The organism is Kitasatospora sp. NPDC098663, assembly GCF_044760075.1.
In the GTDB taxonomy this organism is placed as follows: Bacteria; Actinomycetota; Actinomycetes; order Streptomycetales; family Streptomycetaceae; genus Kitasatospora.
Map to the genome: position 1 here is coordinate 114,103 of NZ_JBIWAP010000005.1, position 57,671 is coordinate 171,773.

At 74.0% G+C, this 57,671-nt stretch carries 39 protein-coding genes, 2 pseudogenes and 1 riboswitch (1 of these 42 running past the window's edge); of the genes and pseudogenes, 29 read left to right on the plus strand and 12 right to left on the minus strand.

Annotation, left to right across the window (positions count from 1 at the left end; all coding sequences use genetic code 11):
• Nucleotides 1-144: the start of a helix-turn-helix transcriptional regulator gene (locus ACIQVZ_RS07290; RefSeq protein ID WP_402447858.1), read on the minus strand. Its footprint begins 825 nt before the window's first position; 144 of the gene's 969 nt are visible here — the first part of the coding sequence; its start codon is at nucleotides 142-144; its stop codon lies beyond the left edge, outside the window.
• Nucleotides 145-564: 420 nt separating this feature from the next.
• Between ACIQVZ_RS07290 and ACIQVZ_RS07295 the strand changes: the two genes are divergently transcribed.
• The 4 genes from ACIQVZ_RS07295 (at nucleotide 565) to tgmC (ending at nucleotide 3,339) form a co-directional block, all read left to right on the plus strand.
• Nucleotides 565-747: a hypothetical protein gene (locus ACIQVZ_RS07295; protein WP_402447860.1), complete on the plus strand. Its 183-nt coding sequence runs from the start codon at nucleotides 565-567 to the stop codon at nucleotides 745-747.
• Between the two features lie 218 nt (nucleotides 748-965).
• The gene (tgmA, locus tag ACIQVZ_RS07300) at nucleotides 966-1,238 is read left to right on the plus strand and encodes a putative ATP-grasp-modified RiPP (protein WP_402447862.1); all 273 of its coding nucleotides are present in this window, start codon (nucleotides 966-968) and stop codon (nucleotides 1,236-1,238) included.
• Nucleotides 1,238-2,200 carry an ATP-grasp ribosomal peptide maturase gene (gene tgmB / locus ACIQVZ_RS07305; RefSeq protein WP_402447864.1) on the plus strand — a complete coding sequence of 321 codons (963 nt, stop codon included), beginning with the start codon at nucleotides 1,238-1,240 and terminating at the stop codon, nucleotides 2,198-2,200. Before tgmA ends, tgmB begins: the two co-directional genes overlap by 1 nt.
• Nucleotides 2,197-3,339 (plus strand): ATP-grasp peptide maturase system methyltransferase, encoded by a 1,143-nt coding sequence (tgmC, locus tag ACIQVZ_RS07310; RefSeq protein ID WP_402447866.1) that lies wholly within the window; start codon nucleotides 2,197-2,199, stop codon nucleotides 3,337-3,339. The genes tgmB and tgmC overlap by 4 nt, the downstream gene beginning before the upstream one ends.
• Before the next feature lie 150 nt (nucleotides 3,340-3,489).
• Here the strand turns inward: tgmC and ACIQVZ_RS07315 are convergent.
• Together ACIQVZ_RS07315 and ACIQVZ_RS07320 are read right to left on the minus strand one after the other, a co-directional pair.
• Nucleotides 3,490-3,885: pseudogene (locus ACIQVZ_RS07315) on the minus strand (VOC family protein); the annotation flags it as partial.
• Between the two features lie 155 nt (nucleotides 3,886-4,040).
• Nucleotides 4,041-4,907: an LLM class flavin-dependent oxidoreductase gene (locus ACIQVZ_RS07320; RefSeq protein WP_402447867.1), complete on the minus strand. Its 867-nt coding sequence runs from the start codon at nucleotides 4,905-4,907 to the stop codon at nucleotides 4,041-4,043.
• 781 nt (nucleotides 4,908-5,688) lie between these two features.
• Between ACIQVZ_RS07320 and ACIQVZ_RS07325 the strand changes: the two genes are divergently transcribed.
• From ACIQVZ_RS07325 to ACIQVZ_RS07380, 12 genes and pseudogenes are all read left to right on the plus strand, one after another.
• Complete coding sequence (locus ACIQVZ_RS07325) at nucleotides 5,689-12,087, plus strand: amino acid adenylation domain-containing protein (protein ID WP_402447869.1); 6,399 nt, start codon at nucleotides 5,689-5,691, stop codon at nucleotides 12,085-12,087.
• Nucleotides 12,084-15,044: a type I polyketide synthase gene (locus tag ACIQVZ_RS07330; RefSeq protein ID WP_402447871.1), complete on the plus strand. Its 2,961-nt coding sequence runs from the start codon at nucleotides 12,084-12,086 to the stop codon at nucleotides 15,042-15,044. Before ACIQVZ_RS07325 ends, ACIQVZ_RS07330 begins: the two co-directional genes overlap by 4 nt.
• Nucleotides 15,041-19,693, plus strand: a complete 4,653-nt coding sequence (locus ACIQVZ_RS07335; RefSeq protein WP_402447872.1) for an amino acid adenylation domain-containing protein — start codon at nucleotides 15,041-15,043, stop codon at nucleotides 19,691-19,693. Before ACIQVZ_RS07330 ends, ACIQVZ_RS07335 begins: the two co-directional genes overlap by 4 nt.
• A gap of 85 nt (nucleotides 19,694-19,778) precedes the next feature.
• The gene (locus ACIQVZ_RS07340) at nucleotides 19,779-20,678 is read left to right on the plus strand and encodes a phytanoyl-CoA dioxygenase family protein (protein ID WP_350875904.1); all 900 of its coding nucleotides are present in this window, start codon (nucleotides 19,779-19,781) and stop codon (nucleotides 20,676-20,678) included.
• 2 nt (nucleotides 20,679-20,680) lie between these two features.
• On the plus strand, nucleotides 20,681-22,117 hold the full coding sequence (locus tag ACIQVZ_RS07345) for a cytochrome P450 (RefSeq protein ID WP_402447874.1): 1,437 nt from the start codon (nucleotides 20,681-20,683) through the stop codon (nucleotides 22,115-22,117).
• Nucleotides 22,114-23,967 carry a non-ribosomal peptide synthetase gene (locus ACIQVZ_RS07350; RefSeq protein WP_402447876.1) on the plus strand — a complete coding sequence of 618 codons (1,854 nt, stop codon included), beginning with the start codon at nucleotides 22,114-22,116 and terminating at the stop codon, nucleotides 23,965-23,967. Before ACIQVZ_RS07345 ends, ACIQVZ_RS07350 begins: the two co-directional genes overlap by 4 nt.
• Complete coding sequence (locus tag ACIQVZ_RS07355) at nucleotides 23,964-24,698, plus strand: DUF6875 domain-containing protein (RefSeq protein WP_402447878.1); 735 nt, start codon at nucleotides 23,964-23,966, stop codon at nucleotides 24,696-24,698. Before ACIQVZ_RS07350 ends, ACIQVZ_RS07355 begins: the two co-directional genes overlap by 4 nt.
• Nucleotides 24,695-24,931: an MbtH family protein gene (locus ACIQVZ_RS07360; RefSeq protein WP_350875895.1), complete on the plus strand. Its 237-nt coding sequence runs from the start codon at nucleotides 24,695-24,697 to the stop codon at nucleotides 24,929-24,931. The genes ACIQVZ_RS07355 and ACIQVZ_RS07360 overlap by 4 nt, the downstream gene beginning before the upstream one ends.
• A 5-nt stretch (nucleotides 24,932-24,936) precedes the next feature.
• Nucleotides 24,937-26,217, plus strand: a complete 1,281-nt coding sequence (locus ACIQVZ_RS07365; protein ID WP_402448072.1) for an ATP-grasp domain-containing protein — start codon at nucleotides 24,937-24,939, stop codon at nucleotides 26,215-26,217.
• 133 nt (nucleotides 26,218-26,350) lie between these two features.
• Nucleotides 26,351-27,649, plus strand: a complete 1,299-nt coding sequence (locus tag ACIQVZ_RS07370; RefSeq protein WP_350875891.1) for an MFS transporter — start codon at nucleotides 26,351-26,353, stop codon at nucleotides 27,647-27,649.
• Between the two features lie 123 nt (nucleotides 27,650-27,772).
• A pseudogene (locus tag ACIQVZ_RS07375) lies at nucleotides 27,773-27,895 on the plus strand (LysR family transcriptional regulator); the annotation flags it as partial.
• Between the two features lie 615 nt (nucleotides 27,896-28,510).
• Nucleotides 28,511-31,333 carry a hypothetical protein gene (locus tag ACIQVZ_RS07380; protein WP_402447881.1) on the plus strand — a complete coding sequence of 941 codons (2,823 nt, stop codon included), beginning with the start codon at nucleotides 28,511-28,513 and terminating at the stop codon, nucleotides 31,331-31,333.
• A 75-nt stretch (nucleotides 31,334-31,408) separates the two neighbouring features.
• Here the strand turns inward: ACIQVZ_RS07380 and ACIQVZ_RS07385 are convergent, their stop codons facing one another.
• Nucleotides 31,409-31,948 (minus strand): hypothetical protein, encoded by a 540-nt coding sequence (locus ACIQVZ_RS07385; protein ID WP_350875887.1) that lies wholly within the window; start codon nucleotides 31,946-31,948, stop codon nucleotides 31,409-31,411.
• A gap of 364 nt (nucleotides 31,949-32,312) precedes the next feature.
• On the opposite strand from ACIQVZ_RS07385, the gene ACIQVZ_RS07390 reads away from it, so the two are divergent.
• From ACIQVZ_RS07390 to glsA, 3 genes are all read left to right on the plus strand, one after another.
• Nucleotides 32,313-32,735 (plus strand): DUF6325 family protein, encoded by a 423-nt coding sequence (locus ACIQVZ_RS07390; RefSeq protein WP_402447883.1) that lies wholly within the window; start codon nucleotides 32,313-32,315, stop codon nucleotides 32,733-32,735.
• Nucleotides 32,736-32,782: 47 nt separating this feature from the next.
• Nucleotides 32,783-33,085 (plus strand): SHOCT domain-containing protein, encoded by a 303-nt coding sequence (locus ACIQVZ_RS07395; RefSeq protein WP_350875883.1) that lies wholly within the window; start codon nucleotides 32,783-32,785, stop codon nucleotides 33,083-33,085.
• Between the two features lie 76 nt (nucleotides 33,086-33,161).
• Nucleotides 33,162-34,388, plus strand: coding sequence for a glutaminase A (gene glsA / locus ACIQVZ_RS07400; protein ID WP_402447885.1), 1,227 nt, complete (start codon nucleotides 33,162-33,164; stop codon nucleotides 34,386-34,388).
• A gap of 35 nt (nucleotides 34,389-34,423) precedes the next feature.
• Here glsA and ACIQVZ_RS07405 read toward each other — a convergent pair whose 3' ends face one another.
• From ACIQVZ_RS07405 to ACIQVZ_RS07415, 3 genes are read right to left on the minus strand one after another with little or no spacing between them, the layout of a single operon-like run.
• Nucleotides 34,424-36,232 carry an SLC13 family permease gene (locus ACIQVZ_RS07405; protein ID WP_402447887.1) on the minus strand — a complete coding sequence of 603 codons (1,809 nt, stop codon included), beginning with the start codon at nucleotides 36,230-36,232 and terminating at the stop codon, nucleotides 34,424-34,426.
• Between the two features lie 36 nt (nucleotides 36,233-36,268).
• Nucleotides 36,269-37,969 (minus strand): AbgT family transporter, encoded by a 1,701-nt coding sequence (locus ACIQVZ_RS07410; protein WP_350875876.1) that lies wholly within the window; start codon nucleotides 37,967-37,969, stop codon nucleotides 36,269-36,271.
• Entirely contained in the window at nucleotides 37,966-39,495 is a 1,530-nt protein-coding gene (locus ACIQVZ_RS07415; protein WP_402447889.1) for a leucyl aminopeptidase family protein, read from the minus strand. Before ACIQVZ_RS07415 ends, ACIQVZ_RS07410 begins: the two co-directional genes overlap by 4 nt.
• Nucleotides 39,496-39,753: 258 nt before the next feature.
• Between ACIQVZ_RS07415 and ACIQVZ_RS07420 the strand changes: the two genes are divergently transcribed.
• Nucleotides 39,754-40,425 (plus strand): hypothetical protein, encoded by a 672-nt coding sequence (locus tag ACIQVZ_RS07420; RefSeq protein ID WP_402447891.1) that lies wholly within the window; start codon nucleotides 39,754-39,756, stop codon nucleotides 40,423-40,425.
• Nucleotides 40,426-40,486: 61 nt separating this feature from the next.
• Here the strand turns inward: ACIQVZ_RS07420 and ACIQVZ_RS07425 are convergent, their stop codons facing one another.
• Nucleotides 40,487-41,779, minus strand: coding sequence for a cytochrome P450 (locus ACIQVZ_RS07425; RefSeq protein ID WP_402447893.1), 1,293 nt, complete (start codon nucleotides 41,777-41,779; stop codon nucleotides 40,487-40,489).
• 185 nt (nucleotides 41,780-41,964) lie between these two features.
• Between ACIQVZ_RS07425 and ACIQVZ_RS07430 the strand changes: the two genes are divergently transcribed.
• On the plus strand, nucleotides 41,965-42,516 hold the full coding sequence (locus ACIQVZ_RS07430) for an adenylate kinase (RefSeq protein WP_402447895.1): 552 nt from the start codon (nucleotides 41,965-41,967) through the stop codon (nucleotides 42,514-42,516).
• Nucleotides 42,517-42,574: 58 nt separating this feature from the next.
• Here ACIQVZ_RS07430 and ACIQVZ_RS07435 read toward each other — a convergent pair whose 3' ends face one another.
• On the minus strand, nucleotides 42,575-43,576 hold the full coding sequence (locus ACIQVZ_RS07435) for a LacI family DNA-binding transcriptional regulator (RefSeq protein ID WP_350875865.1): 1,002 nt from the start codon (nucleotides 43,574-43,576) through the stop codon (nucleotides 42,575-42,577).
• Between the two features lie 178 nt (nucleotides 43,577-43,754).
• Here ACIQVZ_RS07435 and ACIQVZ_RS07440 point away from each other — a divergent pair, with 178 nt between their 5' ends.
• Nucleotides 43,755-44,696 (plus strand): nitrilase-related carbon-nitrogen hydrolase, encoded by a 942-nt coding sequence (locus tag ACIQVZ_RS07440; protein WP_350876327.1) that lies wholly within the window; start codon nucleotides 43,755-43,757, stop codon nucleotides 44,694-44,696.
• Between the two features lie 112 nt (nucleotides 44,697-44,808).
• Here the strand turns inward: ACIQVZ_RS07440 and ACIQVZ_RS07445 are convergent, their stop codons facing one another.
• The gene (locus tag ACIQVZ_RS07445; RefSeq protein ID WP_402447897.1) at nucleotides 44,809-45,141 is read right to left on the minus strand and encodes an ArsR/SmtB family transcription factor; all 333 of its coding nucleotides are present in this window, start codon (nucleotides 45,139-45,141) and stop codon (nucleotides 44,809-44,811) included.
• 97 nt (nucleotides 45,142-45,238) lie between these two features.
• A riboswitch (cobalamin riboswitch) is annotated at nucleotides 45,239-45,481 on the plus strand.
• A 50-nt stretch (nucleotides 45,482-45,531) separates the two neighbouring features.
• Between ACIQVZ_RS07445 and ACIQVZ_RS07450 the strand changes: the two genes are divergently transcribed.
• Complete coding sequence (locus ACIQVZ_RS07450; protein ID WP_331744167.1) at nucleotides 45,532-46,641, plus strand: HoxN/HupN/NixA family nickel/cobalt transporter; 1,110 nt, start codon at nucleotides 45,532-45,534, stop codon at nucleotides 46,639-46,641.
• Nucleotides 46,642-46,745: 104 nt separating this feature from the next.
• Here ACIQVZ_RS07450 and ACIQVZ_RS07455 read toward each other — a convergent pair whose 3' ends face one another.
• Nucleotides 46,746-48,149 carry a short-chain fatty acyl-CoA regulator family protein gene (locus ACIQVZ_RS07455; RefSeq protein ID WP_402447899.1) on the minus strand — a complete coding sequence of 468 codons (1,404 nt, stop codon included), beginning with the start codon at nucleotides 48,147-48,149 and terminating at the stop codon, nucleotides 46,746-46,748.
• Nucleotides 48,150-48,520: 371 nt separating this feature from the next.
• Here ACIQVZ_RS07455 and aceA point away from each other — a divergent pair, with 371 nt between their 5' ends.
• The 6 genes from aceA to ACIQVZ_RS07485 all read left to right on the plus strand — a co-directional run bounded on the left by aceA (nucleotide 48,521) and on the right by ACIQVZ_RS07485 (nucleotide 56,252).
• Complete coding sequence (gene aceA / locus ACIQVZ_RS07460; RefSeq protein WP_063352213.1) at nucleotides 48,521-49,816, plus strand: isocitrate lyase; 1,296 nt, start codon at nucleotides 48,521-48,523, stop codon at nucleotides 49,814-49,816.
• Nucleotides 49,817-49,917: 101 nt separating this feature from the next.
• Nucleotides 49,918-51,528, plus strand: a complete 1,611-nt coding sequence (gene aceB / locus ACIQVZ_RS07465) for a malate synthase A (protein WP_402447901.1) — start codon at nucleotides 49,918-49,920, stop codon at nucleotides 51,526-51,528.
• Between the two features lie 24 nt (nucleotides 51,529-51,552).
• A complete protein-coding gene (locus ACIQVZ_RS07470; RefSeq protein ID WP_402447903.1) occupies nucleotides 51,553-52,419 on the plus strand; it encodes a 3-hydroxybutyryl-CoA dehydrogenase in 867 nt (288 codons plus the stop codon).
• A gap of 253 nt (nucleotides 52,420-52,672) precedes the next feature.
• Complete coding sequence (locus ACIQVZ_RS07475) at nucleotides 52,673-54,178, plus strand: MmgE/PrpD family protein (protein ID WP_402447905.1); 1,506 nt, start codon at nucleotides 52,673-52,675, stop codon at nucleotides 54,176-54,178.
• On the plus strand, nucleotides 54,178-55,083 hold the full coding sequence (gene prpB, locus ACIQVZ_RS07480; RefSeq protein WP_402447907.1) for a methylisocitrate lyase: 906 nt from the start codon (nucleotides 54,178-54,180) through the stop codon (nucleotides 55,081-55,083). Before ACIQVZ_RS07475 ends, prpB begins: the two co-directional genes overlap by 1 nt.
• Before the next feature lie 20 nt (nucleotides 55,084-55,103).
• Nucleotides 55,104-56,252 carry a bifunctional 2-methylcitrate synthase/citrate synthase gene (locus ACIQVZ_RS07485; protein ID WP_350875848.1) on the plus strand — a complete coding sequence of 383 codons (1,149 nt, stop codon included), beginning with the start codon at nucleotides 55,104-55,106 and terminating at the stop codon, nucleotides 56,250-56,252.
• Here the strand turns inward: ACIQVZ_RS07485 and ACIQVZ_RS07490 are convergent.
• Nucleotides 56,198-57,664, minus strand: coding sequence for a short-chain fatty acyl-CoA regulator family protein (locus ACIQVZ_RS07490; RefSeq protein WP_402447909.1), 1,467 nt, complete (start codon nucleotides 57,662-57,664; stop codon nucleotides 56,198-56,200). The two genes, ACIQVZ_RS07485 and ACIQVZ_RS07490, sit on opposite strands and share 55 nt — an antisense overlap.
• Between the last annotated feature and the right edge of the window lie 7 nt (nucleotides 57,665-57,671).

The following is a 57,671-nucleotide window of genomic DNA, read 5'->3' on the forward strand; positions in this document are numbered from 1 at the left end:
GCGCTGCCAATCCTGGGGATCTACCTTCCCACTTTCCCATCTCGCCACAGTAGAGCGGTCCACACCAAGATTCTGAGCCAAGGACTCCTGAGTGAATCCAAGGGCCTTTCGCCTTTCGACAAGGGCCCTGCGCCGCTCTGCCATGCCGCCTCCCGGTCTCTGACTACCCGTTCTAGCAGGTCAGGACCCTTGGTGCAGAGAGTCTGAGACATGGATGCCACACGGATGCGTCATCCCTGCTCTGTCCAAGTACGAACGGCAGCCCTGTACTGGTGAATCACACAGTCCGGCGCCGATCGGAGGGACAGCAGTGAAACGACCGAGCATCGTGGCTGGCGTTCTGGCGGTCGTGGTCGCTCTCGGACCCGCTGCTCTGGTGGTCGCCCTGGCCAGGCTCGACCCGTACGCCGCGCGTCAGTGGGTCTGGTGGTTCTTCCCCCTGGCCGTCGCCATGCTCGGCATTGTGTACGGCGGGGACTGGGAAACGTGGTGGCGGCGAAGACGTGCCGCCAGGCGGTCCCGGTTGCGGGTCACAGTTCGCCATGTCCGTCCCGGAGAGCCGCCGTGACCCTCGTTGTTGAGGTACTGCCCACGCTGGCCGAGATCGGCGCGGGACGGTTGCCGGAGCCGCCCGAGGCCGACGACGGGAACACGTGGGCGGCCGGGGACTGCTGGCTCTACTGCGGGCGCACCTCGGTCCGCGTGCTCCGGCTCGGCCCCTCGGACGCGGATAGCCGTGCCCCATGAACTCCCGTTCCGGCGGGCGGGGAAGGGTCAACACCCCCGCCGGAACGGGCCCCAACTCCCACTCTGGGCACATCAACCCTCACACCCGGAGCGGGGCACGGCCACCCCGACCAGTTCGGCCCTGGACAGGGCGACTCGGCCGAGGTGGGACAGGCAACTCGGCTTCACGGTCGAGGTGTTGAACTTCGATGTTCGCAGGAAACGGAGGTACAGCACAGATGACGCAGACGCCCGCACCGTGGGGCACCCAGCGGATGGGGCCGTACGCGGCCACCACCACCATTCCGCAGCACACGCCCGTGATCGACCCCGAAACCCAGATCGCGGTGATCGTGGACGAGCACGGCCGGACGGTCGAGCTGGGCAGCCACGGCACCAGCACGAGCGGCCTGACGCCCACCACGACCACCCCGGGTGACGGGTCCGGCCCGGGTGGCGCGACCGACTCCGACAGCACCGAGTCGTACGACCAGGACCAGAGTTCCGGCTGATGCGCGACAGCAGGTCGGTACTGGTGCTGACCAACCCCTACGACGTGACAGCGGACGTGGTGCTGCGGCTTCTCGCCGAGCGCCGGGTTCCCGTGGTCCGTCTCGACCCCGGCACCGACCTGCACGCGGGTGCCTCGCTGACCGCCACGTACCGCACGGGCGACCAGCGGGGCACCCTGCACACAGCGAGCCGGGAGATCGACACCGCGCGGATTCGGTCCGTGTGGGTACGCAGACCCTCGCCCTACGAGGGACCGCCGGAGCTGACCGGCCAGGACCGCCGGTTCGCCGCAGAACAGACCCTGTGGGGCGCAGGGGGCATCCTCGCGTCACTGCCTGGCGCGCACTACGTCAATCACCCGTGGAGCAATCGGGCCGCCGAATTCAAGCCCGCGCAGCTCTCGACCGCGCAGCGCTGCGGGTTCCGGGTGCCCAGCACAGTGATCACCGACGACCCGCACGAAGCACGGACGTTCGCCGCGCAACAGTTCGGCGGAGTGGTCTACAAACCCGTGTGGAACACACCCTACCGCGTGGACGGTCAGCCGCACAGCGTGTGGGTCCGGGAGATGCGCGCCGCCGAGATCACCGACGCCGTGTCCGTCTGTCCCCACATGTTCCAAGCCAAGGTGGACAAGGCGTTCGATGTGCGGGTCACCGCCGTGGGCGCCCGGCTGTTCGGGGTCCGGATCGACAGTCCCGATCTCGACTGGCGCTACCGTCAAGACCTGATGACGTGCACACCGATCGAGGTACCCGCGCCGGTCGCACGTGCGGTCGCGGCCTATCTCGCCGAACTCCGTTTGCATTACGGCGCGTTCGACTTCGCTGTGACCCCTTCGGGTGACTGGTACTTCCTTGAGTGCAACCCGAACGGCCAATGGGCGTGGCAGCCGGCGCAGACCACCGCCGCCATCGCGCAAGCTCTCACCGACCAACTGGAGAAAGGCCCCGACACGTGAGCACATCGGCTCAGCTTCGCAGCGCCCTGGCGGACAGACTCGCCGAGGACGGCACCCTGACCGAACCCGGGTGGCGCAGCGCGGCCACCACGGTTCCCCGCGAGCTGTTCACGGGGTCCTACTTCCTGCCGGTGGCGGGCAGCATGCCCACCAGCTACCGGCCCGTCCGCGAGGGCGATCCCGGGTGGCTGGAGGGCGTCTACTCCGACGAGACGCTGATCACCCAACTCGACGGCCGGATCAGGCCCGACGATGTGACCGAGGATGCCGTGACCGGCTCCCCGTCGTCGTCGTCCACCCTGCCGTCGCTGGTGCTGCGGATGTGGCAGCAGCTCGGCGCGGAGGCGGGTCAGCGGGTGTTGGAGATCGGTACCGGAACCGGGTACTCGACCGCCCTCGGTGCGCACCGCCTCGGGGACGCCAACCTGACCAGCATCGAGTACGACCCGGTGGTCGGCGGGGCTGCCGCTACAGCGCTCAAGGCGGCTGGTTTCGCGCCCCGGCTGATCATCGGTGACGGGCTGCGCGGCGACCCGCAGGGCGGGCAGTACGACCGGCTCATTGCCACCTGTTCGGTTCGGTACGTCCCGCTGCCCTGGCTGCACCAGGTGAAGCCCGGCGGGAAGATCCTGGCCACGCTCTCCGGGTGGAGCTACGCCAACGCCCTCGCGCGGCTCGACGTGACCGGCCCCGGTGAGGCCACGGGGCGGTTCCTGCCCGGGTACACAAGTTTCATGATCGCCCGGCCGCACGACCGGCCACCCCGCCCGACGCTGGCCCTGCTGCCCGGGGAGGAGCGTCCGAGCCAGATCGACCCCGCGAAGCTCGACGACTGGACAGGCGGGTGGGTCGCGCAGCTCGCGGCGCCCTCGGCCGAACGCATGGGGGCGGGGGCGGAACAGATCCTCTGGGATGTCTCCACCGGTTCGCAGGCTCGGACGAGGCCCAACCCTGACGGTGGGTGGACCGTTGTCCAGCGTGGTCCCGTCCGCCTGTGGGATCGGGTGGAACGGGCGGTGCAGCGCTGGCAGGCCGCCAACGAGCCGCACCAGGAACGGTTCGGGATCACGGTCTCGGCCGCCGGTCAGCGGGTGTGGCTCGGCGCCGAGGACGGCCCCGGGTGGGACCTGCCGATCTGACGCACGCGGACCCGTGGGTCAACGCCGTGCACCGCCCTGGCGGGTGGTCAGACATCAAGACGTCCCGTTCGGCCAAGCGCCGGGCGGGGCTCTGTCGTTGGTGCCGGCCTGCGGCTGAGCTGCACAGAACTGGTAGTCACGTGTGTTGGGGTCCTGCATCACGATGCACGAATCGTGGCCGTCGTAGAGCAGTTGCACGCGTACCGCGCCGAGCGCGACCAGCCGGGTGCACTCGGCTTCGAGCGTGGCGAGGCGCTCCTCGCCCACGAGCCCGGTGCCGACCCGCACGTCGAGGTGCACCCGGTTCTTGACGGCCTTCCCTTCGGGAACGCGCTGGAAGAACAGCCTCGGACCCACACCTGAGGGGTCGTTGCAGACGGACCCCGAACCCCGGTCCTCAGCAGGCTGGGAGCGGTCGTACTCGTCCCAGGCGGCGGACCCTTTCGGCGGCGGCGATTCGTACCCCAGCACCTCGCCCAGAAGCGGGCGACGCGCTGGGGTTCCGCCGCAGTCGAAAGTGACTTGGAACTTCTTGATCGATGACATAAGCGCACCACAACAGGGGGTTGTCGCTCATCTCCGGCCCAGGATCCGCACGTTGGCGCTCCCGAAGCGGCAGGGCCGGAGATCCTCCAGGAGAACCGGGAGCCAGGCAGCCGCGGGAGTGCTGGGTGCGCTGACCACGGAGGTTGGTGCAGGGCCTAGCCGAACGACGTGGTGACGGTGTGGTGGACCCGGGCGATCTCGTCCTCCCAGTCGGGGACCGCGCGGGCGGGGACCAGGATGACGTGTTCGACGCCGACGGCCGCGAACTCGGCCAGGCGCTCGCGCAACGCCCGGTCGCCGCCGACGGCGTAGACGTCGCGGCTGGTACAGCCCTGCTTGTGGGCCGAGACCTCGGCGTCCAGCTCGCGCCGGAGCTCGGGGGTGTCGATGGCGGGCGGCACGTAGACGAGCTGCACCGCGCGGGTGATGTGCTCGGTGCGGCCGAGGTGCTGCCGCTCCTCGTCGAGGACCTTCAGGCGCCGGCGGTACTCGGCGGGGGTGATGAACGCGGGGACCCAGCCGTCCGCGAGGGCGGCGACGCGCCGTACGGTCCTCTCCCGACCTCCGCCCAGCCACACGGGCGGCACCCCGGTCGGGCCGCCGCCGCTGGATTCCCCGGCGGACTCCCCCACGAGGCGGCGCAGGCGGCGCAGGATGTCCTCCAGGGCGGCGGCCGCCTCGGCGGGGTCCCGGATGAGGGCCTCGCGGGGGCCGCCGATGCCGAGCTGGGCGACGAACCGGCCGTTCGACCGCCGGTACAGGTCGGTCAGTTCGCGGACCACGGCGGCGGGTTCCAGGCCGGCGGCGACCAGGACGTGCGGACCGAACACCAGGGCCGACGTCCTGCGGGCCACTTCCCGTGCCAGCTCGAGCGGCGGGGGCATGTCGTCCCCGTTGTTGTTGTAGAACCAGAACGAATCGAATCCGTGCCGCTCCACCGCGTCGAGCAATTTCCACAAGTGGTCCCGCTTCACGTCATGGCGCAACGAGGTACCGAAACAGAAGCCGAATTGCAGACCCATGAGACCTCCCTGTCGAGATATTGCCTGCAAGGCACGGACGCCTACCGGGCAGGCGGTCGATGAATTGGCGAGAGCCAGCTGAATACCGACTTCAGGTCCGCGATCCACAGGATTTCCCGCTCCTGCCGGACCATTTCGAACCGCGTCGAAATAAGGGGTGTCCGCTCGTCGCACGCACTCGATGACGCGGATCCGGTGCACCTTCGCCTGGAACGTACCACAGGGGTCAAGCCTTCGAGAAGTACGCCAATCCTGGCCTGAGGCTGGTTTACCGAGCCATATAACATCCTTTAACCGACCTTCGCAAGGTCCACAGGTTTCACCCAAATCAACGGTGCGATTCGCCCCAAAGTGCACCCCCGCACGGGCCCCGAGGCGGCAGGAGGGCCGGCGGAAGCGCCGGATCCGGTGTCGGGAGAGACGGGCGCAGCCCTATGTCCAGAAAGTCGCCCTCCCCGCACCTGCGAGAATAAGACATTCCGTTTGAGCGTTCTTGAAAAATTCCCAGGGCACATACAGACTCGTTTCGTGAACGGACCCCGGCAGGCCGGAGGTCCGACCCGGGGCACCGATCTCCGAGGGCGCCGACCGCACCTTCACGTACGCGCCCCCGGTTCCCCGCACAATTCGCCGTCGCCGGCGTCCGCCCGCTCACGGGCGAACTCTTCGAGTTTGCAGAGCCCCGCACCCGGATGGCCGCACAGTTTCATTCTTCCTCTCGACACCCCGCACTCGGGCCACCGGCCGAGTGCCGCCAGCACGTACGGAAGGGGCAACCGAAGTGAACAGGAGCGACCTGGTTTCGGATTCGGGTCCGGCGTCGGATGCCGAATTCGCATTCCCGCTCTCGGCCCCGGAGTTCGGTATCTGGCTCACGTGTCGGGACCAGCCGGAGTCCTTCAACATCCACCGCGTCTGGGAACTGCGCGGGCAGCTCGACGAGCAGGCCCTGAAGGGCGCCGTCGAGGAGACCGTCGCCCGGCACCCCGTGTTCGCCCGCCGGCTCGTCGACGAGGACGGCGTGCCCTCCTGGGTTCCCGGCGCGCCGCAGCCGCGTTGGACCGTGGTGGACACCGCCGCGACGGCCGACGCCGCGCCCTGGGCGCCCGTCGGGCGCCACCGGTTCGACCTGAGACGGGACTGCCCCGTCCGCGTCGACCTGTTCCGGCACCGACCGGACCACCACGTGCTCTCCCTTCTGGTGCACCACATCGCGTGCGACGGGGCGTCGTTGGAGAACGTGCTGGCGGACATCGGTGCCGCCTACAACGCCCGCACCGCCGGCGGGCCACCCTTCTCGCCATCACCGGCCCCGACACCCGACCCGGCCGCGCCGGCGGAGCCCTCCCGCTTCTGGCCCCTCGAACTGGCGGACGCCCAGTGGCCGGAGGCCCTGCCGCGCACCCCGGGCCCCCGGACGGCCGAAGCCGACGTCCTGGCGCTCCCGCTGCCCCCGGACGAGGCCGACGCGGTGCGCGCGGCGGCCCGCCGCCTGCGCGTCACCCCGTACCTCCTGGGGCTCACCGCCCTCTACGCGGCGTTCGCCACGCAGGGCAACGCCCCCGACGTCATGGTCGCCACACCGTTCGCCTCCCGGACACCGGCCACCGTGTCGCTGGTCGGCTGCTTCGCGCGGATGGTCCCGCTGCGCCAGCGGTGGCCCTCGGGAGCCTCCGGCGCCGAGCTCTGCGACGGTGTGCGGCGCACCGTCGCCGAGGCGCTGTCCCACGCGCACGAGCCGATCCACGAGAGCGCGGACCTCTTCGACGCCGCGGCGCCCGGACTCACCGTCAGTTTCCAACTGCGGGACCCCCTCCCGGGGCCTGCACTCGGCGGGCTCACCGTCCGTGCGATGGAGGCGGTGCGTGAGCCGGCGGCACCCGTCGCAGGCGCACCGGAGGCGCCCGGAGCGACTGAAGCGACTGAAGCCCCCGGAACCCCTGAAGCCTTCGAAGCCCCCGCAGCCGCCGAAGCCGATCCCACGGCCGAGCACACCGGCGGGACGAACGGCCTCACGCGTTTCGACCTCGAATTCGACCTCTCCTTACGGGCGGACGACGCCTCGGTGACGGTGACGCGCCGGATCCGCGGCGGCACGACCCTCACGGCCGCCGCCGAACTGCTCGCCGTCTACCGCCGGGTCCTGCTCGCCCTCGTCCGCGACCCGGGGGCGCCGCTGCCCCGCTCGACGAGCGCGGCGACGCCGTCCCTGATCGTCGCGCCGGCCGATCCGTCGGAGCACGCACAGCCCCTCATGGACCGGTTCGACGCCTGGGTGCGCACACAGCCCCGGCGGCCGGCGGTGCGGTGCGGCGACGACCTCCTCACCTTCGCCGGCCTGGACCGCGAGGTCGCCCGGCTCGCCGCCGCCCTGCGCCGCCACGGCGCGGGCCCGGGCACCGCCGTGGGCGTCCTGCGCGAGCGGGGCGTCGCCCTGGTCGCGTCCGTGCTGGCGGCGTGGCGGGTGCGAGCCCACGTCGTCGCCCTCGACCCCTCCCAGCCCGACTCCCGTCTCGCCTACGTCGTGGCGGACACGGGCACCCGCCTCGTGCTGTGCGACCCCGCGTCGCGCCACCGGCTCGACGCGTCGCTCACGATCGTCGACGAGGACGCGCACGCGGACACCGAGAACGCGCACACCGAAGACGCCCGCCCCCACGATCTGGCGTACGTCCTGCACACCTCCGGCACCACCGGCCGCCCCAAGGGCGTCATGGTCGAGCACCGGGGTCTCGCCGTCCTCGTCGACGCGCAGCCGGCGGGAGCCGGGGCCGCCCGGGTCGGCGTCACCGCCGCCGTCTCCTTCGACGTCTTCTTCCAGCAGCTCCTCTACCTCTTCCGGGGCAGCTGCCTGGTGGTGGCCGACCAGGCCACGTACCGCGATCCGCAGGCGCTGGTGGAGTGGGTCGAGCGCAACGACGTGCGCCTGCTCAGCACCTCGCCGTCGATGTTCGCCGCCATGCGCCCCTTCGGCGTCGAGGAGGTGTTCCAACGCACGGGCCTGGAGCTGGACTTCGGCGGCGAGGCGGTCGACGCCACGACCTGGAGCAGGCTGCGCGAGCTGGGTGTCAGGGGGTCCAACGGCTACGGTCCGACCGAGGTCACGATCCAGACCACGTGGTGCGGTTTCGACGAGTACGGGACGCCCAGCATCGGCCGGCCCCTCGACGGCACCTCGGCCTACGTCCTGGGCGCCGACCTGCGCCCCGTGCCGGTCGGTTCCCGCGGCGAGCTGTACCTCGCGGGGCCGCTGGTCACCCGCGGCTACCTCAACGCCCCCGCGCTCACGGCCGAGCGCTACCTCCCGGACCCCTTCGCCCCGGCGCCCGGCGCCCGGATGTACCGCACGGGCGACCGCGTCACCCTCGGTGCCGACGGGCACCTGATCTACCACGGTCGGACCGACCACCAGCTGAAGGTGCGCGGCCAGCGGGTCGACCCGTACGAGGTGGAGGAGGTGCTGCGCGGCACGCCGGGCGTCCAGGACGCCTACGTGGCACGCCGGGGTCCGATCGGGACGGCGGGGCTCCTCGCCTGGGTCACCCCCCGCCGCCCCGGGCCGGTTCCGGTGCCGGGGGAGCTGCGCGGCCTCGCGGCCCGGCGGCTGGCGCCCGCCGCGGTGCCCGCGCACATCGAGGTCGTCGACGCGTTCCCGCTCACGCTCAGCGGAAAGGTCGACGAGCGTGCCCTGCACGTGCCCGCGCCCGTGCGGCCGCCGGACGGCGGCACGGACCCCGTCGTCCGGCTCTGGGCGCTGACGCTCGGCCGGCCGCCCGCCTCGAACGGGGACAACTTCTTTTCCCGCGGCGGGAGTTCACTGGACGCGGCCCGGCTCGTCGCCGAGGTCAACCAGGAGTGCGGGGTGCGCGTCGACCTCGCCTCGTTCTTCGGCGACCCCACACCGGAGGGGTTGCGGCACCTGGTCGCGCGGGCCGCGCCCGCCGGCGGCGGGGGCCCGTCCACGGCCGCGCCCGCCGGTCTGTCGGCCGCCCAGCGGCGGCTGTGGCTGCTGCACCGGGCGGAGCCGGACAGCCACGAGTTCACCGTGTACTGGGCGCTGCGGCTGAGCGGTCCGCTGGATCCCGGGCGTCTGGAGGCGGCCTGGCACGACGTGCTCACCGCCCACCCCGAGACGCGGCTGCGGGTCATCGACGACGACGTGGCCCCCGGGCGCGGGCAGTGGCCCCTCACGGCGTTCGCCGTGAGCGTGCGGGACGTGCCCGGGCACGCCCTGGCGGAGCACCTGCGGCGCGTGGCCCACCGGCCCTTCGACCTGTTCGAGGAGCCCTTGGTCGAGCTGCGGGTGCTCAGCACCGGCCCCGGGGAGCACGTGCTGGTCTTCGTCGGCCACCACCTCGTGCTCGACCGCCGCTCCACGGAGCTGATCACCGAGCAGTTGCTGAGCCGGCTGGCCGGCGGCCCGGCGCTCCCGCCCGCCCCGGCGGGCGCCGTCCCCGGACCGTCGCCCGCCGAGGCCGAACGGCTGCGCCGGTTCTGGGCCGAGGAGCTCGCCGGCGTCTGCGCCCACTCACCGGTCGCCCTCGGCGGGCCCCGGCCGGGCCCGCACCGGCGCACCGCGGCGACGGTCGGCGTCCCGCTGGACGCGGCGCAGTGGCGGCGCGTGGCCGAGGCGGCGCGTACGCACCGCACCACGGCCCTCGTCCTCGTCCTGTCGGCGTTCGCGGTGACGGCCGACCGGTACGGCGCGGCGGGCGACGTCCTGGTCGGCACCACCATGGACGTCCGACCGCCCGGTTTCGACGAGGCCGTCGGCCTCTTCGTCAACCCCGTCCCGGTACGGCTGCGCCCCCGCCCCGGCGGCACCGCCGGCGAGGCGATCGCCCAGGCGCACGCGGCCCTCCTGCGGGCGCACGCGCACCGCGCGCACCCCTTCGACGAACTCGTCCGTGAGCTCGGTCTGCGGGCCGGTCCGGGGCAGGCCCCCCTGTTCCAGGTGCTGGTCGACCATGAGCAGCCGGCCACGGCGACGGCCACGCCGCCCGGCGTCCGTGCCCGCCCGGTGGAGATCCCGGCGGCCATCGCGAAGTACGACGTCGAGATCCTGCTCCGGGAGACCGCTGACGGCGCCCGGCTGGACGTGCTCCACCGCACCGACCGGTGGACGACGGACCAGGCCCGGCAGCTGGCCGAGCGGATCCGCGGGGCGCTGCTCGCGCTGGTGGGCGAGCCCTCCGCACCGGCCGCGCTCCCCGTGGCGCTGGACCCGGGGCGCCTCCCCCTGGAGTGGGGGCGGGGCCCGGAGCCGTTCGCGCCGGTGGTCCCGGTGAGCGAGCTCATCGCCCGGATCGCCCGGGAGGCGCCGGGGCGGACCGCCGTGGTCGCCGGGGGCGAGCAGCTCACGTACGGGCGGCTGCGGGCCGAGGCCCTGGACCTCGCCGCCCGGCTGACGGCCCGGGGCGCGGGCCGGGGTGCCCGGGTGGCGGTGCTGACCGAGCGGTCCACGGGCCTGCTGACCGCGCTGCTCGGCGTGCACTTCGCCGGTGCCGCGTACGTCCCGCTCGATCCCCGGCACCCCGACTCCCGCATGACGGCGTGCCTGGCCGACTGCGGGGCCTCCGCCGTCGTCACCGACGCGGCCATGACCGGGCGGGCGGCCTCGTTCGGGCTGCCGCTGGTCCCGCTGCGCCCACTGCCCTCGACGACCGGGCCGACGACCGGGCCGACGACCGACCGGAGTGCCGAGCCCACCGTCCCCCTCCCGCCCGGACCGCACGACCCCGCGTACGTCATCTACACCTCCGGGACGACCGGGCGGCCCAAGGGCGTGGTGATCGAGCACGGCACACTGGCCGCCTCCACGGCCGCCCGCCGCACCGTCTATCCGGGGCGGCCGGTCTTCCTCTTGCTCTCGCCCGCGGCGTTCGACTCGGCCGCGGCCGGCATCTGGGGAACGCTGTCGGCCGGTGGCCGCCTGGTCGTCGCGAGCGACGACGAGGTCCGCGACCCCGAGGCCCTGGTCGCCCTGATCGCCCGGCACCAGGTCACCCGGCTGCTGTGCGTGCCCTCGCTCCACGCCCTGCTGCTCACCGCCGCCGACCGGGCCGGCCCCGACGCGGTGCGGAGCCTGCGCGAGGTCGTCACGGCCGGGGAGCCGCTCCCGGACGAGCTGCTGCGGCGCCACTTCGCCGTCCTGCCCCGGGTGGCGCTGGTCAACGAGTACGGGCCCACCGAGGCCACCGTCTGGGCGAGCTACCGCCGCTACCACGGGCCGGAGGCCGTCGACATCGGCGGCCCGGTGCCGGGCTACCGCCTCTACGTCCTGGACCACGCCCTGCGCCCTGTCCCCCCGGGGGTCGACGGCGAACTGTACGTCGGCGGCGCGGGGGTGGGCCGGGGGTACGTCGGCCGGCCCGCCGAGACGGCCGGCGCCTTCCTGCCCGACCCGTTCGGCGGCGAGCCGGGGGCCCGGATGTACCGCACGGGCGACCGGGTGCGGTGGCAGGGGCCGGAGGCGCTCGCCTTCGTCGGCCGGCTGGACCACCAGATCAAGGTCCGCGGCCACCGGGTGCAGCCCGCCGAGGTGGAGGCGGCGCTGCGCGGCGCCGAGGGCGTCCGGGAGGCGGCCGTGGTCGCCGACGGCGGCGCGCGCCTCGTCGGCTTCGTCACCGGCGGCGGGCGGCCGGAGGCCATCCGGCGCGAAGTCGCCGAACTCCTGCCGGAGTTCATGGTCCCCGCCGTGGTCCACGCGCTGGATCGGCTGCCCGTCACCCCCAACGGCAAGGTCGACCGGACGGCCCTGGAGCAGGAGGCGGCCCGGCGCCGGGCCTCGGCGCTCGCCCGGCCCGCCGGGGACGTGTCGCCCGGGCACGCGGCGGTCACCGCGGCGTGGCGGGAGGTCCTGGGCGTCGCCGACGTTCCCGGCGACGTCAACTTCTTCGACCTCGGGGGGCATTCGCTGCTGGTGCCGGCGCTCCAGGAGGCCTTGCACCGGCACACCGGCGTCCGACTGCCGATCCTCGACCTCTTCCGCCACAGCACCGTCGCCGACCTCGCGGCCCGGCTGGCCCGGCTGGCCCGGCTGGCCCGCGCGAAGACGGACCCGCCGCCCGCCCCCGGGGCGGAACCGCCGACCTCACCCTCAGCCGGTTCGCCCCGTCGCCGACGCGGCGACGCGGCCCGTACGCTCCGCGACCGCCGTGCCCAGGAGGCCGACCGATGAACCGCGACCGTTCCCTCGACATCGCCGTCACCGGCATGACGGGGCGCTTCCCCGGAGCGGCCGATGTGGCACAGCTGTGGCAGGCCCTGCGCGACGGGCGGGTGCTGACCCGGCGCCTGAGCCGGGAGGAGCTGTCGGCCCGTGGCGTCCCCGCGTCCCTCGCCGACGATCCGGACTACGTCCCCGTCCACGGGTCGCTCGACGACTCCGACCGCTTCGACCACGCGTTCTTCGGCGTCAGCCCCCGCGAGGCCGGGCTGACGGACCCGCAGCACCGCCTGCTGCTGGAGTGCGCCTGGGCCGCCCTGGAGGACGCCGGCCACAGCGTCACAGCCGGCGACGAGCTGCGGACGGCGGTGTACGCGGCCGCCAGCGGCAGCGGCCATCTGAGGGCGCTCCTGGCCTCCGGCTCGCTGGCGCCCCCGGAGTTCGAGGAGGCGCTCCTCGTCAACGAACGCGACTTCCTCGCGACGCGCATCGCCTACAGACTGGGGCTGACCGGGCCCGCGCTCACCGTCCTCACGGCCTGCTCCTCCTCGCTCGTCGCGGCCCACCTGGCCGTCCAGGCGCTGAACAACGGGGAGTGCGACCAGGCCCTGGTGCTCGCCGCGTCGGCCAACGCCCCCCAGGCGGGGCACCTGCCCATGGCCGGCGGAGTGATGTCGCTCAGCGGGCACTGCCGCCCCTTCGACGCCTCGGCGGACGGCACCCTCGGCGGCTCGGGCGCGCTGGGCGTCGTCCTGCGCCGCTACGAGGACGTGGCGGACGGCCCGCTCCCCCTGCACGGAGTGCTGCTGGGCTCCGCCGTCAACAACGACGGCACCGCCAAGGCGGGCTTCCTCGCGCCGTCGGCGGCGGGCCAGGAGCAGGCGATCCGCGCCGCGCTCGCCGCCGCCGACGTCGACGCCGCGTCCGTCGGCTACCTGGAGAGCCACGGCACCGGCACCCGCGTCGGCGACCCCATCGAGTGGTCCGCGGCCTCCTCGGTGTACCGATCGCTGGGTGCCGCTCCCGGCAGTATCCCGGTCGGCGCGCTCAAGGCGACCATCGGCCACCTCGACGCCGCCGCCGGACTCGCCGGGCTGGTGAAGGCGCTGCTGGTGCTCCGGCACGGGTACGTGCCCGCGATTCCCGGGCTGAGCCGGGCCAATCCGCTGCTGGAGCGGGAGGACTCGCCGCTGTCCCTGCCCACCGAGGCCGGGCCGTGGCGGGGCCCGCAGCCGCGCCGGGCCGCGGTGAGCTCGTTCGGCGTGGGCGGGACCAACGTGCACATGCTGCTGGAGCAGCCTCCGGAGCCGCCCGCCGCTCCGCCCGCCCCGCCGCCCGGGCGGGAACGGCTGGTGGTGCTCTCCGCGAAGGACCCGCGGGCCCTCGCCCGCATGCGGGAGCGGCTCGCCGCGCACCTGGAGGACGCCGAGGCCGCGCCCTCGCCGGCGGACGTCGGCCGGACCCTCACCCGGCGGCCGGAACTCCCCTACCGCTCCTCGGCGGTGGGCGCGAACGTGGCCGAGGTCGTGGCGGCGCTGCGGGCCCCGGCCGGGCCGGCACCGGAGCCCGCGGCGCACCCCGCCCCGGCGCTGCTGCTCTTCCCCGGGCAGGGGACACAGTTCCCCGGCATGGCGGCGCCCTTCGCCGCCGCCCTGCCCGCGTTCGCCGACGCGCTGGACGACTGCCTGGCCGCCTTCTCCCCCGGGCTCGCCCGCGAGGTGGACGAGGCGCTGCACGACGCCTCCTTCCCCGCCGAACGGCTCGCCCGGACGGCGCTCGCCCAGCCCGCGCTCTTCGCCGTCGAGTACGCCGCCGGGACGGCGCTGCTCGCCCTGGGCCTGGTGCCCTGCGCCCTGCTCGGGCACAGCCTGGGGGAGATCACGGCGGCGACCCTGGCCGGCGCGCTCGCCCTCGACACCGCGGCCCGTCTCGTGGCACGCCGGGCCCTGCTGATGCAGGACTGCGCCCCGGGCGCGATGGTCTCCCTGGCCTGCGGCGAGACCGAGGCCCGGGCCCTGCTGGCCGAGACCGGCGCCCAGCTGAGCGTCGCGGCGGTCAACGCCGCCACGAGCACCGTGCTCGCCGGGCTCCCCGAGGCGGTGGCGGCCTTCCGGGAGCGGATCGGCGGCCGGTACGCGGCCAGGGTGCTGCGGTCCTCCCGGGCCTTCCACTCCCCGCTGATCGAACCGGCGGCCGACGCGCTGCGGGGCACCCCCGCGGCCGCCGAGGTGCGCCCCGCCGTCCTGCCGTGGATCGAGAACACGGAAGGGCAGCTGCTGCCCGAGGGCTCGCTCACCGACCCCGGCCACTTCGCCCGGGCCGCCCGCCGGCCGGTGCGCTTCGCGGACGCGCTGGCGACGGCCCGGGCGAAGTTCCCCGACGCCGTCGCGGTCGAGGTGGGGCCCGGCCGGGTGCTGAGCGGTTTCGCGGAAGCCGCCGGGCTGCCCGCGATCCCGCTGCTGGGCCCCTCGCCGTCGCACGCCCCGGCCGCTTCCACCGCCCGCCCGGTGCTGGCGGCGATCGGCCGGCTGTGGTGCTCCGGCCTCCCCCTGGACCTCTCCCCGCTCCAGGGCCCGGGGCGCTCCGTCCCCCTGCCGACCTATCCGTTCCACGGCCCGCGCCACCCGGTGCCGGCCGCCCCGACGCCCGGAGCACCGCCAGGACCACCGCCCGGACCACCCGTCGCCGACGCGGCCGAGCCCGTCGCGGACACCCCCGTCGCGATCCTCCGCGCCCTGTGGACCGAACAGCTGGGGGTGACCGACGTGCCCGACACGGCCGACTTCTTCCAGTTGGGCGGTGACTCGCTCACCGTGGCCCGGCTGGCGCGCGGGATGAGCCGCCGGTTCGGCGTCGACGTCCCCGTCGGCGAGCTGTTGCAGGCCCGGTCCATCGGACTCCAGTACGCGCTGGTCGAGCGGCTGATCGCCCAGCAGATCCTCGACGAGGCCGGGGAGGGGCTCGGATGACCGCCTCACCCCTCGACCGGCTCACTCCCGGGCAGCGCGCCGAACTGGCCGCCCGGCTCCGGGGGCGCAGCCCCGCGGCCGCGCCACCGGCGGCTGCCGCACCGTCACCGGCGGACTCCGCACCGGCGCGCCCGCCCCACCCGGAGGCCGTGGCCGGCAGCCACCCCCTCTCCGTCACCCAGTACCGGATGTGGCTCGCCGAGCAGGCGTCCCCCACCGCGTCGGCGGCCTACACCGTGCCCCTGGCCCTCCAGCTCGGAGGCCCGCTCGACGTCGACCGGCTCCGCGCGTGCCTGGACGCCCTCGCCGCCCGCCATCTGGCCCTGCGCACCCGTTTCGGCCAGGAGAACGGGGTGCCCCGGCAGCGGTTCGACCTGCCCGCCCGCATCCCGCTGGAGGTCCGGGAACTGCCTGCGGGAGCGCCGGAGCGGGACCGGGCCCTCGACGCCGAGGCGGCGCGCCCGCTCCGCCTGGACCGGCCCCCGTACGTCCGTGCCGTCCTGCTGGCCCAGGGGCCGCGGCAGCACACCCTCCTCCTGACCTTCCACCACGCCATCTGCGACGGATGGTCGCTGGGGGTGCTGATCGACGACCTGCTGGACGCGTACGCCGCCGGGGGCGGCCCCGGTTCCACCCGTCCCGCGCCGGCCGCCCAGCACCTCGACTACGTCCACTGGGAGCAGTCGCCGGACGGGCGGGCCGCGCTGGCCGCCCACGCCGCCCACTGGGCCCGCTCCGGCGGCGGCGCCGACGACGGGGCCGACGACGGGGCCGAACTCCCCTTCGCCGTCGACCCGACCGCCACGCAGCAGGCCACCTCGCAGCAGGCCGCCGCGCAGCAGGCCACCCCGGAGCAGACCGCCTCGCAGCAGACCGCCCGGATGCCGCACGCCGAGCTGGCACTGCCCCCGAGCCTCACCCGGCGCGTCCACGCGTTCGCCCGGCGGCACGCCTGCACGGCGCACGCGGTGTGGCTCGCCGCGTTCGCGGCCACCTGGAGCGCGGTCACCGGCGCCCGGACGGCCTCCGTGAGCGTTCCCACCGCCAACCGGGCGGCGGAGCGCTACGACCTCACCGTGGGCGCCTTCGTCTCCGCGATGCCCCTCGCCCTGACCCTGCCCCCCGCGCTGGACTTCGCCGCGCTGGCCCGGCGGACCGGCGAGCAGCTCCTGACCGGTTCCCAGCACCCGACCCTCCCCCTGACCTCCGACGACACCGCCGTGCCCGTACCCGCCGCCGCCTTCGTCCTGACCCACGAGGACAACCGGCCGCGCCCGGCCGGCCCCCTCACGGTCACCCCCCTGCCGGTGCGCGTCCAGGGCGACCAGGGCGCGCTGACCGTGCAGCTCACGGAACACGCCGACACCGCCGCCCTCCGGCTGACCGGCTCCCCGCAGCACTACACCGACGCGGCCCTCGCCCGGCTCGGGCGGGCCTACCGGCGCTGCCTCGCCTCCGTCCTCGCCGCCCCCGACGCGCCGCTGGCCGCACTGGACGCACGCGACCCGGCGGAGCGCGCGACCATCGCGGCCGCCTCGACGGCGCCGCCCGCGGCCGGGGCCCGCCTGCCCTACGACGCCTTCGCGGACTGGGCGCGGCGCACCCCCGAGGCATTCGCCGTCTGGGACGCCGCCGACGGTCACCTCACCTACCGGGCGCTGCGCGAGCGCACCGAGCGCGCGGCGGCCCACCTCGCCCTGGCCGGGGTCGGCCCCGGCTCGGCGGTGGCCCTGGACGTACCGGCGGGCGCCGACTACCCGGCGCTGGCCCTGGCGGTCTGGCGGCTCGGCGGCTGGATCATCGCGCTGCGCCCCGACGACCCCGTGGAACGCCGCCGCGCCCTGCTGCGCAGCGCCCGGGCCGACTTCCTCGTCCGCACGGCCGACGCCCCCGGGCACGACGCCGACACGCACGACGCCCACACGCACGACGCCGACGGCGGCCCGCCGGGGAGGGCGCTGCGGACGATCCGGCTCCCCCGAGGGGGCGCGCGAGAGCTCCCGGCCACCGGCACGGCGGTGCCGCCCGTGGCCCGCACGGGCCCGCAGGACCTGGCCTACGCGGTGTTCACCTCCGGCACGACCGGTACGCCCAAGTGCGTCCCGGTGCCGCTGGGGGCGCTGGCCAACGAGCTCGCCTGGCGCCGCGAGGCGATCGGCCTCGCCGCCCCCGACCGGGTGCTCCAGACCATTCCCCTGGTCTTCGACCCGTCGCTGTGGCAGTGCTTCGGACCGCTCGTCGCCGGGGCCGGCGTGGTCTTCCCCGGCGTCGACCTCGGGGCGCGTCCGGCCGCCCTCGTGGAGGCCGCCCTGGAACACTCCGCGACCGTGGTCGACGTCGTCCCGTCCCTGCTCGCGGCCCTGGACGACGAGGATCTGCGCCGGCTGCCGGCCCGGGTCGTCTTCTGCGGCGGGGAGGCGCTGCCCTCGGCGCAGGCCGACCGCTACCTGCGCGTCGGCCGCGGTGAACTGCGCAACCAGTACGGGCCGTCCGAGGCCTGCATCGACGCCACCTCGTACCGGTGCGCGGCGGGGGCCGGGGGCGGCACCGCCCCCGTGGGCCACCCCGTCTCCGGCGTGCGGCTGCACATCCTCGACGGCGCGCTGCGCCCGGTGCCCATCGGGGTCACCGGCGAGCTGTACATCGGCGGCACCGGGGTGGCGCGCGGCTACCGGGGCCGTCCGGCCGAGACGGCGGCCCGGTTCCTGCCCGACCCGGCCGGGCCCCCGGGCTCGCGGATGTACCGCACCGGGGACCGGGTGCGGTGGAACGCCGACGGGAGCGTGCAGTTCGTCGGCCGCAGCGACAACCAGGTCAAGGTGCGCGGCCAGCGGGTGGAGCTGGAGGAGGTCGACCGGCACGTCGTGGACGCGCCGGGGGTGCGGGAGGCGGCCACCGTCGTCGTCGGGGAACGCGTCAGCCGCCTGGTGGGCTTCGTCACCGGCGAGCCCGCCCCGGACCCGGCGGCGGTGCGCGCCCATCTGGCCCGTACCCTCCCGCCGTACATGGTGCCCGGCGAGATCCGGGTGCTCCCCCGGCTGCCGGTGACCGCCAACGGCAAGGCGGACCGCCGCGCGCTGCTGGCGATGGTGCGCTCCGCGCGCACGGCGGCGGGCCCCGCCACCGCCCACGACCGGGTGGCCGCCGCCGTGGTGGAGGCGTTCGCCGCGGCGCTCGACCGGCCGTCGGCCACCCTGGACGATCATCTCTACGACCTCGGCGGGGCGTCGCTGGGGGCGGCCCGGATCGCCTCCGCGCTGAGCCGCCGCCTCGGGGTGGAGGTCCCCGTACGCACCGTCCTGACGCATCCGCTGGCCGCCGAACTCGCCACCGAGGTCAGGACGTTGCTCGCAGCAGCAGCAGCACCGCCGACGCCGGCCGGAGCCGACGCCGGAGCCGACGCTTCCCAGACGCCCGAACAACTGCTGGTGGCCCAGCAGGAGCGGGCCCTCGGACTCCCCGCTCCCCCGATTCCGCTGCTGCTCAGGCTCGGCGCCCCGGCGGATCCACGGGACGTGGAGCGGGCGGTCCGCGCACTGGTCGCCCGGCACGAGGCCCTGCGGCCGACGGCCCCGCAGGCCGCGCCCGGGACGACGGAGGCGACACCGGAGTCGACACCGGAGGCGACACCGGGGGCCGCCGGAACGGGACAGCACGACGCGTGGCAGCCCTGCCCCGTGGCCCCGCTGCCGGACGAGCCTGCCCAGGTTCACTGGGACACCGCGCTGATCGAGCGTCCGCTGCCCGCAGGATCACCGGGGCTGGAGGTCGTCCTGCTGACCGGGGAGGACGGCACCGTCCAGCACCTGCTGCTGAGGCTGGCCCGCCACCGGGGCGACGGCGCCTCCGTGGGCATCCTCGCCGACGAGCTCCTCGCCCTGCTCGCCGGACGCGACCTGCCGCGGCCGGCCCCGCGCTACAGCGACTACGCCCGCGCCAGGGCCGCCCGCCGCACGGCCCGGCGCGCCGAGCTGGAGCGGTACTGGCGCACCAGCCTGGGCCCGGTCCCCCCGGACCCGTTCGCCGAGCGCCGCACCGGACCGAGGACCTTCCGCAACCACGGGGTGCGGAAGGTCCTCCCCGCCGACGCGTACGCGCGCCTCCAGCGGGCGGGACGGACGGCGGGCACGACCACCACGGCCGCCTTCCTCGACCTGCTCGGCCGGATCGTCTCCCGGATGTCGGGCGGCACGTCCACGGTGATCGGCATGCCGGTATCCCACCGCTCGGCGGCCACCGAGGACTCGCTCGTCGGCCGCGCCGTCGACCTGCTGCCGGTGGTGCTCGGCGCCACCGGGGCCGGCCACGCCCATCGGGCGCTGCTGTCGGCCCTGGACCACGCCGACCTGCCGCTGCTGCACATCGCCGAGCTCGCCGATCCGGTCGACCCCGCGCTCCGGCCGCCGGTCTGCGCGGCCGGGCTGGTCGTCCACGGGCAGGAGGAGAACCCGGCCGTGGTGCCGGACGACCTGCCCCACGACACCGTGCCCGAGCACTGGTCGGACCTCGACCTCGTCCTCCACGTGCAACCGGCCCGCTCGGGAGAGTGTTCGGTGCTCCTGACCGGAGCCGTCGGCCTCTTCCCGCAGGCCGAACTACGCGGGCACCTCGCCCGGGCCCTGGCGGAGCTCGAACCCGACCGGAGCTGAGCTCCACCCCGGCCGCACCTCCCGCGCGGTACGCCCGTCGTACCCGCACCCCGACCGCCCGCTCTCCGACACAAGGGGAAAAGTCATGGACGAAGAGCAGAAGTACCTGTTCGACCTGCGCGGCTACCTGGTCCTGGAGGACATCCTCTCCGCACGGGAACTCGCCTCCGTCAACGCCGCCCTCGACGGCCACGGCCTGTGGGACGGCGAGAACAAGCTCGACTACCCGCTGCTCAAGCGGTACAACCCGTTCATCGCCAACGCCGGTCCGCTCCACACCACCCCCCGCCCGGTACGCGACCTGATCAGCCACCAGAAGGTGCTGCCGCACCTGGAGGAGGTGCTCGGCCCCGACCTGCGCTACGACGAGGGCCAGGTGCTGTACGCGCGCAAGGGCGCCGGAGCGCTGATCCTGCACAACGGCAACACCCCGTGGGAGTACCCGCCGCTGACCTACCAGGTCCGCGACGGCCGGATCTACGGCGGACACCTGATCGTCGCGTTCTGCCTCACCGACGCCCTCGCCGACCAGGGCGGATTCGCGGTGGTCCCCGGCAGCCACAAGTCGGCCTTCGAGATCCCGGAGGACTTCCAGACCTGGCAGAAGGTCGGCGACTGGGTCTCCCGCGTCCCGGTCAGGGCCGGCTCGGTGGTCCTCTTCGCGGACACCGCCACCCACGGCAGCTGGCCCTGGGCCGCCGACTTCGAACGCCGGGTCGTCTTCTGCCGCTACACCGCGGGCATGGTGCAGCACACCGCTCCCGCGCCCGTGCCCGAGGACCTCCCGGGCGAGGAGTGGACCCCGGTCGAACGCCGGCTGCTCCGCCCCCCGTTCGCCTGGCACTTCCACGACCGGGGCAGGGGCTACACGGAGCAGCAGCGCACCTCCGTGCGCACCGCCGAGGGCTGGACGATGAACGACCACTCCCAGCAGATCATCACGCTCGCGGAGGACGCGGAGAAGTCCGCCGAGGGGCGGGGCTAGCCATGGCGAGGATCACCGTGAGTCCGGTCGGCTACGAGGAGTTCGACCAGGAGCTCGGCAGCGACCCCCTGGGGCTGATGACACGGCTGCGCGACGAGGGCACGGTCAGCGCCGTCCCGCTGGACGACGGCACGCGGCTGATCGTCGCGGCGGAGCCCGCCGTCGCCGCCGCGGCCCTCGCCCACGGCACCCGCAACCACCGCGGGCTGCTGCGCGACCTGGTGGGCAGCGGACTGTTCGTGGTCGCCTCCGGGGAGCAGTGGCGCCACCGCCGCGCCCTGCTGCGCCCGATGTTCTCGGCCCGGGCCGTGGCGGAGTTGCACACCCTGGTGCTGGAGAGCGCGGAGGACTTCGTGCGCCGCCGGCTGCTGCCCGCGGCGGGCCGCGAGTTCGACCTCGGACACACCCTCCAGCAGCTGAGCATCGAGATCATCCTCCGGCTCGTGGACCCGGAGCTGACCGGCGCCGAACTGGCCTCCCTGGCCTCGACGGTGGACACGGCCGTCCACTACCTGGACCGGCGGCTGTTCGCCCCGGAGACCGTCACCGACGCGGACGGCGAGGCGTTCGCCCGGGACAGGGCGGTGCTGGAGGAGTTCATCGCGCACCGGGCGGCCCAGGTGCCCGCGGCGGCCACGGCCGACGGGGTCCTGCCGTCGCTCGTCGCCGCCCTGCAGCAGCGGGGGGACACGCTCGGCGACCGTCCCGAGGACGTGCTGCGCGAGGAACTGATGTCGATCTTCGTGGCCGGCGTGGAGACCATGGGCACCCTGCTCACCTGGACCTTCCACAACCTGGCCGGCTCGCCCCCGGCCCTGGCCCGCGCCCTCGACGAGGTCCGCTCCACCGACCTCGGCGCCCTGCGCGCCGCGCCGTCGATCCCCCAGGGGGCCTTGCCGTACACCCTGGCGGTGGTCGAGGAGTCCCTGCGGCTGCACCCGCCCGCGTGGGCGCTCTTCCGCCGCATCGACACCCCCGTCGAAGCGGCCGGCGTACGGCTGGAGCCCGGCGACCTCGTCCTGGCCAGCACCTACGCCATCCACCGCGCCCCGGCCCTGTGGGAGGCGCCCGAGGAGTTCCGCCCGGAGCGCTTCCTGGGCCGGCGCCCGCCCGTCCAGCAGTACTTCCCCTTCGGGGCGGGCCCCCACCAGTGCCTGGGGCGGCAGTTCTCGCTGCTGGAGGCGCAGCTCGCCACGGCGACGATCCTCGCGCACGGCCGGTTCACCCTGCTGGGCGACCGGGCCGCGACCGGGCTCCGACCGGCCATCGCCCTGACGCCGGACCCCAGCCCGCGCGCCGTGTTCACCCCGCACCCCGACACCGACACCGACCCCGAACCCGACCGCGGCACCGACACCGGCACCGACCGCGGCACCGGCACCGCCCCTGCGACCACCGGCCTCGGCAGCGCCCGCAAGCACCCCTCGGGGGCACGATGACGACCGCGCCGCACGCCCGGATCGAGCAGTGCTTCACCGCCGTCGCCGAGGCGTTCCCCGAGCGCGTGGCGCTGGCCGACCGGTACGGCGAGATCCGCTACGGGGAGCTCCTGACGCGGGCGCGCACCGCGGCGGCGTCGCTCCGGGCGAAGGGCGTCGACTCCGGTACCGCCGTGCTGATCGTCGGGCACGGCGACCACCGGACCGTCCTCGCCATGCTGGCCGTCCTGATGGCGGGCGGCTGCTACGTGCCGGTGGACCCCCGGTACCCGGCGGACCGCGTCCGGCTCATGGCCGGCACGGCCCGGGCGGCCCTGGCCCTGCACGCCGACGACGGCGCCGACAGCGCGACCGTGGCGGACCTGGGAGTCCCCGTGCACGACATCGCCTCCCTCCTCGCGGAGCGGACCGGCACGGCGGTGCCGTCCGCACCGGCCGGCCCCGACGACCTGGCCTACGTCATGTTCACCTCCGGCACCACGGGAGCCCCCAAGGCCGTGGGCGTCACCCACCGGGGGGTCACCGGGCTGGCGCTCGGGGCGGAGTCCCTGCGGCTGGGCCCCGGCGACGGCGTGCTCCTGCACTCCACCCTCGCCTTCGACGCGTCCACGTTCGAGATCTGGTCCCCGCTGCTGGCCGGGGCCCGGATCACGGCGGCCGACCACCACCCCCTCGCGCTCCACGAACTGGCCGCCCTGCTGGCCCGGCCGCAGATCACCACGGCCTGGCTGACGGCCCCGCTCTTCCGCCTCATGGCCAGCCACCACGGCCCGGCGCTGGGCACCCTGCGCACCCTCGTCACCGGCGGTGACACCGTCCCGGCCGGCACCGCGCGCTCCTTCACCGCCGCCCACCCCGCCACCCGGCTGGTCAACGGCTACGGCCCGACCGAGAACACCACCTTCAGCACCCTGGGGGACGCCGCCGCGTGGGACCGCGAGCACTCCGCCGCGTTCCCGATCGGCTCCGCCATCGCGGGTACGACGTGCCACGTCCTCGACGAACGGCTGCGGCCCGTCGCTCCGGGCGCGGTGGGCGAGCTCTACCTCGGCGGCCCCCGGCTCGCCCGCGGCTACCTGCACGACCCCGCCGCGACCGCCGCGCGGTTCGTGCCCGACCCCTTCTCCGCGCGGCCCGGTGCCCGCATGTACCGCACCGGTGACCGCGTACGGCACCTCCCCGACGGCGCCCTGGACTTCCTCGGGCGCGCCGACGACGAGGTGAAGGTCAGGGGCTTCCGCACCGATCCGGCGGAGGCGGCGGCGGTCCTCGCCGCCGACCCCGCCGTCGACGACGCCGTGGTCCTCGCCGGCACCGGGCCCGACGGCGCCGTCCTGACCGCCTTCCTCACGCCCGCGTCCGTCGACACCGACGCGGTGCGCCGGGGCGCGTGGCAGCGGGCACCGCGCCATCTGGTGGCCGAGCGGATCATCGCGGTCGACGCCCTTCCGCTGGGGCCCACCGGGAAGGTGGACCGCGCCGCCCTCGCCCGCCTCGCGGACGACACGGACGACACGGACGACACGCACGACGCGGACGCCCGGACGCACGACTCGGACGGCACCGCCGCCCGGACACACGGCACCGCCGCCCCGGGCCATCCCGCACTCGCCGCGGCCTGGGAGGCCCAGACGGGGCACCACCCGCTGCCCGACTCCGACTTCTTCGCCGACGGCGGCACCTCCCTGGGGCTGATGCGCCTGGTCGAACAGGTGCGCACCCAGCTCGGACCGACCCTCGACTTCGCCCAGCTCTACGCCGCTCCCACGTACGCCGATCTGTGCCGGCTGACCGCCCCGAGCGCCACCCCGGCACCCCCCGGCGACCGAGCCCAGGAGACCGTCGCATGACGCAGGTGATGCAGGATCAGGACAATGATCTGGCCAGAATGGACGGCCTGTGGATCCGGGTGATCGAACCCCAGTCACCCGCCCGGCACGCCCGGGACTTCGCCCGGGTCCACACCTGGCTGCGCCAGTACATCAGCCGGCCCCACGACGAGATCGGCCGCACCGGGCCGGTCTGCCCCTTCATCCCACCCGCCCTCACCGGCAAGGACGCCCAGTTCAGCTTCCGCTACGACATCACCGGGAAGGACGAACGGCACCTGCGCGAGGCCCTGGAGGCGGAGATGTCCACGTTCGCCCTCGGCACCGAGCGCAGCCGCACCCACACCGGAGCCTCCCTCGACTGCCGCATCGTGGTGCTGCCGGCCACCGGGCCGGAGGGCTGGCGGGTCCTCGACGAGGCGTACGAAGGCCTGAAGAACAACGCGGTCGCCCACGGGCTGATGGTCGGTCAGTTCCACCCGCACTGCGACGAACGGGCCGTGCGCAACCCGCTCTTCCCCGTCTCCGTGGCCCCCGTCGGCCTGTTCGCGATCCGCCGGATGGCGCCCCACGATGTGCTCTTCTTGTACAAGCACCGCGCCTGGTTCAGGATTTACGATCAGAACTTCCGCGCCCACTACGAACGGGGCCGCGTACGCGACCCGCTCCTGCGGGAGTTGTACACGACCGCTGTGGAACGTCACGGCCTGCCCGAGCTCGCCCCGAAGGCAAAGGAGAACGACGCGCCGTGACCGAGGACCAGTACCACGTCGTCGTCAACCACGAGGAGCAGTACTCGATCTGGCCCACCTACCACGACGTCCCCCAGGGGTGGCGGACGGTGGGAGAGCCGGCGTCCCGCGAGGGCTGCCTGCGCAGGATCGAGGAGGAGTGGGACGACATGACCCCGAAGTCCGCCCGGCGCGCGGCGGCCCCCGCCGCACCGGCCCCCGCGGGCCCGGCCGGCTCCCCGGAGTCCCCGTGACCGACATGCTTCCCACGGTCGCCGTCGTCTACGGCAGGGGGTCGGCGGGGCCGGCCGAGATCCTCGGCGCCGCCCGCGGCCTGTGCGACGTGGTCTTCGTCTGCGACCCGGCCGTACCGGGCGTGGCGCCGCTGCTCGCGGGGATGCGCCGGCGGGCACGCGTCTGCGAGATCAGCGGACACGACACCCCCGCCGCCGAACTGCTGCGCGGGCACGGCCCGGTGGGCATCGTCACCTTCAGCGAGTACTGCCTCGCCGGCACCGCGCGGCTCGCCGAGGCCCTCGGCCTGCCCTACCACCGGCCGGACACCGTCCGGCTGCTCACCGACAAGGCCGACCAGCGCGCGGCGTTCGCGGCGGCGGGGGTCGACCACACCCCGAGCGTCGTGGTGCGCTCCGCCGCCGAGGTCGACGCCGCCGTGGCCCGCCTGGGCTACCCCGTGGTGCTCAAACCCCGTACCGGGGCGGGCAGCCAGGACACCGTACGGCTGGCGGACGCGGAGCAGCAGCGGCGCGCCCTGGCCGACGTCGGCCTCGCCCCCGAGCCTGGGCCCGGTGACGGTGACGAGCCGGCCGGCCCGGGCGGCGGCCCGCGCGACTTCGTCGTGGAGAGATACCTGCCCGGGGACCCAGCGGTGGCCGGACCGGACTGGGGGGACTACGTCTCCGTCGAGGCCGTCGTGCAGCACACCGAGGTCACGACCCTCTGCGTCACCGGCAAGTTCGCCCTGGCCGACCCGCTGCGGGAGACCGGACTGTTCCTGCCCGCCACGCTCACGGCCGCCGTGGAGAAGGACGTCGCCGAACTCGCGGCGGCCGCGGTCCGGGCCCTCGGCGTGACGACCGGGGTGACCCACACGGAGGTGAAGCTCACCCCGGACGGCCCCCGCGTCATCGAGGTCAACGGCCGCGTCGGCGGGCGTGCCGTGGGCCTGCTAGACCGGGCGCTGGGCATCGATCTGCTCGCCCTCGCCTTCGCGTTGGCCCTGGAGCGCACCGTCGAGCCCGTCACGGCCCCCCGGCCGGCGGCGGTGACCTTCGAGTACTTCATCGTGCCACCGCGCACGGTCGGCACCGTCCGGGCGATCGACGGCGCCGACGCCGTGCGGGCCCTGCCCGGCGTCGGCGAGGTCGACGTGGCGACGGCCCCGGGGCAGCCCGTCGACTGGCGCCACCCCGCGCAGCGCCTGGCGTTCGTCCGGGGCGCCGTCGCCACCCATGACGAGCTGCTCCGGCTCATCACGTCCGTCCATGACAGATTCCACCTGGAGTTCGCACCCCAGTGAAGAGAACGCTCCCCACCACAGACCGGCCGCGCGCGCCCCACCGAGAGCGTCGAAGAGCAGGTGCCCCGCAGTGTCCCGCAGTCCCTCATCGTGGAACAGTGGAAAAGCAGAGAGGTAGTCGATGCTCGACAAGGTGCGACAGCCACTGAAACACCGGCCCTTCCGGCGGGTGTGGCTGGGCGAGACCGTCTCCCTGGTGGGGGACTACAGCTTCGAGGTCGCCTTCATCTGGCTGATCCTGAACGAGACCGGATCGACGACCACACTGGCCACGATCCTGCTCGTCCAGGCCGTCCCCCGGGGCGTGCTGATGCTGGTGGGCGGCGCGGTGACCGACCGGCTCTCCCCGCGCGCCGTCATGTTCTGCTCCCACACGCTCAGGGGGCTCGCCGTCGCCACACTGGGGCTGATCGCCCTGACGGACCACGTGAGCACGTGGCACCTCTACGCCCTCGGCGCGCTCACCGGCATCGCCGAGGCGTTCTTCTGGCCGGCCGCCGGCAGCATCATCCCCTCCCTCCTGCCGCCCGAGCACCTCGCCCGGGGCAACGCGCTCGTCGGCTTCGGAGAACAGGGGGCCCGGCTGCTGGGGCCGATCCTGGGCGGCGCCCTCGTGGCCGCGGTGGGGACGTCGACCACCATCCTGCTCAATGCCTTCACCTTCTTCTTCGCCGCCCTGACGGTCTTCGGCGCACCCCGCAGACAACCGGCCGACCAGGCGGGCGACCAGACTTCCGACCAGGCGGGCGAGGCCGAGGAGGGCGCCAAGTCGTTCACGGCGATCCGCCGGGAGATCGTCGAAGGGCTCCGCTACGCCGGACGCAGCCGGGAGATCCGCACCGTCCTCCTGCTGATCGGCGCGGCGGCCCTCAGCTACAGCGGCCTCTTCAGCGTGGGGCTGCCCGCGCTGGCCAAGACCTTCCCCCAGGGCTCGCTCGCGCTGGGCGTCCTGCTGTCCGCCTGGGGGCTGGGGCAGCTGATCGGCACCATCGGCGCGGTCTTCACCGGGCTGCCGCGCCGCTGGGGACTGCTCATCATCGGGATGACGCTCTGCGAGGGGACCGCCTTCGTGCTGCTGGGCTTCCTTCCCAGCGTGTGGAGCGCGGCGGTGGTGCTCACCCTGCTGGGGATCGGCGTCGCGTACTCCAGCGACGTCGCGCTGCCGACGTTCATCCAGACCAGGACCCCGACGGACGTGCTGGGCCGGGTCAGCAGCGTGATGGAACTGCCCCGGGCCACGCTGGAGCCGCTCTCCATCGCGGCCATGGGCCTGCTGGTCGGCTGGGACATACAGTGGGCGTTCGTGCTGGCCGCGATTCCCATGCTGGCCGTCGGCCTCCACCTCGCCCTCGACCGCGAGGCCCGCGCGCTGAGCACCACGGCCTCGGAGGACCATCCGGCGGCCAAGGACCCGGATCCCCTCGTCTTATAGGCCCCGCCCGCCGGTGGCGGTCGGCGACCGGCGTCTCCTCGACCAGCGCATACCCTGGGACACGCCCTCGACAAGGCTCCGCCTCGTGCGCCCGAGGACGACGCCGGGAGGGGACGGGAGTCGATGAGTCTTCGTCAGTTCGAGTACGCCCTGGCCGTTGCCGAGGAGGGTTCGGTGACGGCCGCGGCGGAGCTGCCGCACGTCGCCCAGCCGTCGGTGTCCCAGCAGATCCGCGCCCTGGAGCGCGCCCGGTGTCCCCGCCCGTCTGCCGGCCCGTCATCGCCGTGGTCCGCCACGCTGCGGGCCCGGCGGAAACGACCCTGATCGAACTCCTGCGCCAGGAGACCTGGTCCGAGCCTTTCCTCGCTCCGCCGCCTGGGCTCATGCCTGCGATCGGCACACCGGGAATCCGCCCAGGCCGGTGATCTCGAATGGCCGCGCTTTCCGGCCGCAACCCCGGATTTCTCGGACAGTGCGCCAGCACATCGTTGTCGAACCTCCTCCGGAACGGGTGCGGTCACGGCCACCGTCGAGCCGGTGGCCGCCCGGGCCAACGGATGCGGCGGCTCACGGGTTCACGATCCCGAGCAGAAGATTCGGGAGAGGAATTTCCCTGGTCGGCGGAGTGCGGCAATACCGGAATTATGAAGTGCGCATGGCATTTTCCCCCTGCTTACTTGATTCGCCCGAATCCCTTCCGTTCCCGGAGCGAATCTGACAGCATCGTCCGCTATCCGGCGACCGAATGTCGGTGATCACCGCGCCGGTGCGCCCGCGGGTGTCCGTCCGCGGCCGAGATGCGCCTGGACCGGATCACCGCCGTCGGGACGTGGCCACCCGGCCGCGCCACGTGGAGGAGATGTGACCCCCCGGACCGGCACCACCGTACCCACCACCGCGCCCAGCCCCGGGACCGCCCACCGCCCCGCACGCTGGGTCCACACCAGGCTGCGGGCGAACCCGCTGGCCGCGCTGCTCATGGCGGCCCTGGCGTTCGCCGCCGTCTTCCTGGCGGCGGCCTTCCCCCGCATCGCGGACCGGGGTGCGGACACGGCGCTCCAGGACTTCGTCGGCCAGAGGGGCTTCAACCAGACCAGCCTGCAGACCACGTCCAAGACGCAGGACGGCGACAAGGCCGCCGAACTCGACCGGGTGCAGCGGCAGCTCACCGAGCTGGTCGGCCGGCAGCTGACGCTGGCCCAGCCGGGCCAGGCCTACGGTGCCCGCGCCCTGGGCGACCGCGGCATGGGCAATCCGGAGTACGACCGGTTCGCGGAAAGGAGGACCGACCCGGTCCTCGGCCTGCTCTACCTGCACGACCTGGCCGCCCGGGCCACCCTCACCGACGGCACCTGGCCGACCCCCGGCGCCGTCGGCGGTCCACTGCCGATCGTGATCAGCAAGAAGGCCGCCGAGAGCATCCACATCAAGCTCGGTGACGTCATCGACAACGGCACCGAGGGTTCGGGCGCCAAGCGGACCACCGTGGTGGTCGGCCTCTACCAGGTCAACGACCCCCAGGACCCGTTCTGGGAGGAGCTCGGCTGCCCGGCCCGCGCCTGTCTGAGGGCCGAGCCCGAGCACGAGCACTGGATGACCAGCGGATTCGTCGACGGCGACAGCCTGCCCGCGATGGCCCGCTGGGGTTCGAACGCCGAGAACTTCTGGCGGCTGCCCGTCGACGCCGCCTCGCTGCACGCCGACCGGCTCGACCGCACCCGCGGCATCCTCAACTCCTTCCTGACCGGGCGCGACGCCACCGCCCTGGCCGCCGCGACCGGGCGTCCCGACCTGCACACCTCCTCGGGCCTTCCCGAGATCCTCAGCCGGGCGGACGACCGCTACCAGGCCTCGCTGCCGCTCAGCACGATCGGCCCGGCCGCCGTCGCGGGCGTCGCCGCCGTGGTGCTGTTCCTGGCCGCCGCCCTCACCACCGACCGGCGCACCGCCGAGATCAGGCTGCTCCAGGCCCGCGGCGGCTCCCGTGCCGGGGTGCTGCGACGGCTGGTCGCCGAGGGCGCGGTCACCGTCCTGCCGGCCGCCGTGCTCGGAACGGCCCTCGCCCTGGTGCTGCTGCCCACCCCCCGCTGGGACCGCTCGGTGCTGGCGGCCCTGGCCGCGGCCCTGATCGCGCTGCTGGCCTTCCCGGCCCGCGCGGCCCTGCTGTGGGCGCGCCGGCGGCCGGCCGGCGGCCGACGCCGGCTGGTCGGCGAACTCGCCGTCCTCGCGGTCACCGCCGCGGCCGTGGCAGAGGTCCGGCACCGGGGCGTCGGCACCGGCTCCGGGCTGGATCCACTGCTGGTGGCCGCCCCGCTCCTGCTCGCCGTCACCGGCGGCCTGCTGCTCGCCCGGATCGAGCCGGTGGTGGTCGGCCGGCTGGCCGCCCTCGTCGGCCGGGGCCGCGGCCTGATCGGCTTCCTCGGCCTGGCCCGCGTCGCCCGCGACAACTCGGGCCGCCGCCGGCCCTCCGCGCTGCCGCTGCTCGCCCTGGTGATCGCCGTCACCACGACCGGCTTCGGCGCCACCGTGCTCGACACCGTCGATCACGCCCGGACCCGCGCCGCGCGCATCGCCACGGGCGGGGACATCGGCGTCTCCCTCCCGGGCTACGCCACCCTGTCCGAGCCGTTCACCAAGGCCGCCGACGCCCTGCCGGGCGTGCGGGCCTCGACCGCGGTCTGGGTCGAGCCCAACGCCCGCGTCGTCGGCGCCGACCAGCGCTACACCGAGGCCTACCTGATCATGGTGGTCGATCCGGCGGCGTACGCCGAGATCGCCCGGACCCTCGGGGCCGGCGAGTTCGATCCGGCGAAGCTGGCCGGGGCGGCCGGCGGCCGGGACACCCCGGTGCCCGCGCTGGTCAGCCGCGACCTGGCCGAGCGCCTGGCCGCAGGCTCGTCCCAGGTGCGCACGCCCAACGGCAACGACCTGCGCCTCGCCGTCGCCGGGACCGTCGGCGCCACCCCCGCCCTGCCGGACCCGGGCAAGCCGTTCGCCGTCGTTCCCGCCGGCCCCGCCTGGGAGCGGCTGCCGGACGCCAAGCGGGTGAACCAGTGGTTCGCCGTCGGCGGGATCGACCCCGAAGGAGTCAGGGCGGCGCTGCGGGACAACGGCGGGGTCCAGCCGACCGGCCTGGCCAAGATGATCGCGGACGACGCCGCGGCCGTCGGCAAGGCTGTCCGCGGCCTGCCCGCGGGATACACGGTGCACAGCAGCCGGGAGACCGTCGCCGAGCTCGGCGACGACCCGCTGCAGCACGCCGCCGGGCGGCTGTTCTGGTACTCGGGTGCCGCCGGCGCCGGGTTCGCCCTGCTCGCGGTGCTGCTGACGCTGTTCCGGGCCGCGCCCGACCGCACGGCCGTGCTCGCCCGGCTGCGCACCATGGGCCTGCGGCCCCGCCAGGGGCTGGCGCTGATCGTCGCCGAGGCGCTGCCGCAGACCCTGGCAGCCGCCGTCGGCGGCGGGCTGGTCGCGGTGGCGGCGGTGGCCCTGCTGGGCGGCGCGCTCGACATCTCGACCCTGGTCGGTGCCCGGGTCGGGGAGGTCGTCACCCCCGCGCTGATGCCGGTGCTGCTGCCCACCGCGGGCCTGGCCCTGCTGGTCGGCCTCGGGGTGGTGCTGGAGACGCTGGTCGCCGGCCGACGCCAGATCGCCACCGAACTGCGGGCGGGGGAGCAGCCGTGACACCGCGACGGCGGCTCCCCTCGATCACCGGAGGGCCGGCCCCCGACCCCTTGGTCGAGGGCACGCGGTGGCGCGTCAGTCCTGGTCCAGCTTGGACAGGGCGTCGGTGATCAGGCGGGTGGCGAAGTCGTGGTCGTCGCCGGACACCCGGTTGACGTGCTCCGCGAGCAGGGTGGCCGTGGCTTCCAGCGGGTTCATCTCGGCGTCGGTCCAGGGTCCGTACTGCGCGCGCCACAGGTTGGGGCTCAGGCCGCTGCCCGCGGCGATCACCAGGCCGGCCATGGTGGGGATGACCTCGGGGCGGAAGGTCCTGGGCATCATCCGCATCGTGGCGACGAGAGTGGGCACCACGTGTTCGATGACGTCCTTGTCGTGCTCCTCGCAGGCCGACCGCAGCCAGTTCATGAACAGGTAGATGAGCGTGCACGCGCCGTCCAGCAGCTCGTTGAACTCTTCGGGGCCCACGGATGCGGCGAACTCGTCGACCAGCCGCTGCTGTTCGGGGTCCGTCCCGGTCCTGCCGTCGTAGACGGCCTTGAGCCGGGAGTCGATCATCATGAGCGCGGTGCTCACATCGCCGACGGCGGCGTATCGGGGGTCACAAGGCGATGACACGGGACTCCTTCTCACACGGCCGCGGCGGGTGCGCGGCAGGTCCGGACGCAGGGTTCTCCGGCCGGTAGGGTCACCCGCCCGACGGTACCGCTCGCCGTCGCGGCCGGGCGCCCGTTCCCGCCCCTCGCCCACGCCCCGGCCGCCCGCCCGTGCTCACCCGTCCGCGGCGGCTTTCCGCAGGTCCCGGTGGTACGGCGGATCGCCGGGGCGGTGGCCCGGCCCCCGGCGATGCGACTCCACTGGTCAACAGCGCACCCTCGGTACGTCATCAGTACGGGTGAGCCGTCCGCGCGGTCGCGGCGGCGCCGGGCCCGGCGGAGGATGAGGGTACGGGCGGAACGCGACGCGGAAGGGGCGTGACGCCATGGACGTCGGGCCGGTCGAATACGCCGTCATGGCCTTCCCGGGCAACCGGTTCCGGGGGGCGATCCTGCCGGAGCTCAAGCGCCTGACCTCCGAGGGGATCATCCGCATCCTCGACCTCACCTTCATCAAGAGGGATGAGCAGGGGGCGGTCCGCGTGCTCGAACTCGATGCCCTGGACAGCGACGAAGCCGCCGGGTTCGCCGAGCTGGACGGCGAGATCATGGGCCTGCTGAGCGACGAGGACCTGGCCAGCATCTGCGACGAGATCCCGGCGGGGTGCTCGGCGGCGATCATCGTCTGGGAGCACCGCTGGGCCGCGCCGCTGCTGCGGGCAATCGACGACGCGGACGGGATCCTGGTCACGCGCGAGCACGTGCCGCACACCGTGGTGGCGGCCGACCTCGCCGCGATCGGGCTCTGAAGGACCGGGCTCCACAAGGGGAGCCGGACTCCGAGAAGGAGGCTGTCATGATCGGCCGCCGTCTGTCGCGCGGCGGGCGCCCGGGGCTCATCGGCACCGCCGCCCGCACCGCCGTCATCGCCGGGACCGCCACGTCCGTGTCGAGCAGGGTCGCCGCCCGGCACCAGCAGGCCACCGCGCAGGCGGCCCCGGCCCCGCCCTCTCCCCCACCCGCGCCTCAGGCCGCACCGGGCACCGCCTCGGACGACCCGACGCTCGCCCGGCTCGAACGCCTCGTCGAACTGCGGCAGAGCGGGATGCTGACCGACGACGAGTTCACGGCGGCCAAGCAACGCCTGCTCACCTCGTGAACCCCCTCCGCCGGACGGCGCCCGCACGGGGGCGGGGCCCGACCGGGCCCGCGCGCTCCGCCGCCGTGGTGCGGTGATGGAGCCCGTGACGGCGGTGCTCGCCGAACTCGTCGAACGGCACCGCGCCGACACCGCCGGTGACGTCGCCCGCTACATCCCCGAACTCGCCCGCGCCGACCCGCACGCCTTCGGCCTCGCCATGGTCAGCGTCCAGGGCCACGCCTATCAGGCCGGTGACGCGTCGGCCGCCTTCACGATCCAGTCGGTCTCGAAGCCCTTCGTGTACTCGCTGGCCCTGTCGGAGCTGGGCCTGGCGGAGGTGGCCAGGAGGGTCGGGTTCGAACCGAGCGGCGAGCCGTTCAACGCGATCAGCCTGGAGGCGGGCACCGGGCGCCCGGCGAACCCGCTGATCAACGCCGGGGCGATCGTGACGACCGCGCTGATCGGCGGCGACGGCGAGGCCGCGTTCGAACGGATCCGCGACACCCTGTCGGGCTTCGCCGGCCGCCGGCTGACGGTCGACGAGGACGTCTACCGGTCCGAGGCCGCCACCGGGGACCGCAACCGGGCGCTGGCCTACCTCACCCTCTCCCAGGGCGTGCTGGAGCGCCCGGCCGAGCAGGCCTGCGACGTCTACTTCCGCCAGTGCGCGGTCGAGGTCACCGCCGTCGACCTGGCCGTCATGGGCGCCACCCTGGCCAACGGCGGACGCAACCCGGTGACCGGTCGCCGCGTCGTGGACGCCGACGCGGCGAGCGCGACGCTGTCGGTCATGGCCACCTGCGGCATGTACGACCACAGCGGCGAATGGATGCTGAGGGTGGGCCTGCCGGCCAAGAGCGGTGTCGGCGGAGGGGTCTGCGCCGTGAGCCCCGGCCAGTTCGGCGTCGGCGTGTTCAGTCCCCCGCTGGACCCTCAGGGCAACAGCGTCCGCGCGAGCGCCGTCCTGCGGGAGCTGTCCGCCGAACTGGGCCTGCACGTCCTGCGGCACACCGAGCGCGCGCGCTCACCGCTCCAGGCGGTGCGCACCGACCACGGCGCGCACCACCTGGAGCTGTTGGGCGACCTCGGTTTCGCCGCCGCCGAGGAGATCGTCCACCGCGTCCGTCGCCTGGCCCGCGACCAGCCCCGCCCGCTGGTCACGGTCGACCTCTCCCACGTCACCGCCGTGCGCCCGATCGCCCGCAGGCTGCTGGCCGACTGCGCCGCCGGCCTCCGGGCCCGGACGACGGTGCGCTTCGTCGACCCCGCGGGCCTGGTCCGCGGCCCGTCCGCGGACCGGCATGACACCCCGGCCGAGTAACCGTCCACGAGCCCGATCACGGCGGCCGGCTCCGTTCACAGCGGCCAGACCAGGGGAACCACGGTCGTGGCGACGACGAGGTACCAGGCCAGGACCGGCAGGCCGAGCCGCCAGTAGTCACCGAACCGGTAACCGCCGGGGCTCATGACCATGAGGTTCGCGGCGGTGGCCACCGGCGTGAGCAGGGCCGCCGCCGCGGGGACCGCGACGCACATCAGGACGGGCAGGACGCAGACCCCGGCATCGCGGGCGGCGTTGACGGCGATCGGGGCGACGATCAGCGCGGTCGCCATGTTGCTGATGAACTGGCCCAGTACGGCGGTGAGGACGAACACCGCGACCAGCAGCAGCCGGCCGTTGCCGGAGGCCGCGGTGACGACGAGGTGGGCGACCTTCTCCGCCGCCCCGGAGGACTGCATGGCCTCGGAGAGCGGGAACATGCCGCCGACGATGACCAGGGTGGTCCAGGAGATGCCGCCGTAGGCCTGGTCGACGCGCACCACGCGAAGGGCGACCAGGAGCAGCGCCGCGAGGGTCGCGGCGACGGCCGGCGGCGTGGCGCCGGAGGCGAGCAGGGCGATCATCCCGCCGAGCACGGCGAGGGCGCGCACGGCCGCGCGCCCCGGCGGGGCGGCCTGGCCGCGGATGGCGGAGGGCTGGTCGACGGCCAGCACACCGGGGCGGGCGCCGGCCCGCTCGAGTTCGTCCCACCGGCCGCGGAGCAGCAGGTGGTCGCCCGGAGCGAGCGTCAGGGGCTGGGGGCCTACGGGTCGGTCCTGGCGGTGGACGGCGAGGACGGCCAGGTCGCCGGTGCTGTCGGTCATACCGGCGAAGGCGGTCATGCCCGTGAAGGAGGAACGCGGGCTGACGACGAGTTCGAGCAGGCCCGTGTGCTGGTCCAGGAGGACGCTCGCGAGGTGGTCGTCCAACGGCGGGGGCAGGGGCTCCAGACGGTGGCGGTCGCTGAAACCGTCGATGGCGGCCGGGGTGCCCCGGAGGATGACGATGTCCCCGGCGGCGAGGGGCCCGGTGCCCCGTGGGTCATGGCCGTCGGCGGTCATGGCTCCGAGCACCAGCACCCCGTCCTGGGCCGTGGCGGCCAGCTGCTCGACCGACGCGCCGATCGCGTCCGAGCCCTGCGGAACCTGCCGGGCGGCCGAGTCCCGGGTCAGCGCGTAGTGGTCGATCAGGGTGCGGGCGTGCCGGCTCAGGTCGGCCGGGAGGGCGTCGGGTGTGCGGGCGGGCAGCAGGGCCCGTCCGAGGAAGGCGCAGATGGCGACGGTGCCGGCCAGCACCGGGAGTCCCACCACCGCGAACTCGAAGAACCCGAAGGGCCTGGCACCGGCCGCTGCCGCACTCTCGGAGACGATCACGTTGATGGGTGACCCGATGAGGAGCAGCAGCGAGCCGGCGTGCGCGGCGAAGGCCAGCGGCATCGCGAGCCTGGAGACGGGCAGACGGTGGCGGACGGCGAGCAGCACGGTCATCGGCAGCAGGGCCGCGACGGCGCCGTTGACCGTGATCAGGGCCGTGAGCAGGGCGGACGCGAGCATGGTGAGGACGAGCAGGCGGCGCTCGCCGGTGCCGGCGAGCGCCGCCAGTGCCCGGCCTGCCCAGGTCGTGACGCCCGTGGCCTGCAGGGCGGTGCTGACCACGAAGAGGGCCGCGATGAGGGCGACCACCGGATCGCCGAACCCGGCGAAGACCCGGTCGACGGGCAGCAGCCCGACGGCCGGCAGCAGCAGGGCTGAGCCGAGCGCGACGAGCTCGACGGGCAACCGGTTCCACACGAACAGGGCGATGACCACGGCCAGCACGAGCAGGCACAGGACGGCGTCGCTCACCGTCTCACCCTGCTGGTGGGAGGGACAGGTGCCGGTTCACTGGCTGACGGGTGCGCCCGGCCCCATCGGGATGCCGATGGCGTACCACGCGACGAAGAACAGCAGCCAGGCCACCGCCACGACGACCGTGTAGGGGAGCATCAGGGAGATGACGGTGCCGACACCGGCCTGCTTCCTGAACTTCTGGCACTGCAGGACGATGAACGGCAGGTAGACCATCAGCGGGGTGACGACGTTCGTCGGGGAGTCGCCGACCCGGTAGGCGGCCAGCACGGTCTGCGGCGCGACGCCGAGGCGGATGAACAGGGGCACGAAGATCGGCGCGAAGATCGCCCACTTGGGGATGATCCCCGGGATGATCAGGTTGATGACGTAGGTCAGCAGGATGAAGGCGATCAGGAGCCAGATCGGGCCGATGTTCGCGCTCTCCAGCTGGTCGGCGAGCTGCACGGCGACCACCGTGGCGATATTGCTGTAATTGAAGTACGAGATGAACTGGGCGATGATCAGCAGCAGGAAGATCAGGCCGCCGAGCCCGGCGAAGGTCTTGGTGATCGCGTCCATCGCGGCGGCGCTGCCGCGCAGGGTCTTCGCGCCCGCGCCGAAGGCCAGGCCCATCACCAGGAACGCGATCATGATGATGACGATCAGGCCGTCCATGAACGGCGAGTCCTCGAACAGGCTCCCCGTCTCCGGGTTGCGCAGCGGCGCGCCGGGGATGAACGCGAGCAGCGTGACGGCCAGCACGAGCGCGATCAGCGAGAGGCCGGTGTAGCGCAGCCCCCGGGCCTCGGCCGCCGTGTCGACGGAGGGCTCCTCGCTGTCCGCGACGGCGGCGGCGTCCCCCGGCTGCCAGGGGCCCAGGCGGGGTTCGATGATGCGTTCGGTGATGAAGGTGATGACGATGGTGAGGAACAGCGTGGAGCCGATCGCGAAGTAGTAGTTCGCGGTCAGGTTGAGGGACTGCCCGGGGTTGACGAGCCTGATCGCCTGGTTGGTGATCTCGGTCATGATGCCGTCGATCGGGGCGATGAGCAGGTTGACGCTGAAGGCCGCGCTCACCCCGCCGAAGGCCGCGGCGATCCCGGCGAGCGGGTGGCGTCCGGCGCTGATGAAGGCGACCGCGCCCAGCGGGATGAGGACGAGGTAGCCGGCATCGGAGGCGATGCTGGACAGGATGCCGGCGAAGACGATGATCGCGGTCAGGGTCTCCGGTGGCGAGATCCTGACCAGGCGTCGGATCAGGGCCGCGATCAGTCCGGCCTCCTCCGCGAGCCCGACGCCGACCATGATGACGAGGATGACCGCGACGACGCCGAAGTCGTTGAAGTTGTGCGCCGCGGAGGTGAACAGGAACCGGACGCCGTCACCGGACAGCAGGCTCTCGACCTTCGTCGTCTCGACGACGGTCTCGTAGCGGTGGGTGTACGTCGACTCCGGCGGCAGGTGGGTGCCCGGGTACTCGGTGCCGCCCTCGTGGACCTGCGTCGCCGGGTAGGGAACGGACTTGACCGTCTCGCTGGTGACGTGGACGTCGAACGCGGCCAGGACCGCCGACAGCACGATCACCAGGACGCACAGCAGCAGGAAGATGATGGCCGGGTGCGGGACCTTGTTCCCGATCTTCTCGATGGCGTCCAGGACGCGCCCCGAACCGCCACCGGACTTCCCGCTCCCGGAGGCGGTGGCGCTCTTGTCCTGCGGGCCGTCGGCCTGGGCGTGGGCGAGGGCGCTCACCGGCCGGCCTCCTCACTGATCGAGCGGGTGGAGTCGGTCCGCGCGGCCGTCGACGGAGGGGTGAAGGCCAGCGCGAGCTCTGCGAGCAGGCGCGCGCCGAAGCCGGTGCAGCCCTTGGTGCGCCAGCCGCTCGGCTTGTCGTTCTGGGCCGGCCCGGCGATGTCGATGTGCGCCCAGGGTCGGCCGGCGACGAACTCCTCCAGGAACAGCGCGGCATGGATCGCCCCGCCGTTGGGGCCGCCCATGTTCTTCAGGTCCGCCACCTCCGAGTCCAGCTCCGGCCGGTAGCGCCGCGACAGCGGCAGCTGCCAGGCCGGCTCGCCGGTGCGGGCGGCGGCGTCCAGGACCTGGTCGACCAGCGGCTGGGCGTTGCCGAACACGCCCGCGGTCTCGGCGCCGAGCGCCCGCAGACACGCGCCGGTCAGGGTGGCGATGTCCACGATCGCGTCCCCCGGCTCCTCGCCGGCCAGGACCAGGGCGTCCGCCATGACCAGGCGGCCCTCCGCGTCGGCGTTGACCACCTCCACGCTCGTGCCGCCGCGCATCCACAGCACGTCGCCCAGCTTGAGCGCCGAGCCCGAGGGCATGTTGTCCGTGCACATCAGGTAGCCCGTCACGGCCGTCCGGCAGCCGAGCCCGGCCAGGACGCACAGGGCCGCCAGGATCGCCCCGGCACCGGACATGTCGTTCTTCATCGTCGCGTGCACGGCGTCGGCGGGCTTGAGGCTGATGCCCCCGGAGTCGTAGGTGATGCCCTTGCCCACCAGGGCCAGCCGGGGCGTCCCGTCACCGGCGCCGGAGGGCAGGTAGGTGAGCTTGATCATGCGGGCTTCGTCCACGCCGCCCCGGTTCACACCCAGCAGGCCGCCGCAGCCCAGTTCCTCCAGCTCCCGTTGCCCGAACACCTCCACCTTCAGGCCGCACTGCGCGCCGAGCCGCACCGCGACCTCGGCCAGGTCCGGCGCGGTCAGCAGGCTGGGCGGCGCGCTGGCCAGGTCCCGGGCCAGCATCGTCGCGCGGGCCAGCCACACCCCGCGCTCCACGCCCCGCTCGACGGCCCCGCGCGAGTCCGCATCCGCATCCGCATCCGCATCCGCATCCGCCACGACCGTGACGACGTCCAGCGCCGTGCCGGACGGCTCGCGCTTGAGCGGATCGAATGCGTAACGGGCCAGCAGCACCCCCTCCACCAACGCCTGCGCCGCCTCCGCCGGCGTCGCACCCGCCCCGGACGGCACCACGACGGCCAGCCGCGAACGGCCCGGCACCGCGAGCGCCACGGCCGCCCCGGCGTCCCTCAGCACATCGGGACCTGCCGCGCCCTCCGGCCCCGTCCCGTAGAGCACGACGTCCGGCCCCTCCTCCCGGGGCACCAGCAGCACCCGGCCCGCCGCCCCCGTCATCCCGGCGGCCTCCACGGCCGCCGGGCCCAGCCCGATCCACGCCGGCACCGCCACCGCCCCTTGGACCACCGGCAGCCCCACCGCCTCCGCATCCCGCACCGCCTCCGAATCCCGGGCCGGCACGACGTCAACCCTCGGAGCGTGGCTCCACGAAGGGATGAGATCGAGGGCTGCCTTGCTCTGCGCCACTGTGCTCTCCTCTGCTGGGGGCGGCGGTCAGAGGCCGCCGGTCCCAGCAGCCGCTCCCCAGTAAGACGCACGGTCAGGGCGCTTCCACGACACGCCACGCACTGTGCCCCCCAAACGCACGAACGCCCGGCGCCCCGGCCCCCGCGCGCGGGCGGACCGGGAGTGTCGGTGGCGTGCTGTTGAGTGTGCGCCATGACTGTTCACCACCTGCTGGCCGCCCTGCCCGGGCCCGACGAGCTGCGCGCCCGCTGCCGGGCGCTGGCGCTGCTGGACTCGATCGTCTCCGCCCCCTACGCACCCGACCACTCGTACGTGGCCGAATGGCGTCCGGGCGTCGATCTGGCGTGCATGGACAACGGTTCCGGTGACCAGTACGCGATCGTCTTCGACCCGGCCGGGGTGTTCCTCTACGGGTTCGACCACGAGAGCGACGCCACCCCGTGGCGGGAGGAGGACCGCGCGCACTGGCCCGGCCTGCTCGACGGCCTGCCCGGCCCGCTCGCGCACTACGCGCGGGCGCCGGAGTTCCAGCTCGAAGGCTTCTTCGACGCGACCGTGTGCGCCTGGCGCGAGACGGGCGGCACCGACTGGCGGTGCGGGCCGGTCGAGTTCGCCGACGGCGAGACGGACGGCGCCGACTGGCTGTTCGACCTACTCACCGCCGCCGACGGTACGGAGGCGTTCGTGGACTACGCCGAGGACTACCACGAGCGGTCCGTCGACCGGGAGGCGGTGGCGGCCGTGCTGGCGGACGCCCCGCTCGACCGCCGGACGGTTTCCACGCTCTCGCCCACCGCGAACTTCGACACCGTCGCCGCGTTGGCCCGCGCGCTGGGTTACCACACCGTTCGGGAGGACAGCTGAGAAGTCGCCGGTCAGCGAGGTCGCGTCGGCCAGGTCCACTGGCAGACGCGACCCGCACCGGCTAGAGCGGCGCCGTGTGGGTCGGGGGTTGGAGGCGTACGGGGAGGGTCTTCAAGTGCCAGTTGAGCGGGTTGGTGCCGCGTTGCAGGTGCTCCGGGTCGACGGCGAGTTGCAGGTCGGGTACCCGGCTGAACAGCGCGGCCAGGGCTACGGCGGTCTCCTCCTGGGCGAGGTGCGCGCCCAGGCAGCGGTGCGCGCCGTGTCCGAAGCCGAGGTGGGGCTCCTTGCTGTGGCGGGTGCGGCCGAGGTCGAGGCGGTCGGGGTCGGCGAAGGCGGCCGGGTCCCGGTTGGCCGCGGACACGATCGGGAGGACGGCTTCTCCGGCGCACACCGGGGTGGCGCCGACGGTGGTGTCGCGGGTGGCGTAGCGGGGCAGCGCACGCACGACGGGCCCGCAGTAGCGCATGAGTTCGTCGACGGCGTGCGGCATGAGGGCGGGGTCCTCGCGCAGCAGGGCGAGCTGGTCGGGGTGGGCGAGGAGCGCTTCGGTGCTGTTGGCGATGAGGTTGACGGTGGTGATGTGCCCGGCGACGACCAGGTTGGTGATGAGCGAGACGAGTTCGTCGGTGCTCAGGCGGTCGTCGTGGTGGGGCGCGAGCAGTTCGGAGATGAGGTCGTCGCCCGGGTCGGCGGTGTGGAGGCCGACGAGGAGGTGGGCGTCGGCGACCATGCCGGCGAGCGCGTCGCCCAGTTCCTCGCCGCAGGTGCCGGCGGCCAGGGTGGCGCTGCGGCTCCGCCAGCGGTCGCGGTCGGCTTCGGGGACGGCGATGAGTTCGCAGATGACGGTGATGGGCAGCGGCCGGGCGAAGTGTTCGATCAGGTCGACGACGCCGTCCTCGGCGTGGTCCGGCAGGCGGTCGAGCAGGTCGGCGGCGATGGCTTCGATCCGGGGCCGCAGCGCGGCCACGCGGCGCGGGGAGAACGCGGCGGCGACCAGGCCGCGCAGCCGGCGGTGATCGGAGCCGTCCGAGTCGAAGATCCCGGCGCGCAGGTACTTCTCGTGGCCCGCGTACATGCCGCGGGCCTGCCAGGTCTGTTCGGTGCGGTGGGCCACCGGCGCGCCGGGGACGGTCGCGGCGTCGATGGTGAAGTCGGGGTCGCTCATGATCGTGCGGATGTCGTCGTGGCGGGTGGCCACCCACATGGGGTCGACGCCTCGTACGCGGCCCCGCACCAGTTGCTCGCGTTCGCGGATGTGCGCGTAGGAGGTGAACGGATCGCGGACCAGCTCCTGATCGGCGAGGTCCAGTGGTTCGTCGCCGGTCTCGGTGGTGGCCCGGCCTTGCGTCGTCATGGTGAGGCGCTCCCAACGGGTGGTCGTTCCGTGACGGCATCATGGCGGCCGGGCCGTGCCCCACCTGCCGTTATCGGTACCAATCCACCCGAACGAACGTATTCGCCCTCGGCCCCGGGGACGAGGACGGCCGTCACGAGGACGGCCGTCCTCCGGGGCCGCCGCCACGGCCTAGGGTGGCGGTCGTGGAACGGGTGCTGATCGCGGGGATCTCAGGGGCAGGCAAGACGACGATGGCCGGACGGCTGGCCGAGCGGCTCGGTCTGCCGCGGTACGAGCTGGACGCCCTGCACCACGGGCCGAACTGGACTCCGCGCCCGGAGTTCCGCTCCGACGTCGAGGCGTTCGCGAGCACCTCACGCTGGGTCGTCGAGGACCAGTACACCCGGCTGCTCGGTGACCTGCTGACTGCTCGGGCCGACACCTACGTCTGGCTCGACCTGCCCCGGGCCACCGTCATGTACCGCGTCCTGCGCCGCTCGTTCGCCCGCGCGCTCAGCCGCCGCGAACTCTGGAACGGCAACCGTGAGCGCTTCCGCGACTGGCTGGACCCGGAACACCCGATGCGCTGGGCCTGGGCCAGGCACTCCGTCCACCGCCGGCGCACGTCGGACCGGCTCGCGGCCCACCCCGGGCTGACGCTGGTCCACCTGACCTCGGCGCGCGCGGCGCGCAGGTGGCTGCGGGCGGTCGGCGGCCCGGCACCGGAACCGGCCCCTGTCCGGGCCCGGGGGTGAACCGCGCGGGCGCCCGGTCGTCGTCCGGGGTCGCGGCCGGTGTCCGTTCGGGTCGGTGTCAGCCGCGGCCGGCGGTGGAGGACCGGACGTGGAGTTCCCAGGCGTGGGTCCGTACCACGCCCGGTTCCGCCGCGCCCGACAGCAGGTCGCTGAGCAGGGCCGCGCATTCGCGGCCGTACTCCGCCGCGCGCAGGTCCACCGCCGTCACCTGCGGGCTCGACCCGCGTGCCGCGGCGCCGTCGACGCAGGCGGCCACCAGCACCTCGGTTCCGGCCCGCAGGCCTGCCCGGGCCACGGCTGCCAGCACGCCGGGCACCGCGCCGTCGGGGGCGCAGACCACGGCGTCCAGGCCCGGGGTGCCGGCGAGCAGGTCGGTGGTGGCGGCCTCGGCCTCGGTCGGCGTGGCCGCGAACGGGACGGTTCGCACGGCGACCTCGACACCGTGGCGCCCGGTCCAGTCGGCGGCGGCGGCCCGCAGGGCGGCCGCCCAGTCGGATCCCGGGCCGGGGGCCAGCAGTGCCGGGCGGTGTGCGCCGCGCTGCGCGAGGTGGTCCAGCAGGGCGGCGAGCGAGGTGGCGTTGTCGCACACCACCGATCCGCTGGGCGCGGCCCCCCCGCCGAGGTAGCGCTCCCCGGTGACCACGGGTACGCCGGCGGCCAGCAGACCGGGCACGGCCGGGTCGTCGACCTCCGGGTCGATGACCATCAGCCCGTCGACCCGGGCGGCCAGCCCGCCCTCCGCCGCCTTTCCCGGGGCGAGCAGCACCACGTCGAGGCCGTCCTCGCGGGCCCGCTCGACGGCGCCGAACGCCAGCTTCATGTAGTAGTCGAGGCGGGTCGCCGTGCGCGGCAGGTACAGGCCCACCGCCCCGGTGCTGGAGCGGCGCAGGCTGCGCGCCGCCGAGTTCGGCCGGTAGCCGAGCTCTCGGGCCGCGGCCTGGACGCGTTCGCGCGTCGCCTCGGCCACCCGGCCGGATCCGAGGAGGGCGTCGGAGGCGGTGCTCTTGGACACCCCGGCCGCCCGGGCCACGTCGAACAGGGTCACGGATCGGCTGGTCACAGCCCGGAAGTCTAGACGCAGTACCGGCGGCCACCCGTGGTCCGGGCGCCTGCGAGGCTCCTCGCACCCCCTTGCCGGAACGTTCCGGCACAGCTTAGGGTCACCCGTGCCGGAACGTTCCGGCACGGCTTCGGCCGCTGCTCCGGCACCATGACCCGAGATGACCCGAGGACCCGCCATGCGCCTGATCACAGCCCTGAACCCGCCCGCGTCCCCGGCCCGCACCCGCGCGCCCCGGCGCGCCGCCCTGCGGGTCGCCCTCGTCCAGCAGCGCTGGCACGCGGACCCCGAGCAGCACCGGGCCGGCCTGCTGGAGGGAATCCGCCTCGCCGCCGAGCAGGGCGCCGCCCTCGTCGCGCTCCAGGAGCTCACGCTCTCCCCGTACTTCGCCGTGCTGCGCCAGTCCGACCACCCGCAGGCCGTCGAGCCCGAGGACCTGCGCACCGGCCCGACCTTCGCGTTCGCCGCGGCCGCCGCCCGCGAGCACGGCATCCACGTGCACGCCTCGCTCTTCGAGAAGGCCGACGGGCCGGACGGCCCCGACGGCCTCGGCTACAACACCGCGATCCTCGTCGCCCCCGACGGCACCCTGGTGCAGCGCACCCGCAAGCTGCACATCCCCGTGACCGAGGGCTACTACGAGGACACCTGGTTCCGCCAGGGCCCGGCCGGCGAGGACGCCTTCCCCCTCGCCGAGGTGGGCGACGCCGCCGTCGGCCTGCCAACCTGCTGGGACCAGTGGTTCCCCGAGCTCGCCCGCGCCTACTCCCTCGCCGGCGCCGACGTGCTCGTCTACCCGACCGCCATCGGCTCCGAGCCGGGCCACCCCGGCTTCGACACCCAGCCGCTGTGGCAGCAGGTCATCACCGGCAACGCCATCGCCAACGCCACCTTCATGGTCGTCCCCAACCGCATCGGCACCGAGGGCGAACTCACCTTCTACGGCAGCTCGTTCATCGTCGACCCGTACGGCCGCGTGCTCGCCCGGGCACCGCGCGACGAGGCCGCCGTCCTGGTCGCCGACCTCGACCTCGACCAGCGCCACGACTGGCTCGAGCTCTTCCCCTTCAACACCACCCGCCGCCCCGACGCCTACGCGCCCCTGACCGCCCAGCGCTGACGCCCCCCGGCCTCCCCGGCCCGGTTCCGGCCGGGAGACGGGGAGGCCCTTCGGCACCACCGACCAGGCGACCGGACCTCACCGGGACAGCACGCTCAGCGGGCGCTCGCGCTCAGGCGCGCCTCGGCAGGGTCTCGTCGAGGAGCCGGGCGATGCCCGGGTCACGAAGCCGGTACCGGACCACCCGCCCGTCCCGCTCGGCCGAGACCACGCCGGAGGCCCTCAGGATGCGGAGGGTCTGGGAGACGGCGGTCGGGCTGATGCCGCAGGCGCCGGCGAGGTCGGAGACCGGGATCGGTCCGGCAGCGTGCATCGCCGCCAGCAGGGCCAGTCTTCCGGGCTCGGCCAGCAGCGCGAACCGCTCGGCCACGGAACGCAGCCGGTCACGGTCGGCCACCGCAGCGGCGGCCGCCTGGACCGCTCGGGCATCGATTGCCTCGGGCATGTGCTGCCCTTCCCCCTCGTCACGGCTTTGTCAGCACTTTGCGTTATTGCAACATATGCGCAACTGCGCAGCCTTGTCGACTGGCTGTCCGAGCCCCTACGGTGTTCCCCGCCGTGGTGTTCGGGAAGTCCGGTGACAGCTCCTCAGGGGCCCAATCCGGCGCGGCCCTCGCCACTGTGAACGGGAAGTGCCCCCGGCGCGCCCGCAGCCACTGCGGGCAGTCACCGGTGCCGTACGGCGCACGGGAAGACGAGCCGCGGGGTGCGCTCAGCCCTGCCCGGACGCGGGCAGAACTGTCCATCCCCCAGTCAGGAGACCGGCCACGGCGCGCACGACTCCCCCGACCTCACCGGGGGTGCCCCCATCGAGGAGCTGGAGAGGCCGCCCGTCATGACCCTCACCGACGACACCCCGTCATCCGCCCTGCCCCTGCCCCCGCGCTGGCGGCGCCAGGACACCGTCCGCACCGCCAGCCTGCTCGGCGTCATCCTCGCCATGCACGTGGTCGCCTTCGGCATGCTGTTCCTGCTCGTCGCGCCCAACCACTACACGATCGGCAACCAGGCCTTCGGCGTCGGCCTCGGCATCACCGCCTACACCCTCGGCATGCGGCACGCCTTCGACGCCGACCACATCGCCGCCATCGACAACACCACCCGCAAGCTGATGGCCGACGGCCAGCGCCCGGTCTCGGTCGGCTTCTGGTTCGCCCTCGGCCACTCCAGCATCGTCATGGCGATGGCCGCCCTGGTCGCCGGCGGCGCCCAGATCGCCGGCACCCTGGTCGATGACAAGTCCACCGCCCACCAGTGGCTCGGCGTCATCGGCACCAGCGTCTCCGGCACCTTCCTCTACCTCATCGCCGCGCTCAACCTGATCGCCCTGGCCGGCATCTACAAGGTCTACAAGGCCATGCGGGCCGGCCAGTTCGACGAGAAGCAGCTGGAGAAGCACCTCGACGAGCGCGGCTTCATGAACCGCATCCTCGGCAAGCTCACCAAGTCCATCCGCCGCCCCGGCCAGATGTACCCGGTCGGCGTGCTCTTCGGCCTCGGCTTCGACACCGCCACCGAGGTCGCCCTGATGGTGATGGCCGGCTCCGGCGCCGCCTCCGGCCTGCCCTGGTACGCCATCATCTGCCTGCCGTTGCTCTTCGCCTGCGGCATGAGCCTGTTCGACACCCTCGACGGCACCTTCATGAACTTCGCCTACCACTGGGCGTTCTCCAACCCGGTCCGCAAGGTCTACTACAACCTCACCATCACCGGCCTGTCCATCGCCGTCGCCTTCGTCATCGGCACCATCGAACTGGTCGGCGTGCTGCACGAGAAGCTCGACCTCACCGACCCGGTCACCGGCTGGATCGCCGACATCAGCCTCGACAACGTCGGCTACATCCTCGTCGGCATGTTCGTCGTCGTCTGGGCCTGCGCACTCGCCTACTGGCGCTTCAGCAACGTCGAGCAGCGCTGGGCCACCCGCGTCGAGAAGACCGGCTGACCCGCCCGCCCGGTTCCGGCGGTTCCCGGGGGTGTCGACGATCGTCGACACCCCCGGCGGTCTGCCCGCAGACGGTCGCGGCAGTGGAGTTGCGCCCCCGGCCTTCAGCGCCGGGGGTCGGGTAGTGCCGGGTACGGGACGAAGGTGCTGGTGTGCTCGTCGAGCGCCAGCGGCCGGCCGATGGCGGGCGCGGCGCGCTGGGGGCACGCCGGGCGTTCGCACACCTTGCAGCCGAGCCCGATCGGGGTGGCGGCCGCCACGTCGCCGAGGTCCAGTCCCGCCGAGTACACGAGCCGTGCGGCGTGGCGGAGTTCGCAGCCGAGGCCGATGGCGAAGGTCTTGCCGGGGCGGCCCCAGCCGCCGGGTGAGCGGGTGACGGCGCGGGCGGTCCAGAGGTAGCGCCGGCCGTCGGGCATGGCGGCGACCTGGACGTGGACCCGGCCGGGGGCGGCGAAGGACTCGTAGACGTTCCACAGCGGGCAGGTGCCGCCGGTGCGGGAGAAGTGGAAGTCGGTCGCGGACTGGCGCTTGGAGACGTTGCCGGCCCGGTCGACCCGGACGAAGGAGAACGGTACGCCGCGCAGCCGGGGCCGCTGGAGGGTGCTGAGCCGGTGGCAGACCGTCTCGTAGCCGACGCCGAAGTGGTCGGCGAGGTGCTCGATGTCGTAGCGCGCCGATTCGGCCTCGGCGTGGAAGGCGGCGTACGGCAGCACGAGGGCGGCGGCGAAGTAGTTGGCCAGGCCGATCCGGGTGAGCGACCAGGCGGTGGAGCCTTCGGGGCTGTCCTGGGCCGCGAGTTCGGACAGCAGCCGATCGTGTTCCAGGTAGGCGAGTTGGGTGGCCATCCGGAACGCCTGCTGGCCCGGGCGCAGCCGGTCCGACAGGCTCAGGATCCTGCTGCGCGGGTCGTACCGGTGCAGGTGCTCGCCTCCGGCGGCGGTCCGTACGCCGTGGCCGGAGGCGAGCCGGTCGGCCAGCACCGCCCTGACCTCGCCGCGCCGCAGGCCGATGGTTGCGGCCAACTCCTCGGCCGCGGTGTCGAGTTCGTGGAGGTAGTTCTGGCGGCGGTAGAAGAACTCGCGGACCTGTTCGTGCGGGGTGAGGGTGTCGGGCGCCGGGCCGCGGTCCCCCGCGAGGACGGCGAGCTGCTCGGACACCGCCCGTCGGCCGCGGCCGAGGTCCATCAGCAGCCGCGCCACGGCGGGCAGGCGGGCGGCCACCTCGTCGAGGTCCCCGGCGGTGACCCGTCCGGCCGCGAGCTCCTCGCCGAGCGCGTCGCGCAGTTCGGCGGTGAGCCGGGCGCTGCCGGGCGGGGCGAAGTACCCGGCCTCGACGCCGAAGGCCTCGGTGAGGCGCAGCAGCACGGGCACGGTGAGCGGGCGGGCGTCGTGCTCCAGCTGGTTGAGGTAGCTGGGTGACAGGTCGATCAGCCGGGCGAGGGCGGCCTGGCTGAGTCCGCGTTCCTCGCGCAGGCGGCGCAGCCGGGCGCCGGCGAAAGCCTTTCCCATCGTGTCGTTCTCCCCTCACCGGCCGTCGGCCCACCTAGCCGATCTTGCCGGACAGGGCCTGGTGCGGGAAGCCTAGCCGCACGGCGAGAGGTCGCGTCGTCGCAACCTTCGCAGATTCGCCGGGGACCGTTCGCAGAAGTTGGCAGTGGTCCATCGGTGACGGCGGCTTCGCCGGGTGCCAGAGTCGGTGGTGCGGCCGGGAGGTGCGCAGGACAGCGGCGAAACACCAGGTCGGTCGCGGCCGGGCAGGCTGTCCGGGCGTCCACGTCCTGCGGTGTTCCGCCGCCGCCCGGCACCGCCCGGCCGCCCACTCGCCCTCGCGGTGAGACACCTCACAACCTTCGCAACGAGCACCCCTGGGGAGCAGACCCATGACTCAGTCGGTTCGGCAGCAGCAGGAGCAGCAGGCGGCGGCGCTGGCCGCTCGGTGGGCGTCCGACCCGCGGTGGGCGGGCATCGAGCGCACGTACTCGGCGGCCGAGGTCGTGCGGCTGTCCGGCACCGTCCGCGAGGAACACACGCTGGCCCGCCGGGGCGCCGAGCGCCTGTGGCGGCAGTTGCACGAGCAGGACTACGTGCACGCCCTCGGCGCGCTGACGGGCGGCCAGGCCGTGCAGATGGTGAGGGCCGGACTGCAGGCGATCTACCTGTCCGGGTGGCAGGTCGCGGCCGATGCCAACCAGGCCGGGCAGACCTATCCGGACCAGAGCCTCTACCCGGCCAACTCCGTTCCCCAGGTGGTGCGTCGGATCAACAACGCGCTGCTGCGCGCCGACGAGATCGACGCGGCGGAGGGGACGGACGGCGGGCCGGACTGGCTGGTGCCGATCGTCGCCGACGCGGAGGCCGGGTTCGGCGGTCCGCTGAACGCCTTCGAGCTCACCAAGGGCATGATCGCGGCCGGCGCGGCGGGCATCCACTACGAGGACCAGCTCGCCTCCGAGAAGAAGTGCGGCCACCTCGGCGGCAAGGTGCTCGTCCCCACCGCCCAGCACGTCCGCACCCTCAACTCCGCCCGCCTGGCCGCCGACCTCGCCGACGTGCCGACTCTGATCGTGGCCCGCACGGACGCGCTCGCCGCCAACCTGCTGACCAGCGACGTCGACGAGCGCGACGCCCGGTTCTGCACCGGCGAGCGCACCGCCGAGGGCTTCTACCGGGTCGAGCCGGGCATGGCCCCGGTGATCTCGCGCGGCCTCGCGTTCGCCCCGTACGCGGACCTGATCTGGGTGGAGACCGGCACCCCGGACCTCGCCCAGGCCCGCGAGTTCGCCGAGGCGCTCAAGGCCGAGTACCCGGACAAGATGCTCGCCTACAACTGCTCGCCGTCCTTCAACTGGAAGGCGGCCCTGGACGACGACCAGATCGCCAAGTTCCAGAGGGAGTTGGGCGCGATGGGCTACCGCTTCCAGTTCATCACGCTGGCCGGCTTCCACGCGCTGAACCACTCGATGTTCCAGCTCGCCCGCGGCTACGCCGAGCACGGGATGACGGCCTACGTCGACCTCCAGGAGGCCGAGTTCGCGGCCGTGCCGCAGGGCTACACCGCCGTGAAGCACCAGCGCGAGGTCGGCACCGGCTACTTCGACCTGGTCTCCACCGCGCTCAACCCGAACGCCGAGACGCTCGCCCTGACCGGCTCCACCGAGGCCGAGCAGTTCCACTGAGCCTCCCTGGCGGCCTCCCTGGGGAGAGACCGCCCTTCACCCCGCCGCCCGGGGCCTCGTTGAGGGACGAGGCCCCGGGCCCACTCCCTTGGAGAAACCGGATGAGCCAGCCCAGCCGCATCGACGTCCTCGGCGAACACGAGGACCGCTTCGACGAGATCCTCACCCCTGCCGCCCTGGACTTCGTGGCACGCCTGCACGAGGCCTTCGCCGACCGCCGCGCCGAACTCCTCGCCGAGCGCCGCCGCCGCGGTGCGCTCCTCGCCGCCGGAGGCACCCTGGACTTCCTGCCCGAGACCCGCGCCGTCCGCGAGGACCCGACCTGGCGGGTCGCCGGCGCCGGCCCCGGCCTGGCGGACCGCCGGGTGGAGATCACCGGCCCGCCCGAACGCCGGATGGCCGTCAACGCGCTCAACTCCGGCGCGAAGGTGTGGCTGGCGGACTTCGAGGACGCCACCTCCCCCACCTGGCACAACCTGCTCACCGGCCAGCTGAACCTGCTCGACGCGATCGAGCGCCGGATCGACGACACCACCCCGGAGGGCAAGCGGTACCGGATCGGCGACACGCCCGCCACCATCGTCGTGCGCCCGCGCGGCTGGCACCTCGACGAGCAGCACCTGCTGATCGACGGCCGCCCGGCGATCGGCGCGCTGGTCGACTTCGGCCTCCACCTCTTCCACTGCGGCCGGCGGCAGATCGAGCGCGGCAGCGGCCCGTACTTCTACCTGCCCAAGCTGGAGAACCACCTCGAAGCCCGGCTGTGGAACGACGTCTTCACCTTCGCCCAGCACGAGTCGGGCATCCCGCACGGAACGATCCGCGCCACCGTGCTGATCGAGACCATCACCGCCGCGTTCGAGATGGACGAGATCCTGTACGAGCTGCGCGAGCACGCGGCCGGCCTCAACGCCGGGCGCTGGGACTACCTGTTCAGCCTGATCAAGAACTTCGCCACGCACGGCCCCCGCTACGTCCTGCCGGACCGCGCCACCCTCACCATGACCCAGCCGTTCCTGCGCGCCTACACCGACCTGCTGGTGCGCACCTGCCACCGCCGCGGCGCCCACGCCATCGGCGGCATGGCCGCCGCCGTCCCGCAGCGCGACCCCGCCGCCAACGAGGCGGCCCTGACCAAGGTCCGCGCCGACAAGGAGCGCGAGGTCGGCGACGGCTTCGACGGCTCCTGGGTCGCCCACCCCGGCCTCGTCGCCACCTGCCGGACGGCCTTCGACACCGTCCTCGACGCCCGCCCGCACCAGCTCGACCGCACCCGCGAGGACGTCGAGGTCACCGCCGCCGACCTGCTCGGCGTGCACAGGCTGTCCGTCGGCCTGCCGACCGAACAGGGCCTGCGCTCCAACGTCGCCGTCGCCCTGCGCTACCTGACGGCCTGGCTCGGCGGCTCCGGAGCCGTCGCCGTCTTCGGCCTGATGGAGGACGTCGCCACCGCCGAGATCGCCCGCTGCCAGATCTGGCAGTGGCAGCACCACTGCTCCCGGCTGACCGGCGGATCGCTCGCCACCCCCGACCTCGTACGGCGGCTGATCGACCGCGAGCGCGCCACCCTGCTCGCCGAGGGCGCCGACCCGGCACTGGTGGACGACGCCGTACGGATCCTGGAGGAGACCGCCCTCGGCGCCGAACTGCCCGCCTTCCTCACCACCGAGGCCTACGCCCGCCACCTCGTGCGGATCCGCACCGCGGCCTGAGCCGCCCGACCACGGAGGTATCCGATGAACGACATCCGCCGCGTAGCGGTCGTCGGCGCCGGGCAGATGGGCTCCGGCATCGCCGAGGTCTTCGCCCGCGCCGGCCTCGACACCGTCGTCTGCGAGGCCGGCCGGGGCGCCCTGCGCGCCGCCCGGGCCCGGATCGACCGCTCCCTGCACCGCGCCGTCGACCGCGGCCGGATCGACGAGCAGCAGCGCACGGACGCCTGGGCCCACCTGCTGTTCGCCGACGACCTGGAAGCGCTCGCCGACCGTCAGCTCGTCGTCGAGGCCGTCGTCGAGGACGAACGGGTCAAGACCGAGGTGCTCGGCGCCCTGGACAAGGTGCTCGTCGCCGACGACGCCGTCCTGGCCACCAACACCTCCGCCATCCCGGTCACCCGCCTCGGCATCACCACCGACCGCGCCTCCCACGTTCTCGGCCTGCACTTCTTCAACCCCGCCCCCGTCATGCCGCTCGTCGAACTGGTCGCCTCGCTGCACACCGCCCCGGCCGTCCTCGACCGGGTGGAGGCCTTCACCCGGGACGCCCTCGGCAAGCACGTCATCCGCTCCCGCGACCGGGCCGGCTTCGTCGTCAACGCCCTGCTGGTGCCCTACCTGCTCTCCGCCGTCCGGATGGCCGAGGCCGGCCACGCCAGCCCCGAGGACATCGACGCCGGCATGGTCCACGGCTGCGCCCACCCCATGGGCCCGCTCCAACTCGCCGACCTCATCGGCCTGGACACCGTGCAGGCCATCGCCGAGTCCATGTACGAGGAGTACAAGGAGCCGCTCTACGCGCCGCCGCCCCTGCTCTCCCGCATGGTCGAGGCCGGACTGCTCGGCCGCAAGAGCGGGCGTGGGTTCCACGTCCACCAGGCGGCCTGACGGTCTCTCGGCCCGCTCGGCGCCCGCTACGCCCACCGCCCCGGAGAACGCGCCACCCGCGCGCTCTCCGGGGCGCCGTGCTGTCCCGGGCCGCCGCGAGGAGCCGGTTCCCCGGCCGGGTTCGCAGGTTTCGCAGCTTCACAGGAATCCGCCGTACGGATTCCACCGATCGGCATGCTGGATCATCGGCCGTCCGACCAGCAGGCTCGATCACGCAAGCCCCCAGAGTCGTCACACACTCCCGAGGAGTCCCGTGATCGAGCACCACGTCCGCGTCCACCCCAGTGCCGACCGGCTGCCGCGCGAGGAGCAGCTCGCCTGGAAGCTGGCCGCCGTCGCCACCGGCACCGAGGAGCTGGACCCGGCCAGCGTGAACATGGCCGTCAACCGGGTGATCGACAACGCGGCGGTGGCCGTCGCGTCGCTGCTGCGCCGGCCCGTGGCGGTGGCCCGCGCCCAGGCGCTCGCCCACCGCGGCGCGCCGGGCGCCCGGGTGTTCGGCAGCCCGGCCCGGGTCTCGCCGGAGTGGGCGGCCTGGGCCAACGGGACGGCGGTGCGCGAGCTGGACTTCCACGACACCTACCTCGCCGCCGACTACTCCCACCCCGGAGACAACATCCCGCCGCTGCTTGCCGTCGCCCAGCACACCGGCCGCAGCGGGGCCGACCTGCTGCGCGGCATCGTCGCCGCCTACGAAGTCCACGTCGCACTGGTGCGGGGCATCTGCCTGCACGCCCACCGGATCGACCACGTCGCGCACCTGAGCGCGGCCACCGCCTGCGGGCTCGGGGCGCTGCTGCGGCTGCCGACCGAGACGGTGTACCAGGCGGTGCAGCAGGCCGTGCACACCACCACGGCCACCCGGCAGTCCCGCAAGGGCGAGATCTCCAGTTGGAAGGCCTTCGCCCCCGCCTTCGCCGGCAAGGCCGCGATCGAGGCGGTGGACCGGGCGATGCGCGGCGAGACCTCCCCGTCCCCCGTCTACGAGGGTGAGGACGGCTTCCTCGCCTGGCTGCTCGACGGCCCGCAGTCCGACTACACCGTGCTGCTGCCCGGGCCCGGCGAGCCGCGGCGGGCGATCCTGGACACCTACACCAAGGAGCACTCCGCCGAGTACCAGGCCCAGGCGATCATCGACCTGGCCCGGCGGCTGCGCGAGAAGGCCGGGCCGCTGGAGAAGGTGCGCTCGGTCGTCCTGCACACCAGCCACCACACCCACCACGTCATCGGCTCCGGCTCGGGCGACCCGCAGAAGTACGACCCGACCGCGAGCCGGGAGACCCTCGACCACTCCATCCCGTACATCCTCGCCGTCGCGTTGGAGGACGGCGCCTGGCACCACGAGCGCTCCTACGCCCCCGAGCGGGCCCGACGCCCGGAGACCGTGACGCTCTGGCAGAAGATCACCACCGTCGAGGACCGGGAGTGGACCGCCCGCTACCACGACCCCGACCCGGCCCGGCGGGCCTTCGGCGGGCGTGTGGTGATCACCCTGGACGACGGCACGGTGATCGAGGACGAGCTGGGCGTGGCGGACGCCCACCCCGCCGGCGCGCGCCCCTTCGACCGCCCCGCGTACCAGCGGAAGTTCCGCACCCTGGCCGAGGGCGTCGTCTCCCCCGCCGACCAGGACCGCTTCCTGGCAGCCGCCGCCGACCTCGCCGAGCTGAAGGCCGCGGACCTGGACGAGCTGTTCCCGGCCGTCGACACCGAGGCCGTGCGCGCGTTCGACGCGCTCCTCCCGAAGGGCCTGTTCTGATGCTGCACACCCGCACCACCCCCGCCCAGCGCCGCCGCGCCCTGCGCGAACGCCTCGCCACCGGGCGGCTGTTGACGATGCCCGGCGCGCTCAACCCGCTCTCCGCCCGGCTCGTCCAGGACCTCGGCTTCGAGGCCGCCTACCTCTCCGGCGCCGTCCTCGCCGCCGACCTCGGCCTGCCCGACATCGGCCTCACCACCGCCACCGAGGTCGCCGCCCGCGCCCAGCAGACCACCCGCGTCACCGACCTGCCCGTCCTGATCGACGCCGACACCGGCTTCGGCGAACCCATGAACGCCGCCCGCACCGTCCAGCTCATGGAGGACGCCGGCCTCGCCGGCCTGCACCTGGAGGACCAGGTCAACCCCAAGCGCTGCGGCCACCTCGACGGCAAGGCCGTCGTCCCCCGCGAGAACATGACCCGCCGCCTGCGCGCCGCCGTCGACGCCCGGCGCGACCCCGACTTCCTGCTGATGGCCCGCACCGACGCCCGCTCCGTCGAGGGACTGCGCGCCGCGATCGACCGGGCCAAGGCCTACGTCGACGCCGGAGCCGACGCGATCTTCCCCGAAGCCCTCGCCGACGAGGCCGAGTTCGAGGCCTTCCGCAAGGCCGTCGACGTCCCGCTGCTCGCCAACATGACCGAGTTCGGCAAGTCCCCGCTGCTCGACGCCCGCACCCTCCAGAACCTCGGGTACGAGATCGCGCTCTACCCCGTCACCCTGCTGCGCCTGGCCATGGGCGCGGTCGAGGACGGCCTGCGCACCCTCGCCGCCGAGGGCACCCAGGAGTCGCTGCTGCCGCGCATGCAACCGCGCTCCCGGCTGTACGAACTCCTCGGCTACGAGCAGTACGCGGCCTTCGACACCGCCGTCTTCGACTTCACCCTCCCGCCCGGCGCCTGACCCCGCATCGGAGACCAGCCATGCCCACCACCGCGCCCGGGATCCACCGCGGACTCGCCGGAGTCGTCGTCGACACCACCGGGATCTCCACCGTCATCCAGGAGACCAACTCCCTCACCTACCGCGGCTACCCCGTCCAGGACCTCGCCGCCCGGCGCTCCTTCGAGGAGGTCGCCCACCTGCTGTGGCACGGCGAACTGCCCGACCCCGGACAGCTGCGGGAGTTCCGGGCCCGCGAGGCCGCCCTGCGCCCGCTCGACCGCACCACCGCCGAACTGCTCGCCAAACTGCCCGAGACCTGCCACCCGATGGACGTGCTGCGCACCGCCGTCAGCTTCTTCGGCGCCGAGGACCCCACCGAGGACGACGGCCGCCCCGCGCCCCACCTCGTCAAGTCCCTCACCCTGCTGGCGAAACTGCCCACCGTCGTCGCCGCCGACCAGCGCCGCCGCCGGGGCCTGGCGCCCATCCCGCCGGACCCCGGGCTCGGCTACGCGGAGAACTTCTTCCACATGTGCTTCGGCGCGGTGCCCGCCCCCGAGGTGGTCCGCTGCTTCGAGATCTCCCTCGTGCTGTACGCCGAGCACAGCTTCAACGCCTCCACCTTCACCGCCCGCGTCGTCACCTCCACCCTCTCCGACCTCTACAGCGCCGTCACCGCAGCGATCGGCGCACTCAAGGGCCCCCTGCACGGCGGCGCCAACGAGGCCGTGATGCACATGCTGGAGGAGATCGGCGACACCGCCCGGGCCGCGCGGTGGCTCGACGAGGCACTCGCCGCCAAGCGGAGGATCATGGGCTTCGGCCACCGCGTCTACCGGCACGGCGACTCCCGCGTCCCGATCATGCAGGCCGCCCTGGACGACCTGGTGGCCCGCAGCGCCGACCCCGGGACGGCCCGGCTGGCCGCCCTGCACGCCGCACTGCGCGAGGCGATGCTGGAACGCAAGGGCATCCACCCCAACCTCGACTACCCCGCCGGCCTCGCCTACCACCTGATGGGCTTCGACACCCCCGTCTTCACACCCCTCTTCGTGATGAGCCGCATCACCGGCTGGACCGCCCACATCACCGAACAGCTCGCCCACAACTCCCTGATCCGCCCGCTCGCCCGCTACGACGGCCCCGGCCAGCGCCCGGTGCCGGGGCTGTCACCGAACACGGCGTAGGGAACGCGGCTGCGGCGGTCCGGCTCGACGGCCAGGCGCCCGCCCGCCGGCGGGCGGGCGCGCTGGGCGCAGTCGCGGCGCTCGCAGATCCGGCAGCCCAGCCCGATCGGGGCGGCCGCTCCCGCAGCGTCGAGCGCGACGCCCTCGGCGTAGACGAGGCGGTGGGCGTGGCGCAGCTCGCAGCCGAGCGCGACGGCGAACTCGCTGCGCGGTGCGCGGTGGCCGAAACCGCCGTGGGAGACGGTGCGGGCGATCCAGAAGTAGCGCTTCCCGTCGGGCATCTCGGCGACCTGGGTCAGGATCCGGCCGGGTGCGGAGAACGCCTCGTAGACCGTCCAGAGCGGGCAGGTACCGCCGAGGCGGGAGAAGTGGAAGTCGGTCGCGGACTGGCGCTTGGAGATGTTGCCCGCCCGGTCGGCGCGCAGGAAGGAGAACGGGACGCCGCGTCGGCCCGGACGCTGGAGGGTGCTCAGCCGGTGGCAGACCGTCTCGAACCCGACCCCGAAGCGGGCCTGGAGCAGCTCGATGTCGTACCGCAGTTCCTCGGCGGCCGCGTGGAAGGCGGTGTACGGCATCAGCAGGGCGCCGGCGAAGTAGTTGGCCAGGCCGATCCTGGCCAGGTCGGCGGCCTGGGGTGAGGTGAGGCCGGGCCCGGCCGCCGCCACGAGCGTGTCGAGCAGCGGCCGGTGCTCCAGCAGGGCCAGCTGGGTGGCGAGTTGGAAGGCGCGCTGGCCGTCGGCCAGCCACGGTGAGAGCCGCAGCGTGCCGGCCGCCGGGTCGTAGCGCCGCAGGTCGCCGGGCCGCCGGTGGTCGGCGTCCAGCACCCGCACCCCGTGCCGTTCGCCGAGGCGGGCGGCCAGCGCGGCGGCGGTGCGGCCGGCGGTCGTGGTGGCCAGGCACTGCGCGGTCCGCTCCGCCGCCTCGTCCAGGGCGGTGATGTGGTTGTGGTGGGTGTAGAAGAAGTCCCTGACCTCGTCATGGGGTTCGGCCGGGCGGATGCCCGCCCCGGTGCCGGGCTCGCCGAGGTCGACGACGCGCGCGAGCGCCTCGCGGTAGCCGCGGTGCAGCGCGACCAGGGCCCGTGCCACCTCCGGGTGGTTGCGGCTCACCTCCGCGATCTCCTCCGTCGGCACGGCTCCGCCGCAGGCCTCGTCCGCGAGCGCGGTGCGCAGGTCGGTGCCGAGGCGTTCCTCCTCGGCCTCGGAGAAGAACTCCGGGTCGACCCCGAGCACCTCGGCGATCCGCAGCAGCACGGCGGCGGTCAGCGGACGCTGGCTGTGCTCGATCTGGTTGAGGTAGCTGGTCGAGATGCCGAGCTCGCGCGCCAGCTCGACCTGGTTCATGCCGTGCTCGCGGCGCAGTCGGCGCAGCTTGGCGTGGGCGTAGATCTTCCGCCCGGTCGGACGTGGCATGGCGCGT

What these genes read in the sequence shown, in the direction of transcription:
- tgmA (WP_402447862.1), top strand. Translation starts at nt 966, where the DNA reads ATGACGCAGACGCCCGCACCGTGGGGCACCCAGCGGATGGGGCCGTAC.
- tgmB (WP_402447864.1), top strand. Translation starts at nt 1,238, where the DNA reads ATGCGCGACAGCAGGTCGGTACTGGTGCTGACCAACCCCTACGACGTG.
- ACIQVZ_RS07320 (WP_402447867.1), bottom strand. Translation starts at nt 4,907, where the DNA reads ATGGGTCTGCAATTCGGCTTCTGTTTCGGTACCTCGTTGCGCCATGAC.
- ACIQVZ_RS07330 (WP_402447871.1), top strand. Translation starts at nt 12,084, where the DNA reads ATGAACCGCGACCGTTCCCTCGACATCGCCGTCACCGGCATGACGGGG.
- ACIQVZ_RS07335 (WP_402447872.1), top strand. Translation starts at nt 15,041, where the DNA reads ATGACCGCCTCACCCCTCGACCGGCTCACTCCCGGGCAGCGCGCCGAA.
- ACIQVZ_RS07340 (WP_350875904.1), top strand. Translation starts at nt 19,779, where the DNA reads ATGGACGAAGAGCAGAAGTACCTGTTCGACCTGCGCGGCTACCTGGTC.
- ACIQVZ_RS07345 (WP_402447874.1), top strand. Translation starts at nt 20,681, where the DNA reads ATGGCGAGGATCACCGTGAGTCCGGTCGGCTACGAGGAGTTCGACCAG.
- ACIQVZ_RS07350 (WP_402447876.1), top strand. Translation starts at nt 22,114, where the DNA reads ATGACGACCGCGCCGCACGCCCGGATCGAGCAGTGCTTCACCGCCGTC.
- ACIQVZ_RS07355 (WP_402447878.1), top strand. Translation starts at nt 23,964, where the DNA reads ATGACGCAGGTGATGCAGGATCAGGACAATGATCTGGCCAGAATGGAC.
- ACIQVZ_RS07365 (WP_402448072.1), top strand. Translation starts at nt 24,937, where the DNA reads ATGCTTCCCACGGTCGCCGTCGTCTACGGCAGGGGGTCGGCGGGGCCG.
- ACIQVZ_RS07390 (WP_402447883.1), top strand. Translation starts at nt 32,313, where the DNA reads ATGGACGTCGGGCCGGTCGAATACGCCGTCATGGCCTTCCCGGGCAAC.
- ACIQVZ_RS07395 (WP_350875883.1), top strand. Translation starts at nt 32,783, where the DNA reads ATGATCGGCCGCCGTCTGTCGCGCGGCGGGCGCCCGGGGCTCATCGGC.
- glsA (WP_402447885.1), top strand. Translation starts at nt 33,162, where the DNA reads ATGGAGCCCGTGACGGCGGTGCTCGCCGAACTCGTCGAACGGCACCGC.
- ACIQVZ_RS07420 (WP_402447891.1), top strand. Translation starts at nt 39,754, where the DNA reads ATGACTGTTCACCACCTGCTGGCCGCCCTGCCCGGGCCCGACGAGCTG.
- ACIQVZ_RS07425 (WP_402447893.1), bottom strand. Translation starts at nt 41,779, where the DNA reads ATGACGACGCAAGGCCGGGCCACCACCGAGACCGGCGACGAACCACTG.
- ACIQVZ_RS07440 (WP_350876327.1), top strand. Translation starts at nt 43,755, where the DNA reads ATGCGCCTGATCACAGCCCTGAACCCGCCCGCGTCCCCGGCCCGCACC.
- ACIQVZ_RS07445 (WP_402447897.1), bottom strand. Translation starts at nt 45,141, where the DNA reads ATGCCCGAGGCAATCGATGCCCGAGCGGTCCAGGCGGCCGCCGCTGCG.
- ACIQVZ_RS07450 (WP_331744167.1), top strand. Translation starts at nt 45,532, where the DNA reads ATGACCCTCACCGACGACACCCCGTCATCCGCCCTGCCCCTGCCCCCG.
- ACIQVZ_RS07455 (WP_402447899.1), bottom strand. Translation starts at nt 48,149, where the DNA reads ATGGGAAAGGCTTTCGCCGGCGCCCGGCTGCGCCGCCTGCGCGAGGAA.
- aceA (WP_063352213.1), top strand. Translation starts at nt 48,521, where the DNA reads ATGACTCAGTCGGTTCGGCAGCAGCAGGAGCAGCAGGCGGCGGCGCTG.
- aceB (WP_402447901.1), top strand. Translation starts at nt 49,918, where the DNA reads ATGAGCCAGCCCAGCCGCATCGACGTCCTCGGCGAACACGAGGACCGC.
- ACIQVZ_RS07470 (WP_402447903.1), top strand. Translation starts at nt 51,553, where the DNA reads ATGAACGACATCCGCCGCGTAGCGGTCGTCGGCGCCGGGCAGATGGGC.
- prpB (WP_402447907.1), top strand. Translation starts at nt 54,178, where the DNA reads ATGCTGCACACCCGCACCACCCCCGCCCAGCGCCGCCGCGCCCTGCGC.
- ACIQVZ_RS07485 (WP_350875848.1), top strand. Translation starts at nt 55,104, where the DNA reads ATGCCCACCACCGCGCCCGGGATCCACCGCGGACTCGCCGGAGTCGTC.
- ACIQVZ_RS07490 (WP_402447909.1), bottom strand. Translation starts at nt 57,664, where the DNA reads ATGCCACGTCCGACCGGGCGGAAGATCTACGCCCACGCCAAGCTGCGC.